Source organism: Thioalkalivibrio sp. ALE28 (genome assembly GCF_000377425.1).
In the GTDB taxonomy this organism is placed as follows: Bacteria; Pseudomonadota; Gammaproteobacteria; order Ectothiorhodospirales; family Ectothiorhodospiraceae; genus Thioalkalivibrio.
This window is the reverse complement of record NZ_KB898100.1, coordinates 57,377-113,672: the sequence shown is the minus strand read 5'-3', so window position 1 is coordinate 113,672 and position 56,296 is coordinate 57,377. Positions and strand designations below refer to the sequence as shown.

The 56,296-nt window shown below is 67.7% G+C and carries 55 protein-coding genes, 1 pseudogene and 1 riboswitch (2 of these 57 cut by a window edge); of the genes and pseudogenes, 20 read left to right on the top strand and 36 right to left on the bottom strand.

Going from position 1 to position 56,296, the window contains the following annotated elements; genetic code table 11:
- From atpA to rpmH, 15 genes are all read right to left on the bottom strand, one after another.
- Positions 1-1,113 carry the 5' portion of a F0F1 ATP synthase subunit alpha gene (gene atpA / locus D105_RS0109355; protein ID WP_018867620.1) on the bottom strand. The gene continues 429 nt to the left of window position 1, outside the view, so only the first 1,113 of its 1,542 coding nucleotides appear in the window; it begins with the start codon at positions 1,111-1,113; its stop codon lies beyond the left edge, outside the window.
- Between the two features lie 13 nt (positions 1,114-1,126).
- Positions 1,127-1,663 carry a F0F1 ATP synthase subunit delta gene (locus D105_RS0109350; RefSeq protein WP_018867619.1) on the bottom strand — a complete coding sequence of 179 codons (537 nt, stop codon included), beginning with the start codon at positions 1,661-1,663 and terminating at the stop codon, positions 1,127-1,129.
- A 9-nt stretch (positions 1,664-1,672) separates the two neighbouring features.
- Entirely contained in the window at positions 1,673-2,143 is a 471-nt protein-coding gene (locus tag D105_RS0109345; RefSeq protein ID WP_018867618.1) for a F0F1 ATP synthase subunit B, read from the bottom strand.
- 53 nt (positions 2,144-2,196) lie between these two features.
- On the bottom strand, positions 2,197-2,433 hold the full coding sequence (atpE, locus tag D105_RS0109340) for a F0F1 ATP synthase subunit C (RefSeq protein WP_012983953.1): 237 nt from the start codon (positions 2,431-2,433) through the stop codon (positions 2,197-2,199).
- A 53-nt stretch (positions 2,434-2,486) separates the two neighbouring features.
- A complete protein-coding gene (atpB, locus tag D105_RS0109335) occupies positions 2,487-3,329 on the bottom strand; it encodes a F0F1 ATP synthase subunit A (protein ID WP_018867617.1) in 843 nt (280 codons plus the stop codon).
- Between the two features lie 31 nt (positions 3,330-3,360).
- On the bottom strand, positions 3,361-3,747 hold the full coding sequence (locus D105_RS0109330; protein WP_018867616.1) for an ATP synthase subunit I: 387 nt from the start codon (positions 3,745-3,747) through the stop codon (positions 3,361-3,363).
- A 167-nt stretch (positions 3,748-3,914) separates the two neighbouring features.
- Positions 3,915-4,757, bottom strand: coding sequence for a ParB/RepB/Spo0J family partition protein (locus D105_RS0109325; RefSeq protein WP_018867615.1), 843 nt, complete (start codon positions 4,755-4,757; stop codon positions 3,915-3,917).
- Between the two features lie 42 nt (positions 4,758-4,799).
- On the bottom strand, positions 4,800-5,555 hold the full coding sequence (locus tag D105_RS0109320; protein ID WP_018867614.1) for a ParA family protein: 756 nt from the start codon (positions 5,553-5,555) through the stop codon (positions 4,800-4,802).
- A 3-nt stretch (positions 5,556-5,558) separates the two neighbouring features.
- Positions 5,559-6,182, bottom strand: a complete 624-nt coding sequence (gene rsmG, locus D105_RS0109315; RefSeq protein ID WP_018867613.1) for a 16S rRNA (guanine(527)-N(7))-methyltransferase RsmG — start codon at positions 6,180-6,182, stop codon at positions 5,559-5,561.
- Between the two features lie 301 nt (positions 6,183-6,483).
- Positions 6,484-8,346 carry a tRNA uridine-5-carboxymethylaminomethyl(34) synthesis enzyme MnmG gene (gene mnmG / locus D105_RS0109310; RefSeq protein ID WP_018878244.1) on the bottom strand — a complete coding sequence of 621 codons (1,863 nt, stop codon included), beginning with the start codon at positions 8,344-8,346 and terminating at the stop codon, positions 6,484-6,486.
- A gap of 111 nt (positions 8,347-8,457) precedes the next feature.
- Positions 8,458-9,774 (bottom strand): tRNA uridine-5-carboxymethylaminomethyl(34) synthesis GTPase MnmE, encoded by a 1,317-nt coding sequence (mnmE, locus tag D105_RS0109305; RefSeq protein ID WP_026280461.1) that lies wholly within the window; start codon positions 9,772-9,774, stop codon positions 8,458-8,460.
- Between the two features lie 7 nt (positions 9,775-9,781).
- On the bottom strand, positions 9,782-11,482 hold the full coding sequence (yidC, locus tag D105_RS0109300) for a membrane protein insertase YidC (RefSeq protein WP_018878242.1): 1,701 nt from the start codon (positions 11,480-11,482) through the stop codon (positions 9,782-9,784).
- An 8-nt stretch (positions 11,483-11,490) separates the two neighbouring features.
- Entirely contained in the window at positions 11,491-11,748 is a 258-nt protein-coding gene (gene yidD / locus D105_RS0109295) for a membrane protein insertion efficiency factor YidD (RefSeq protein ID WP_018878241.1), read from the bottom strand.
- Complete coding sequence (gene rnpA / locus D105_RS0109290) at positions 11,745-12,098, bottom strand: ribonuclease P protein component (protein ID WP_018867609.1); 354 nt, start codon at positions 12,096-12,098, stop codon at positions 11,745-11,747. Before rnpA ends, yidD begins: the two co-directional genes overlap by 4 nt.
- A gap of 22 nt (positions 12,099-12,120) precedes the next feature.
- On the bottom strand, positions 12,121-12,255 hold the full coding sequence (gene rpmH / locus D105_RS0109285; RefSeq protein ID WP_018141118.1) for a 50S ribosomal protein L34: 135 nt from the start codon (positions 12,253-12,255) through the stop codon (positions 12,121-12,123).
- 153 nt (positions 12,256-12,408) lie between these two features.
- Between rpmH and dnaA the strand changes: the two genes are divergently transcribed.
- The 9 genes from dnaA (at position 12,409) to D105_RS0109240 (ending at position 25,074) form a co-directional block, all read left to right on the top strand.
- The gene (gene dnaA / locus D105_RS0109280) at positions 12,409-13,779 is read left to right on the top strand and encodes a chromosomal replication initiator protein DnaA (RefSeq protein WP_018867608.1); all 1,371 of its coding nucleotides are present in this window, start codon (positions 12,409-12,411) and stop codon (positions 13,777-13,779) included.
- A gap of 246 nt (positions 13,780-14,025) precedes the next feature.
- Complete coding sequence (gene dnaN / locus D105_RS0109275; protein ID WP_018878240.1) at positions 14,026-15,129, top strand: DNA polymerase III subunit beta; 1,104 nt, start codon at positions 14,026-14,028, stop codon at positions 15,127-15,129.
- Positions 15,130-15,453: 324 nt separating this feature from the next.
- Positions 15,454-16,536: a DNA replication/repair protein RecF gene (locus D105_RS14230; protein WP_026280460.1), complete on the top strand. Its 1,083-nt coding sequence runs from the start codon at positions 15,454-15,456 to the stop codon at positions 16,534-16,536.
- Positions 16,537-16,661: 125 nt separating this feature from the next.
- On the top strand, positions 16,662-19,091 hold the full coding sequence (gyrB, locus tag D105_RS0109265; RefSeq protein WP_018878238.1) for a DNA topoisomerase (ATP-hydrolyzing) subunit B: 2,430 nt from the start codon (positions 16,662-16,664) through the stop codon (positions 19,089-19,091).
- A gap of 35 nt (positions 19,092-19,126) precedes the next feature.
- Positions 19,127-19,642 (top strand): hypothetical protein, encoded by a 516-nt coding sequence (locus tag D105_RS0109260; protein WP_018878237.1) that lies wholly within the window; start codon positions 19,127-19,129, stop codon positions 19,640-19,642.
- A 129-nt stretch (positions 19,643-19,771) separates the two neighbouring features.
- Positions 19,772-21,820 carry a M3 family metallopeptidase gene (locus D105_RS0109255; protein ID WP_018878236.1) on the top strand — a complete coding sequence of 683 codons (2,049 nt, stop codon included), beginning with the start codon at positions 19,772-19,774 and terminating at the stop codon, positions 21,818-21,820.
- Positions 21,817-22,584 (top strand): exodeoxyribonuclease III, encoded by a 768-nt coding sequence (gene xth, locus D105_RS0109250; RefSeq protein WP_018878235.1) that lies wholly within the window; start codon positions 21,817-21,819, stop codon positions 22,582-22,584. The genes D105_RS0109255 and xth overlap by 4 nt, the downstream gene beginning before the upstream one ends.
- Positions 22,585-22,626: 42 nt before the next feature.
- Complete coding sequence (gene ubiD / locus D105_RS0109245; RefSeq protein WP_018867601.1) at positions 22,627-24,090, top strand: 4-hydroxy-3-polyprenylbenzoate decarboxylase; 1,464 nt, start codon at positions 22,627-22,629, stop codon at positions 24,088-24,090.
- 3 nt (positions 24,091-24,093) lie between these two features.
- Positions 24,094-25,074 (top strand): alpha/beta fold hydrolase, encoded by a 981-nt coding sequence (locus tag D105_RS0109240; protein ID WP_018878234.1) that lies wholly within the window; start codon positions 24,094-24,096, stop codon positions 25,072-25,074.
- Here D105_RS0109240 and D105_RS0109235 read toward each other — a convergent pair.
- Positions 25,071-25,658, bottom strand: coding sequence for a hypothetical protein (locus D105_RS0109235; RefSeq protein WP_018876800.1), 588 nt, complete (start codon positions 25,656-25,658; stop codon positions 25,071-25,073). The genes D105_RS0109240 and D105_RS0109235 overlap by 4 nt on opposite strands.
- A 178-nt stretch (positions 25,659-25,836) precedes the next feature.
- On the opposite strand from D105_RS0109235, the gene D105_RS0109230 reads away from it, so the two are divergent.
- Positions 25,837-26,865 carry a CDP-6-deoxy-delta-3,4-glucoseen reductase gene (locus tag D105_RS0109230; protein WP_018878233.1) on the top strand — a complete coding sequence of 343 codons (1,029 nt, stop codon included), beginning with the start codon at positions 25,837-25,839 and terminating at the stop codon, positions 26,863-26,865.
- A gap of 225 nt (positions 26,866-27,090) precedes the next feature.
- Here D105_RS0109230 and D105_RS0109225 read toward each other — a convergent pair whose 3' ends face one another.
- The 4 genes from D105_RS0109225 to D105_RS0109210 form a co-directional block, all read right to left on the bottom strand.
- Positions 27,091-27,921, bottom strand: coding sequence for a uroporphyrinogen-III synthase (locus D105_RS0109225; RefSeq protein WP_018867597.1), 831 nt, complete (start codon positions 27,919-27,921; stop codon positions 27,091-27,093).
- Between the two features lie 4 nt (positions 27,922-27,925).
- Positions 27,926-28,870 (bottom strand): hydroxymethylbilane synthase, encoded by a 945-nt coding sequence (gene hemC, locus D105_RS0109220; protein ID WP_081619296.1) that lies wholly within the window; start codon positions 28,868-28,870, stop codon positions 27,926-27,928.
- Between the two features lie 135 nt (positions 28,871-29,005).
- Positions 29,006-29,728, bottom strand: a complete 723-nt coding sequence (locus D105_RS0109215; protein ID WP_018867595.1) for a LytTR family DNA-binding domain-containing protein — start codon at positions 29,726-29,728, stop codon at positions 29,006-29,008.
- A complete protein-coding gene (locus D105_RS0109210) occupies positions 29,725-30,756 on the bottom strand; it encodes a sensor histidine kinase (RefSeq protein WP_018867594.1) in 1,032 nt (343 codons plus the stop codon). The genes D105_RS0109215 and D105_RS0109210 overlap by 4 nt, the downstream gene beginning before the upstream one ends.
- A gap of 115 nt (positions 30,757-30,871) precedes the next feature.
- On the opposite strand from D105_RS0109210, the gene argH reads away from it, so the two are divergent.
- Positions 30,872-32,320, top strand: a complete 1,449-nt coding sequence (argH, locus tag D105_RS0109205; protein WP_018876803.1) for an argininosuccinate lyase — start codon at positions 30,872-30,874, stop codon at positions 32,318-32,320.
- 57 nt (positions 32,321-32,377) lie between these two features.
- Here the strand turns inward: argH and D105_RS0109200 are convergent, their stop codons facing one another.
- Positions 32,378-32,881, bottom strand: coding sequence for a hypothetical protein (locus D105_RS0109200; RefSeq protein ID WP_018878231.1), 504 nt, complete (start codon positions 32,879-32,881; stop codon positions 32,378-32,380).
- Between the two features lie 145 nt (positions 32,882-33,026).
- Here D105_RS0109200 and D105_RS0109195 point away from each other — a divergent pair, with 145 nt between their 5' ends.
- Entirely contained in the window at positions 33,027-34,535 is a 1,509-nt protein-coding gene (locus D105_RS0109195) for a YdiU family protein (protein ID WP_018878230.1), read from the top strand.
- Between the two features lie 41 nt (positions 34,536-34,576).
- Here D105_RS0109195 and D105_RS0109190 read toward each other — a convergent pair whose 3' ends face one another.
- Both D105_RS0109190 and D105_RS0109185 read right to left on the bottom strand, forming a co-directional pair.
- On the bottom strand, positions 34,577-35,836 hold the full coding sequence (locus D105_RS0109190) for an inorganic phosphate transporter (RefSeq protein ID WP_018878229.1): 1,260 nt from the start codon (positions 35,834-35,836) through the stop codon (positions 34,577-34,579).
- Positions 35,837-35,868: 32 nt separating this feature from the next.
- Positions 35,869-36,549, bottom strand: a complete 681-nt coding sequence (locus D105_RS0109185) for a TIGR00153 family protein (RefSeq protein WP_018867589.1) — start codon at positions 36,547-36,549, stop codon at positions 35,869-35,871.
- Between the two features lie 100 nt (positions 36,550-36,649).
- Positions 36,650-36,747, top strand: a riboswitch (TPP riboswitch).
- Between the two features lie 77 nt (positions 36,748-36,824).
- Here D105_RS0109185 and thiC point away from each other — a divergent pair.
- Positions 36,825-38,714, top strand: coding sequence for a phosphomethylpyrimidine synthase ThiC (thiC, locus tag D105_RS0109180; protein WP_018878228.1), 1,890 nt, complete (start codon positions 36,825-36,827; stop codon positions 38,712-38,714).
- A gap of 30 nt (positions 38,715-38,744) precedes the next feature.
- Here thiC and D105_RS0109175 read toward each other — a convergent pair whose 3' ends face one another.
- Positions 38,745-39,842, bottom strand: coding sequence for a diguanylate cyclase (locus D105_RS0109175; RefSeq protein ID WP_018878227.1), 1,098 nt, complete (start codon positions 39,840-39,842; stop codon positions 38,745-38,747).
- A 41-nt stretch (positions 39,843-39,883) separates the two neighbouring features.
- The gene (locus D105_RS0109170; RefSeq protein WP_018876807.1) at positions 39,884-40,261 is read right to left on the bottom strand and encodes a DUF5362 family protein; all 378 of its coding nucleotides are present in this window, start codon (positions 40,259-40,261) and stop codon (positions 39,884-39,886) included.
- Between the two features lie 226 nt (positions 40,262-40,487).
- On the opposite strand from D105_RS0109170, the gene D105_RS0109165 reads away from it, so the two are divergent.
- Both D105_RS0109165 and D105_RS0109160 read left to right on the top strand, forming a co-directional pair.
- On the top strand, positions 40,488-40,970 hold the full coding sequence (locus D105_RS0109165) for an FHA domain-containing protein (protein WP_018878226.1): 483 nt from the start codon (positions 40,488-40,490) through the stop codon (positions 40,968-40,970).
- Positions 40,971-40,990: 20 nt separating this feature from the next.
- Positions 40,991-42,691 (top strand): serine/threonine-protein kinase, encoded by a 1,701-nt coding sequence (locus tag D105_RS0109160; protein ID WP_018878225.1) that lies wholly within the window; start codon positions 40,991-40,993, stop codon positions 42,689-42,691.
- 295 nt (positions 42,692-42,986) lie between these two features.
- On the opposite strand, the gene D105_RS0109155 is transcribed toward D105_RS0109160, so the two are convergent.
- The 3 genes from D105_RS0109155 to D105_RS0109145 all read right to left on the bottom strand — a co-directional run bounded on the left by D105_RS0109155 (position 42,987) and on the right by D105_RS0109145 (position 45,939).
- On the bottom strand, positions 42,987-44,024 hold the full coding sequence (locus tag D105_RS0109155; RefSeq protein WP_018878224.1) for a LysM peptidoglycan-binding domain-containing protein: 1,038 nt from the start codon (positions 44,022-44,024) through the stop codon (positions 42,987-42,989).
- 52 nt (positions 44,025-44,076) lie between these two features.
- Positions 44,077-44,913, bottom strand: a complete 837-nt coding sequence (locus D105_RS0109150) for a PP2C family serine/threonine-protein phosphatase (RefSeq protein WP_018867582.1) — start codon at positions 44,911-44,913, stop codon at positions 44,077-44,079.
- A gap of 75 nt (positions 44,914-44,988) precedes the next feature.
- Complete coding sequence (locus D105_RS0109145; protein ID WP_018867581.1) at positions 44,989-45,939, bottom strand: PDC sensor domain-containing protein; 951 nt, start codon at positions 45,937-45,939, stop codon at positions 44,989-44,991.
- Between the two features lie 148 nt (positions 45,940-46,087).
- Here D105_RS0109145 and D105_RS14225 point away from each other — a divergent pair.
- Positions 46,088-46,605 (top strand): annotated as a pseudogene (locus tag D105_RS14225) (GNAT family N-acetyltransferase).
- Between the two features lie 2 nt (positions 46,606-46,607).
- Here D105_RS14225 and D105_RS0109135 read toward each other — a convergent pair.
- From D105_RS0109135 to D105_RS0109105, 7 genes are all read right to left on the bottom strand, one after another.
- The gene (locus tag D105_RS0109135; protein ID WP_018867579.1) at positions 46,608-46,820 is read right to left on the bottom strand and encodes a hypothetical protein; all 213 of its coding nucleotides are present in this window, start codon (positions 46,818-46,820) and stop codon (positions 46,608-46,610) included.
- 139 nt (positions 46,821-46,959) lie between these two features.
- On the bottom strand, positions 46,960-47,964 hold the full coding sequence (hypE, locus tag D105_RS0109130; protein WP_018878222.1) for a hydrogenase expression/formation protein HypE: 1,005 nt from the start codon (positions 47,962-47,964) through the stop codon (positions 46,960-46,962).
- Positions 47,961-49,049, bottom strand: coding sequence for a hydrogenase formation protein HypD (gene hypD, locus D105_RS0109125; protein ID WP_018878221.1), 1,089 nt, complete (start codon positions 49,047-49,049; stop codon positions 47,961-47,963). The genes hypE and hypD overlap by 4 nt, the downstream gene beginning before the upstream one ends.
- Entirely contained in the window at positions 49,046-49,300 is a 255-nt protein-coding gene (locus D105_RS0109120) for a HypC/HybG/HupF family hydrogenase formation chaperone (protein WP_018878220.1), read from the bottom strand. The genes hypD and D105_RS0109120 overlap by 4 nt, the downstream gene beginning before the upstream one ends.
- 3 nt (positions 49,301-49,303) lie before the next feature.
- Positions 49,304-51,619 carry a carbamoyltransferase HypF gene (gene hypF, locus D105_RS0109115; protein ID WP_018878219.1) on the bottom strand — a complete coding sequence of 772 codons (2,316 nt, stop codon included), beginning with the start codon at positions 51,617-51,619 and terminating at the stop codon, positions 49,304-49,306.
- Positions 51,616-51,876, bottom strand: a complete 261-nt coding sequence (locus D105_RS0109110; RefSeq protein WP_018863238.1) for a hydrogenase maturation nickel metallochaperone HypA — start codon at positions 51,874-51,876, stop codon at positions 51,616-51,618. Before D105_RS0109110 ends, hypF begins: the two co-directional genes overlap by 4 nt.
- Before the next feature lie 10 nt (positions 51,877-51,886).
- The gene (locus D105_RS0109105) at positions 51,887-52,234 is read right to left on the bottom strand and encodes a DUF3024 domain-containing protein (RefSeq protein ID WP_018878218.1); all 348 of its coding nucleotides are present in this window, start codon (positions 52,232-52,234) and stop codon (positions 51,887-51,889) included.
- Between the two features lie 191 nt (positions 52,235-52,425).
- On the opposite strand from D105_RS0109105, the gene D105_RS0109100 reads away from it, so the two are divergent.
- Positions 52,426-52,734, top strand: a complete 309-nt coding sequence (locus D105_RS0109100; protein ID WP_018878217.1) for a response regulator transcription factor — start codon at positions 52,426-52,428, stop codon at positions 52,732-52,734.
- Between the two features lie 42 nt (positions 52,735-52,776).
- Here the strand turns inward: D105_RS0109100 and D105_RS0109095 are convergent, their stop codons facing one another.
- A complete protein-coding gene (locus tag D105_RS0109095) occupies positions 52,777-53,910 on the bottom strand; it encodes an acyl-CoA desaturase (protein WP_018867572.1) in 1,134 nt (377 codons plus the stop codon).
- 308 nt (positions 53,911-54,218) lie between these two features.
- Here D105_RS0109095 and D105_RS0109090 point away from each other — a divergent pair, with 308 nt between their 5' ends.
- The 3 genes from D105_RS0109090 to ubiE form a co-directional block, all read left to right on the top strand.
- Positions 54,219-55,124: a DMT family transporter gene (locus tag D105_RS0109090; RefSeq protein WP_018878216.1), complete on the top strand. Its 906-nt coding sequence runs from the start codon at positions 54,219-54,221 to the stop codon at positions 55,122-55,124.
- Between the two features lie 186 nt (positions 55,125-55,310).
- Positions 55,311-55,676, top strand: a complete 366-nt coding sequence (locus tag D105_RS0109085; protein ID WP_018867570.1) for a gamma-butyrobetaine hydroxylase-like domain-containing protein — start codon at positions 55,311-55,313, stop codon at positions 55,674-55,676.
- 13 nt (positions 55,677-55,689) lie between these two features.
- A protein-coding gene (gene ubiE, locus D105_RS0109080) for a bifunctional demethylmenaquinone methyltransferase/2-methoxy-6-polyprenyl-1,4-benzoquinol methylase UbiE (RefSeq protein ID WP_018878215.1) crosses the window boundary here: on the top strand, positions 55,690-56,296 show its 5' portion. 143 nt of this gene lie beyond the right edge of the window; the window shows 607 of its 750 coding nt (coding positions 1-607); it begins with the start codon at positions 55,690-55,692; its stop codon lies off the right edge, out of view.

Sequence of the window (56,296 nt, the reverse complement as noted above, 5' to 3'; positions counted from 1 at the left end):
ACCGGCGTTGATCGCCGGACGGATACCCGAGTTGAACAGGTCGGTCTCGAGGAAGATCTGGCCGTCGGTGATCGAGATCACGTTGGTCGGCACGAACGCGGACACGTCGCCGGCCTGGGTCTCGATGATCGGCAGCGCGGTCAGCGAACCGGTCTGGCCCTTCACCTCGCCGTTGGTCTTTTCTTCCACGTACTCGGCGTTCACGCGGGAGGCCCGCTCCAGCAGACGCGAATGCAGGTAGAAGACGTCGCCCGGATAGGCTTCGCGGCCCGGCGGGCGGCGCAGCAGCAGGGAGACCTGACGGTAGGCCCAGGCCTGCTTGGTCAGGTCGTCGTAGACGATCAGGGCGTCTTCGCCACGGTCGCGGAAGTATTCGCCCATCGCGCAGCCGGCATACGGGGCAATGAACTGCATCGCGGCCGACTCGGAGGCGTTGGCGGCGACGATGATGGTGTTCTCCATCGCGCCGGCCTCTTCCAGCTTGGCCACCACGGACGCAACCGACGAGGCCTTCTGGCCCACGGCGACGTAGATGCACTTAACGCCGGAGTCCTTCTGGTTGATGATCGCGTCGATCGCCACGGCGGTCTTGCCGGTCTGACGGTCGCCGATGATCAGCTCGCGCTGGCCGCGGCCGACCGGAACCATGGCGTCGATCGCCTTGATGCCGGACTGCAGCGGCTGGTCGACGGACTGGCGTTCGATAACGCCCGGGGCGATCTTTTCGATCGGGCTGGTCACGTCGGTGTTCACCGGGCCCTTGCCGTCGATCGGGCGACCCAGGGAGTCCACCACGCGACCGAGCAGGGCCTCGCCCACCGGGACCTCGAGGATGCGGCCGGTGCACTTGACCGTGTCGCCTTCCTTGATGTGCTTGTAGTCACCCAGGATCACGACGCCGACGGAGTCGCGCTCGAGGTTGAGCGCCATGCCGAAGGTGTCCTCGGGGAACTCGAGCATCTCGCCCTGCATGACGTCACCCAGGCCGTGCACACGCGCGATACCGTCGGTCAGGCTGACCACGGTGCCCTCGTTGGAGGCCTCGGAGGAGGCATCGAATTTCTCGATGCGCTGTTTGATCAGATCACTGATCTCGGAGGGATTCAGTTGCATGTTAAATATCCTCTTAGCGACTCAAATTGGCAGCCAGGCGGTTCAGCTGGCCTCGCACGGAGCCGTCGATTACCAGGTCGCCGGCGCGGATGATGGCGCCCCCCAGCAGGGAGCTGTCGACTGAGCATTCGAGATCGACTTCGCAGCCCAGGCCCTTGACCAGGGCGTCGTGGATCTCTTTCTCCTGCGCCTGCGTGAGCTTGCGGAAGGCGGTGACATCGGCGTGCACGCGCTGTTCCGCGGCGGCCTTGAGTTCCTCGAAGGCGTCACGGACGGCGGGAAGGGCCGGCAGGCGGCCGTTCTCCGCCAGCAGGCGCACCAGATTGCCGGCCTCGGCACCGACCTTGTCACCGGCCACGTCCAGCACCAGCTGGGCGCGATCGGCACGCGGGAGCCGCGGGTTGGAGAGGAGACTGTGCATCTGCGAGTCGCTGGCGATCGCCGCCAGCAACTCGAGCTGCTCGGCCCAGCCGGCGAGATCCTTGGCCTCGCGGGCCCGCTCGAATGCCGCGCGGGCGTAGGGTCGGGCGACCGAAATCAGGTCTGACATAACGTCTCCTTAGAGCTTGGCCGCGAGCTTCTTGAGCAGATCGCCGTGGGCCTTGGCGTCAATCTCCTTGGCCAGGATCTGCTCGGCGCCGGCAACCGCCAGTTCGGAGACCTGCTTGCGCAGCTCTTCCTTCGCGCGATTGAGCTCCTGCTCGATTTCGGATTGCGCCGCTTCCTTGATGCGGTCGCCTTCCTCGCGGGCCGTGGTCTTGCTCTCCTCGACCAGATCGTTGGCACGCTTCTGGGCGGAGGCGACGATCTCGTTGGCCTGCTGCTTGGCTTCCTTGATCACCTCGGTCGCACGCTCCTGGGCGAGCTCCTGCTCTTTCTCGCCGCGCTCCGCTGCGGCGAGACCGTCGGCAATCTTCTTGCGACGCTCTTCCAGGGCGTTGGACATGGGCGGCCAGACGTAGCGCATCGTGAACCACACGAAGACGCTGAACGCGAGCAGCTGGCCGATGATGGTCAGATTGATATTCATCCTGCTACCTCGGGTTGACGAGTGTGAGGGATCCTCGGGACTCGGTCAGCCTCTTAGCCCAGGGCGAACAGAACGTACAGGCCGATACCCACACCGATCATCGGCACGGCGTCGGTCAGACCCATGACGATGAAGAACTGGGTACGCAGCATCGGGATCAGTTCCGGCTGACGCGCGGCGCCTTCCAGGAAGCGACCACCCAGGGTGCCCACGCCGATCGCGGCGCCGACAGCGGCCAGACCCAGGAGCAGAGAGCCAGCCAGAACGATCAGAGCGTTTGCCATTTCCATTTTTGTATCTCCAGTCGAGTGTTGAAACAGTCAGTTGAGTAGGAAGATCGGAATCAGTGGTCTTCGCTGTACGCCATGTCCAGATAGACGACGGTCAGCACCATGAAGATGAAGGCCTGCAGCGGCACCACGAGGATGTGGAAGATCGCCCAGCCGACATGCAGCACGCCGCCGGCCAGACCCAGGATCAGGCCCGCGGAGTACATCACGCCGATCAGGATGAAGATCATCTCCGCTGCGTAGAGGTTGCCGAACAGTCGCAGGGCGAGCGAGGCCGGCTTGGCCAGCAGGTTGATGAACTCCAGGACGAAGTTGATCGTCCAGAAGATCGGCTTCAGGAACACGATGTTGGTCTGGAACGGGATACCCGTGAGTTCCTTGATGAAGCCGACCGGGCCCTTGATCTTCAGCGAGTAGTAGATGATCAGGATAAACACGCCCAGCGCGAGGCCGGCGGTCACGTTGATATCCGTGGTGGGCACGATCTTGAAGTACGGGATGCCCAGCAGATAGGCGATGTGCGGCAGCAGATCCACCGGCACCAGGTCCATCAGGTTGAGCAGGAAGATCCAGACAAAGATGGTCAGCGCGAGCGGCGCGACCATGTCGTTCTTGTGCTTGAAGGAACCACGGACGTTGTCGTTGACGAAGTCCATGGTCATTTCGACGAAGTTCTGCCAGCCGCCCGGGACGCCGGCGGTGACCTTCTTGGCCGCGGCGCGGAACGTCAGGATAAACAGCAGACCCAGACCGATCGACCAGAGCATGGAGTCGACATGGATCGCCCAGAAGCCCATCTCGGCGGCTTCGGTGCTGGTCGAGGCGAAGCTCAGTCCGTTCTCGGGGTGGAGCCCGAAGGTGAGGTTCGTGAGATGGTGAGCAATGTGCTCTTCCATCGTGGGCAGTTCGCTTTCTGAAGCCATGCAGTTATCTCGTCATTGCTTGATCAGAAACCCGATGCAGCCACCACAGGGGGGCCAGGTGCACCAGGAGGAAGATGCCGAACAGGGCCGGAAGGTCCGGCTCGTCCAGGTAAGCGAACGCCACCCCGAATGCCACCGCGATGATTGCCAGTCGTCCCAGCTGTGCGCCCATCATGCGGGCGGTCAGCGAGCCCACCTGATCGGCTCTATAGGGCCGAAACACGACGACCGCGGCCACGGCGTTGCCGAGGGTCGCGGTCATGCCGCCCACCGCGGCCGAGATCGCCACGATCGGGGGGAACAGGGCCAGAAGCAGGCCCGACAGAATCAGCGTTAAGGCGAGCTGCAGACCCAGCGATTGTAAGGCGTGTCTGAAGCGTCGCGGTGTCATTCAGCGGATGGGCACACCCACCCCTCTCCCAAAAAGTGCGCGTAGTATAAGAGCGCCCTTCTATTAGGTCAAACCGTTATGGGGCTGTAAGCAGGGGTTTGGGCCCGGTGCGGGCGGGGCGCGCGGACGGCGTTGCCGGGAGGATTGGCGCGGGGAGTCCGCGGCCTCTACTGGATGTGTTCGAGGATCCCGTCGAGCTCGTCGAGGCTGTTGTACTCGATGACCAGGCGACCCTTGCCCTGGCGGTTGTACCGCACCTGCACCGGGGCGCCGAGCTGGTCGGACAGGCGGCTTTCCAGTTGCCGGACTTCGGGCGAGGGTCCGGTGTCCTTCTTCGGCTCCGGGGTGGCGGCCAGGACCTTCTTCACCAGTTGTTCGGTCGCGCGCACGGAGAGCCCGCGCTTGACCACGGTGGCGGCCACCCCCGGCTGATCGTCGAGGGGAACAGCGAGCAGGCAGCGCGCATGGCCCATTTCCAGGCGGCCCTCGTTGACGTGTTCCTTCACGCTGTCGTGGAGTTCCAGCAGGCGCAGCAGGTTGGTCACCGAGGTGCGCGAGCGGCCCACGGCATCGGCCGCGGCCTGGTGGGTCATCTCGAACTCCCCGATCAGGCGGCGGATCGCCTGGGCCTCCTCCAGCGGGTTCAGGTCCTCGCGCTGGATGTTCTCGATCAGGGCCATCGCGGCGGCGGCCTGGTCGGGGATGTCGCGCACCACCGCCGGAACGGTCTCCAGCCCCGCGATCTGGGCCGCGCGCCAGCGGCGTTCGCCGGCGATCAGTTCGTAGCCATCCTCCAGCCGCCGGACGACGACTGGCTGCACGATCCCCTGGGCACGAATGGAGTCCGCGAGTTCCGCCAGGGCGGCCTCGGCCATATGCACGCGCGGCTGGTATTTGCCACGCCGGATCTGCTCGATCGGGAGCTGATCCAGGCTGTCGGCTTCGTCGCCGCCGGCCTGGGCGCCGGAAAGGAGGGCATCGAGGCCGCGGCCCAGTCCACGTTTCGCCATGGTCGATCGTTCCTGCAGACAGTCGGTTGGGGGCGGGCGGCGTCAGCGCCGCAACATCTCGCCGGCCAGGGCCAGGTAGGCCACCGCGCCACGCGAGGAGGCATCATACAACAAGGCCGGCTGGCCAAAACTGGGGGCCTCGGCCAGGCGGATGTTGCGCGGGATCACGGTGCGGAACACACGGTCGCCGAAATGGCCGGTCAATTGTTCGGAGACGTCGCCGGACAGGCGGTTGCGCGGGTCGAACATGGTGCGCAGCAGCCCGGAGATGCGCAGCTTCGGGTTGGGCCCGCGCTGGATGCTCTCGATGGTGCGCATCAGGGCGGTCAGGCCCTCGAGGGCGTAATACTCGCACTGCATCGGGATCACGACGCCGTCGGCGGCGACCAGGCCATTGACGGTAAGCAGGTTCAGCGACGGCGGGCAATCCACCAGGATGTGGTCGTAGTTCGCGGCGGCCGCGCCTAGCGCATCCTGCAGGCGGTATTCGCGGCGATCGGCCTCCATCAGCCGGACCTCGGCCACGGTCAGGTCGCCGTTCGACGGGACCAGGTCGTAGCCGGCCTCGACCCGGTGGGCAGCCTCGGCGACCGTGGCCTGGCCCAGCAGCACCTCGCAGGAGGTGGGGTCGTCGGCATGCTTGTCCACGCCGGAGCCGGTGGTGGCATTGCCCTGGGGATCCATGTCCACCACGAGTACGCGCTTGCCCAGGCGCGCCAGCGATGCGGCCAGGTTAACGCAGGTGGTGGTCTTGCCGACCCCGCCCTTCTGATTGGTGATCGCCAGTGTATCGGTCACGGCTCAGGCTCTCTCGATAATGGCAACGTGGCGCTCGGCCACCTCGCCGGGAATGGTAACCGGATCCACCCGGCGGTACGCCCAGGGCGCCGGCAGGGGGTCATCGACCACCCGCCGCTGTCCGAGCATGGCCAGCACCCGGCCCCCGGGCGCCACGGTGTGTGCGACCCGCGCGAGCATCTCGGCCGGGGCCTTGAACGCCCGCGACAGCACGGTGGTATACGGCGCCTCGGGGTGGAAGTCCTCGATGCGCGCGTGGATCGCCTCGGCGTTCGCCAGTCCGGTCAGGCCGATCACGTTACGCAGGAAGCGGATGCGTTTGGCCGCGCTGTCCAGCAGACAGAAGTCGCGCTCACGTTCGGTCGCGGCCAGGATAAACCCCGGGAGCCCGGCCCCGGTGCCCACGTCGAGCACGCGCTCGCCCTGAAGATACGGGCGCAGGGTCAGGCTGTCGAGTACGTGACGTGGAATCAGCAAGGCGGGATCGCGCACCGCGGTGAGGTTGTGCACCCGGTTCCAGCGCTGGAGCTCGGCGAGGTACGTCGCCAGCACCTCGCGGGCGCGGGCATCCAGGTCCCAGGCATCGGCACAGGACGCGAGCCGCGCCCCCCAGTCCTCACTCGCCACTGGCGCGCTGCTCCAAGGACACACTGATCCATGTACACCCTCGCGCTCGAGTCGCTTTTGCGTGCCAACAAGGCGCGGTGACCGCCGTGCAGTCATTCTGCACAAGGGAGCCGCAACGCCGTGCGCGCGCCCGTTTCTGATACCAACGGGCGGCCGAGCCCCTTCGGGGTTGGCACCCCAGGTTTTCGGATCCTGCGTTGCACCCCGAATCCATCAGAAACGGGCGGGTAGAACCACTACCCGCTGCGCGCCGCGCCTGGTCTCGGAAAACCTGGGGTACCAACGCGAGGGTGTACATGGATCAGTGTGTCCTTAGGTGTACGGCCAGGGCCGACAGCGCGGCCGGGGTCACGCCGGGAATGCGCTGGGCCTGGGCCAGGGTATGCGGACGGAATTCGGCCAGCTTCTGGCGGATCTCGTTGGACAGGCCGTGGACCCGGTCGTAGTCGAGACCGTCCGGCAGGGCCGTCTGCTCGGCGCTGGCCTGGCGCTCGATCTCGGCCTGCTGGCGCTCGATGTACCCGGCGTATTTGGCCTGGATCTCGGCCTGCTCGCGCACGTCCGGGGCGCAACCCGCATCCAGTTCCGGGAGGGCCTGCATCAGGGCGTCATAGTCGGCCTCCGGCCGGCGCAGCAGGTCGAGCAGCGTGGCATCCGGGTCCGGGGCCTTGCCGAGGAGCTCGACCAGGGCCGGGCGGCTGCGCTGATCGCGGTCCGGTCGCGTCTGGGCCAGCCGGCTCATCTCCGACTCGATCGCCGCCGCGCGGCGCTCGAACCGTGCCCAGCGGGCATCGTCGACCAGACCGTACTCGCGTCCGATCGGCGTCAGGCGCAGATCCGCGTTGTCCTCGCGCAGCAGCAGCCGGTACTCGGCGCGCGAGGTGAACATGCGGTAGGGCTCCTGCGTGCCGCGGGTGACCAGGTCGTCGATCAGCACGCCGATGTAGGCCTCGGAACGCTGCGGGATCCAGGGTTCGGCGTCCCGGGTCAGGCGGGCGGCATTGAGCCCGGCGACCAGGCCTTGCGCCGCGGCCTCTTCGTATCCTGTGGTGCCGTTGATCTGCCCGGCAAAGAACAGATTGGCCACCTCGCGCGTGGCCAGCGACGGGCGCAGGCCGCGCGGGTCGAAGTAGTCGTACTCGATCGCGTAGCCCGGACGGGTAATACGCGCGTGCTCGAATCCCTCGATGCTCTGCACCAGCGGCACCTGGATCGCATACGGCAGGGAGGTGGAGATCCCGTTCGGGTAGAGCTCGTGCGTGGTCAGCCCTTCCGGCTCGACGAAGACCTGGTGGCTGGTCTTGTCGGCAAAGCGCACGACCTTGTCCTCGATCGAGGGGCAGTAGCGCGGTCCGGTGCTGTCGATCTGGCCGGAATACATCGGGGCCTGATCGAGGTTGGCGCGGATCAGGTCGTGGGTCTTCTCGCTGGTGCGCGCGATATGACAGGGGCGCTGGGCCGGGTGGTCGTCGGCCGAGCCGGTGAACGAGAACACCGGGCGCGGGTCATCGCCCGGCTGCACCTCGAGGCGCGCGAAGTCGACGCTGCGCCCGTCGATGCGCGGCGGGGTGCCGGTCTTCAGGCGCCCGACCGCAAAGGCCATCTCGCGCAGGCGCGCGGCCAGGCGCACGCTCGGCGGATCGCCCGCGCGACCGCCCGGCTGCCGGGTCAGCCCGGTGTGCATCTGGCCGTTGAGGAACGTCCCCACCGTCAGCACGACGGCACGGGCCTGGAACGCAGTCCCCGCCTCGGTGACCACGCCGGTCGCACGATCGCCCTCCATGGTGATGTCGGCCACCGGCTGCTGGAAGATCTCCAGATTCGGCTCGGCCTCCACGAAGTGGCGAATGGCCTGGCGGTAGAGCTGCCGGTCGGACTGGGCGCGGGTCGCGCGCACCGCCGGGCCCTTGCGCCGGTTGAGGATGCGGAAGTGGATGCCGGCGGCATCCGCCGCACGTGCCATCACGCCCCCCAGGGCATCGATCTCCTTCACCAGGTGGCCCTTGCCGATGCCGCCGATCGCCGGATTGCAGCTCATCTGGCCGATGGTCTCGATGTTGTGGGTCAGCAGCAGCGTGCGCGCACCCGCGCGCGCCGCGGCCAGTGCGGCCTCGGTGCCGGCGTGTCCGCCGCCAATCACGATGACATCGAATGTTTCTGCCATGACCTCTGCAAGCCCGGCCGGTGGTCGGCCCGAAAACGTAAAATCAGCAGTTTAGCAGGAGTGGCGGCGGCGTCGAAGCGGCCGCATGGGGATCCATGTTTCCCTGCACCATCACTTGCCGATGCAAAACCCGGCGAAGATCTCGCCGAGCAGGGCCTCGTGGTCCTGGCGACCCAGCAGGGCATCCAGCGCGGCCTCGGCCAGGCGCAGCTCTTCGGCAATCACATCCGGCGGGGCCTGCGCGTCGATCGCGGCCAGGTGGTGGTCGGCCGAACGCAGACCATCGAGGTGGCGCGCCCGCACGCTGAATCGCTGCTGACCGCCCTCGCCGGCACCCAGGCGCTCGACGATCGCCTGCTTCAGTGCTTCGATGCCCGCACCCGTGCGCGCGGAGATGGCGATCCCCTCGCCTGGAAGGGAATCCTTTGCAACGCAGTCCTGCTTGTTCCAGACCGTAAGACGCGGGATCTCGGGCGCGGCCTCCAGATCGGGGACGGCCTCCGGCCGGGTCAGGTCCCGCAGCTCCACGATCAGATCGGCCCCGGTCGCGGCCTCGCGGGCGCGCTCCATGCCGATCCGCTCCACCGGGTCGTCGCTGGCATGCAGTCCGGCGGTGTCGATCAACTCGACCGGGATGCCGTGGATGGCGATCGGCGAGCGCAGCACATCGCGCGTAGTCCCGGGGCGATCGGTGACGATCGCCACCTCACTCTCGGCCAGGCGGTTCATCAGGCTGGACTTGCCGACATTCGGGGCCCCCACCAGGGCCAGACGCAGGCCCTGGGCGAAGTACCGGGCCGGGCGCAGGCGCTCCAGCAACGCGACGATGGTGGCGTGCAGTTCCTCCGCCCGCCGGGCGATGTCCGGGGCCGCCTCGGATTCAAGATCGGTCTCGCCGAAGTCGATCTCGGCCTCGATGACCACGCGCATGTCGCGAATCGCGCGGGAGACCGGCTCCAGCTCCGCGGCCAGCGCACCATCGAGGCTGGAGCGGGCCAGGCGCGCGGCCTCGGCCGTCTGGGCATGGATCAGGTCGGCGACGGCCTCCGCCTGCGCGAGGTCGAGGCGGCCGTTCAGAAAGGCCTGTTCGGTGAATTCGCCCGGCCGCGCGCGGCGGGCCCCGAGATCGACCGACGCCGCGACCAGCGCCTCCAGCAGCACCGGGCTGCCGTGCCCCTGCAGCTCGACCACGTCCTCGCCGGTGAAGGAATGGGGGGCGGGGAAATAGAGGATCAGGCCATCGTCGATGGCCTCGCCACTGGCCGGATTGATGAGGCGGCCGTAGTGGGCATGGCGCGGTCGCAGGCTGTCGCGCCCGGTCAGGCGCCGTGCGATCTCCAGCGCCTCGGCGCCCGACAGGCGCACGACGCCTATTCCGCCGACCCCCGGCGGGGTGGCGACCGCGACGATAGTGTCCGTCACGGTCACGGCCCGGTCAGCTCTTCTGCTTGTCCGGGTCCTCGCCGCCCTCGATCTTGCGCGTGATGTACCACTGCTGGGCGATGGAGAACAGGTTGTTGGTGAACCAGTACAGGACCAGACCTGCCGGGAAGAAGGCGAAGAACACGGTGAACACGAACGGCAGCGCCATGAAGATCTTCTGCTGCACCGGATCCATCGGCGGCGGGTTCAGCTTGTACTGCACGAACATGGACACGCCCATCAGGATCGGCAGGATGAAGTACGGATCGCGTGAGGACAGATCCTGGATCCACAGCCACCACGGGGCCTGACGCAGTTCCACACTCTCCAGCAGCACCCAGTACAGGGCGATGAATACCGGGATCTGCACCAGGATCGGGAGACAGCCACCCAGCGGGTTGATCTTCTCCTTCTTGTACAGGTCCATCAGCGCCTGGTTCATGCGCTGCTTGTCGTCCTTGTAGCGCTCCTTCAGGGCCTGCAGCTTGGGCGCGACCTTGCGCATGCGCGCCATCGAGCGGTAGCTGGTCGCGGACAGCTTGAAGAACGCCAGCTTGATCAGGATCGTCAGGATGACGATCGCCCAGCCCCAGTTGCCGACCACCGCATGGATCTTGTCCAGCAGCCAGAAAAGGGGCTTGGACAGGAAGGTGAAGATGCCGTAGTCGACGGTCAGCTCCAGACCCTGTGCGATCTGGGATAGCTCGTCCTGCAGCTTCGGGCCCACCCACAGGCGCGTGGAAAATGCGCCGCTGGAGCCGGCCGGGATCTGGATCGATTCGGAGTGGAGGCCGATCAGGTACTCGTCACCCACCTCGCCCGGCACCGCGCGGGCATAGAGCGCATTGACCTCGTCCTCGCCCGGGACCCAGGCGGACACAAAGTAGTGCTGGATCATCGCGACCCAGCCACCCTGGATGCGCGCCTGGATGGGGTCGTCGCGCAGCGACTCGAAGCGTTCGCGCTCGTAGCTCCCATCGAAATAGGCGGCACCGGTGAAGGTGTAAAGCCACCAGGACTCGCGGTCGGGCGTGGGGCCGTGACGCAGCTGACGGTACTGGCGACCGCTCCAGGTGGAATCCGAGCGGTTGTGGACCTCGTAGTCCACCTCGATCAGATGCGAGCCGCGGGTGAAGGTATAGGTCTTGATGACCTCGATCTCGCCATCCTCGGAGGTCCAGCGCAGCGGGACCTCGAGGGTGTCCTGACCCTCGGCCAGTTCGAAGCGGTCCTGGTCGACCTCGAAATTGGCGTGATGCGACGGGGCGCGACCCTCCATGGAACGGTCGTTGACCCGGTCATGGGTCAGGCCGCTCTGGGCAACATAGCCCCGGACCCGATGGTCGAACAGGCGCACAGGGACCAGCGGATCGTCCTGCAGGTCCCGCGGGTACTGCAGCAGGTCCGCCCGCAGGAGCGTACCGCCACGGGTATCGATCAGGATCTCGTGGGTGTCGGTGCGCACCGTGATCTGGCGGCGGTCCGGCTCCTGCAGCGTACTGACCTGTGGCGCATCGTCCGCGCGCGGCTGGTCCTCCGACTCGAACTGCGGCGCATCCGGCACATCCTCCGGCCGCGCGTCCGGATCCTCCTCGGCCTGCTCGGCGGTACGATCCGGCTGGGAGGGAGTGCCGTAATCCTGATTCCAGGCCTGCCACATCAGGAACAGGACAAAGGCCAGGGTTAGCCACAGGAGGGGACGAAGGTTATCCATGAGCGCGACTACTTTGAGGATCGAGTGCTGGGAGAATCGGAACGCGGTGCCGGAACCGGATCATAACCGCCCGGGGACCAGGGGTGGCAGCGCAGGATGCGCCGCAGACCCAGCCAGAAGCCCCGCAGGACCCCGTGGGTCTCGACCGCCTCGACGGTATACGCCGAGCAGGTCGGATAGTGACGGCAATGCGGGGCCATGAACGGCGAGATCCCGTACTGGTAGGCCCGCACGGGCAGCAGGGCAATCTTGCGGGGCAGGCTCATTGCAGACGTTCCAGCAGGCTGTCGATTTCGGCGCGCAATGCGCGTCGCTCGGCGCTCGCCGCGCCACCCCGCGCCAGCACGATCATGTCGAGCGGCGGCAGCTGGGCGCGGCGCACGCGGAACGCCTCGCGCACGATGCGCTTGATCCGGTTGCGGTCCGTGGCATGGCGCACATGCCGCTTGCCGATAGCCAGGCCCAGACGCGCCTCGCCGGTCTCCGAACGCCGATAGAGCAAGGTCAGGTCGCGACCGCGCTGACGCCGGGCATCCTCGAATACACGCTGGTAATCCGCGCCCGTCAGCAAACGGACGCGGCGCGGAAAGGTCTGGATGGCTGGCGCCGCGGTCACGGGAGCCGGCGCGCCGCCCGGTTTACGGGCAGAGGCGCTTGCGGCCCTTGGCGCGACGGGCGTTCAGGACCTTGCGGCCACCACGGGTGGCCATGCGGGCCCGGAAGCCGTGCGTGCGGGCGCGGACGAGCCGGCTGGGTTGGAAAGTGCGCTTCATGTCGGTTCCCGGTGACGCTTGGTTAAAGGGCGGTGAAAACTATCGCCATCCGGGGACAAAGTCAATCTCGGGGTCGGCAAGCCGCTGGCACCGCGGGGGCCCATCGGCGTAGACTCGGGGACTTCCATTCCCCGCCGCCCCGGAGACAAACGCGTGTCAGCCAATGCCCTGTGGACAGCCTGTCTGGACCGCCTGCAGGGGAAGGTCAGCGAGCAACAACTCAACACCTGGCTAAGGCCACTGCATGCCGAAGAATCGGAGGGCTCGCTGCGCCTGCTGGCGCCGAACCAGTTCGTATTCGAGCACGTGCGCGACCACCTCCTGGCGTCGATCGAGGAAACAGTGGGCGAGCTGCAGCCCGCGAACGACCATTCGGGTCGGCGTGTGCGGCTTGGCATCGGCGGTGCGGAGCTGCCGACGGCCCCGGTCCCCGATCCCCACGAGTCCCAGCGCGAGCGCGCCGCGGCGGAAAAGGCGAGCCCGCCACCCCGTCCCCAGGGCCCGGTCAGCAACCTGAACCCCGCGTTCACGTTCGACACCTTTGTCGAGGGGAAGTCCAATCAACTGGCGCGGGCCGCGAGTCTGCAGGTCGCAGAGAATCCCGGGGTGGCCTACAACCCGCTGTTCATCTATGGCGGGGTGGGGCTCGGCAAGACCCATCTGATGCACGCGATCGGGCACAGCATCCTGGCGCGGCATCCGGAGGGGCGGATCATCTACCTGCACTCCGAACGTTTTGTGGCGGACATGATCAAGGCGCTGCAGCACAACGCGATCGACGAGTTCAAGCAGCACTACCGCTCCGCGGACGCACTGCTGATCGATGACATCCAGTTCTTCGCCGGCAAGGAGCGTTCGCAGGAAGAGTTCTTCCACACCTTCAACGCCCTTCTGGAAGGCCAGCAGCAGATCATCCTGACGTCGGATCGGTATCCGAAGGAGGTCGAGGGGCTCGAGGAGCGCCTGAAGTCGCGCTTTGGCTGGGGCCTGACGATTGCGATCGAACCGCCCGAACTGGAGACGCGCGTCGCGATCCTGCAGCGCAAGGCCGAACAGGCCGGGATCGAGCTTCCCACCGAGGTGGCCTTCTTCATGGGCAAGCGCATCCGGTCCAACATCCGCGAACTGGAAGGCTCCCTGCGTCGGGTGATCGCCAACGCCCATTTCACTGGCAAGCCGATCACGCTGGATTTCGCGAAGGATGCGCTGCGCGATCTGCTGGCGGTCCAGAACAAGTTGATTACGCTGGAGAATATCCAGAAGACCGTGGCGGATTACTATCGCGTGAAGGTCGCGGATCTGCTCTCCACCCGACGCAGCCGTTCCATCGCCCGGCCGCGTCAGATCGCGATGGCACTGGCCAAGGAACTGACCCAGCACAGCCTCCCGGAGATCGGCCAGGCCTTCGGCGGGCGTGACCACACCACCGTGATCCATGCCTGCCGGAAGGTGGCGGAATTGCGCGAGGCGGATGCGAGCCTGGACGAGGACTACTCCAACCTGTTGCGGACATTGAGCAGTTGAACGCGGGGCATTCCGGTGGGCCGAAACCTGTGGATAAGCTGGGTGCAACACCGGTATGGATGCGGGGAAAAATCGAGGGGGCAAACTGTCCACAGGTTGGCAACAGGCTTCACAGAGGTAGCATAACCCCAAGGGACAGAATTAAGTTTCTGATAAAAAAGAAGATATAGGGTTTTCTTCACAGGAAAGTCGGCCTCTTATTATCACTAGATGAATATCTAAACAGACTAGATACAGGACATCGCCATGGAACTGTCTTTCAATCGCGAGACGATGACCGAAGCGCTGCAACGGATTGTGGGCGCGGCCGAGAAACGATTGACGATGCCCATCCTGGGGAACGTGCGACTGCGCCCGGACGACAACGGCTCGATCCGGATGGACACGACCGATCTGGAGCTGGCCTGGCAGGCCGGCGCCGAGGGTTCGATTCCCGGGGAATGCGATGTGACCGTCTCGGTCCGCAAGCTGCTCGACGTGGTCAAGGCGGCGCCGGCGGACAGCGAGATTCGCGCGAAAGTCGAGGGCGAGCGGATGACGGTCGGGTTCGGTGGCTCGCGCTTCAGTCTGGCGACGCTCCCGGGGGCGGATTTCCCGGACTGGGAGGCGCGAGGGGCCGAGGTCGTGCTGGATGTGCCGCAGAACCGACTGCGTCGGTTGCTGGAGGCTACGATGTTCTCCATGGCCCAGCAGGACGTGCGCTACTACCTGCAGGGGCTCCTGCTGGTGGCCAGTGGCAACAGCCTGCGTGCGGTAGCCACGGATGGTCATCGGCTGGCGCTGGCCGAGGTGGAGCTGGAGCAGCCGGTGGAGGAGCGAATCGAACGTATCGTGCCGCGCAAGGCCGTCGCCGAGCTGCGGCGCAACCTGGCCGATGACGACACGTCGGTGCGCATCGGCTTCGGGGAAGACCAGGTGGTGTTCGAGCTCGGCAGCGCGGTGTTGCGCAGCAAGGTGATCGAAGGACGGTTCCCGGACTACGAACGGGTGATCCCGGCGGACCTTCCGGCCACCCTGCGGGTGGACCGCGAGATCCTGAAGCAGGCACTGGGGCGCGTCGCGATCGTCGCGAGCGACAAGTATCGGGGTGTGCGGATGGTGCTGGGCGAGAGCGGGTGTCAGGTCATGACCCATAACGCCGATCGTGAAGAGGCCCAGGAGTCGGTGGAGGCGGAATACGACGGGGGCCCGATGGAGATCGGGTTCAACCTGGGCTACCTCGCGGATGTGCTGAATGTGCTGGAGACCGACCAGGTGCGGATCGGGCTGCGCGATGGCAACTCGTCCATCCTGATCCAGGCGGAACCGCCAGGCGGGGCACGCTACGTCGTCATGCCGATGCGGCTCTAGGGAAACACCGATCCATGTATACGCTCGCGTTGGTATCCCGGGTTTTCCGAGACCGGACGCGTCGTGCATCGGCTAGTTCTACCCGCCCGTTTCTGATGGATTCGGGGCGCAACGCAGGATCGGGGAACAGGGGGCGCCAACCTCGCAACCGAATCAACGAAGGGGCTCGGCCGCTCGTTTTTAATGACAACGGGCGCGCGCACGGCGTTGCGGCTCACCTGTAGCAGAATGACTGCACGGCCGTCGCAGCGCATTAAACGCACGCAAAAGCGACTCGAGCGCGAGCGTGTCGATGAATTCGTGTTTCCGTAGGCTGGAGGTTGTGTGCTGGAGTCGCTCTGGTGGCAGGGGGTGCGGAATCTCGGGGAGCAGACGCTGGCACTGGGGCCGGGGATCAATCGCCTGATTGGCCCGAATGGCGCGGGAAAGACTTCGGTGCTTGAGGCCGTCCACATCCTCGCGGCGGGGCGTTCGTTCCGGACGCAGCAATTACGGCGGGTATTGCGTACGGGCGGCGAGTCGCTTTGGGTTGGCGGAGAGGTCCGGGACGGGCGTGGCGGTGCGCATCGCCTGGGCGTCGTCTGGGATGGGACGCGGCGATCCCGCCTGGATGGTCGCTGGATGGAGGGCCATGCGACGGTGGCCGAATGGCTGCCGGTGCGCACCCTGCATGCCGGTTCGTTCGAATTGCTGACCGGGGGTCCGGAGGAGCGGCGTCGTCTGCTGGACTGGGGCTGTTTTCATTCAATCCCGGGATACCGTGAGAACTGGCAACGCTGGAAACGCGCCCACGATCAGCGCAATGCGGCCCTCCGCACCGGCGACCGGGCTGCCGCCCGGGAGTTTGAACGCCCGTGGGTGGAATTCGGGGTGGCGATCAGCGAGGCGCGGGCGCGGTACGTCGAGGCTTGGGAAGGGGGCACCGCAGAGGCAGCGGAACGATTCGGGTTTGGCGACCGGCTGGGCGACCTGGGCTTGCGGGTTCGCATGGGGTGGGATCGGGACCGCAGTCTTGGGGAGGCCCTGGAGCGTAGCCGGGGCAGCGACGAGGAGCGCGGGTTCGCGCAGGTCGGGCCACAACGGGCGGATATCGACCTCCGGTTGGCGGGGCGGGCGGCAGCCGAGGCCTCCCGGGGGGAGCAAAAGCGGGTCGTGACAGCGCTGGTTGGGGGGCAGGCCCGAATGCTGGAACGCGAGTGCGGTCGGGCACCCGTGGTGCTGCTGGACGATGTCGTCTCGGAACTGGACCGGGAGGCGGTGGAGGGGCTGATGGCCGGACTGAGGGAGTCCGGTTGGCAGATCCTGGTGACGGCCGTGGAGGATGCGGTGCCGGGGCTGGTCGGAGCGGACGCGGGCGAATTGTTCCACGTGAAACATGGCCGCGTCACACCGGCCAACCCCGCCTGATCGCTCTTTACTTTCCCGAATCCCGCCTGCCCCGAGGCTCCTGTAGCCTCTCGAAGCCCGCCCACCGGTTGCCCCCGTCTTTGCGCTATACTGGCGTGTCTGCAACTCGCCGGATGACCACCTGCATGTCCGATATCGAATCCCAAGATCCCGCCGCCTACGATTCTTCCCAGATCCGTGTCCTCAAGGGTCTCGATGCCGTGCGCAAGCGACCCGGGATGTACATCGGCGATACCGATGACGGGACGGGCCTGCACCACATGGTCTTCGAGGTCGTCGATAACTCCATCGACGAGGCCCTGGCCGGTTACTGCGACAGCATCGAGGTCACGATCCACGAGGACAACGCGGTCTCCGTCAGCGACAACGGTCGCGGTATACCGGTGGATATCCACGAAGAAGAAGGCAAGTCCGCGGCCGAGGTCATCCTCACCGTCCTGCACGCCGGCGGGAAGTTCGACAACAACTCGTACAAGGTCTCCGGCGGGCTTCACGGTGTGGGTGTCTCGGTCGTGAACGCCCTTTCGGAAGAGCTGCGCCTCGAGATCCATCGCGACGGCAAGCGCCACGAACAGACCTACCACCTCGGGGTCCCCGCGGCGCCGCTGGCCGAGGCCGGCACGACCGACCGCCACGGCACCCGCGTATGGTTCCGGCCCAGCCCCGAGATCTTTACCGACATCAACTTTCACTACGAGGTGCTGGCCAAGCGTCTGCGCGAACTGTCGTTCCTGAACTCGGGGGTCCGCATCACCTTGCGCGATCATCGCGACAACCGCGAGGAGACGTTCGTCTTCGAGGGCGGGATTCGGGCCTTCGTCGAGCATCTCAACCAGAAGAAGACCGCGTTGCATCCCACCGTGGTCTATGCCGACCAGATGCGAGATGACTATGCGGTCGAGGTGGCGCTGCAGTGGAATGACTCCTACCAGGAGAATATCTTCTGCTACACCAACAACATCCCGCAGCGCGATGGTGGCTCCCACATGGCGGGCTTCCGCGCGGCGCTGACGCGGACCATCAACCAGTACCTGGAGACCGAAGGCCTGATCAAGAAGGCCAAGGTGGCCACGGCGGGCGACGACATGCGCGAGGGCCTGACGGCCGTACTGTCGGTGAAGGTGCCCGATCCGAAGTTCTCCTCCCAGACCAAGGACAAGCTGGTCTCCTCGGAGGTCAAGCCGATTGTGGAGAGTGTGCTGTCGGACGCCCTCAACAACTTCCTGCTGGAGAATCCGCAGGAGGCCAAGGCGATTACGGAGAAGGTCCTGGACGCCGCGCGTGCTCGCGAGGCCGCCCGCAAGGCCCGCGAGGTGACCCGCCGCAAGGGGGCCCTGGATATCGCCGGGCTCCCCGGCAAGCTGGCCGACTGCCAGGAGAAGGATCCGGCCCAGTCCGAGCTCTACCTGGTGGAGGGGGACTCCGCGGGCGGATCGGCCAAGCAGGGGCGGGACCGTCATTTCCAGGCCATTCTGCCGCTGAAGGGCAAGATCCTGAATGTCGAACGGGCGCGCTTTGACCGCATGCTCGGCTCGGCTGAGGTCGGGACCCTGATTACCGCCCTGGGCTGCGGTATCGGCAAGGAAGAGTACGACCCGGACAAGCTGCGCTACCACCGCATCATCATCATGACGGATGCCGACGTGGACGGCTCCCATATCCGAACCCTTCTGCTCACGTTCTTCTTCCGCCAGATGCCGGAGCTGATCGAGCGCGGCCATGTCTATATCGCCCAACCGCCGCTGTACAAGATCAAGCGTGGCAAGCGCGAACAATACGTGCGCGACGAGGCCGAGATGGGCGAGATCGTGATCTCTCTGGCCCTGGATGGTGCCGCGCTTTATCCCAGCCCGGATGCCCCGCCCATTACCGGCGAGGCCTTCGAGGATCTGGTGAAGGGCTACCAGAAGGCCGCCCGCGCGGTCGAGCGCCTGGGCCGCATGTACGACCCGCGCATCCTCTGGGCGATGCTCGAGGCCGACGCCATACCGGAGCCGCGTAGCGTCACCAATCCGGAGGTGCAGGCCTGGTTCGGCCGCATCCTCGAGGGGCTCTCCAGCGACAAGGCCGGCGCGACGCGCTACAGCCTGGGGGCGGTGACCGACCGCGACGGCCATGCCCAGCTGAGCCTGGACCGGATCGAGCACGGCGCGGCCCTGTCCCAGTACATCAACGACGATACGCTGGCCTCGCGTGATTTCCAGGCTGTGCTGGACCTCTCCGCCCGACTCAATGCGTTGCTGGACGAAGGCGCCTACATGAAGCGCGGCGAACGGATCCACCTGATCGAGGGATTCTCGGAAGCCATGGAATGGCTCCTGCACGAAGGCCGCCGCGGCCTGGCCACCCAGCGTTACAAGGGTCTGGGCGAAATGAACCCGGACCAGCTGTGGGAAACCACCATGAATCCCGAATCCCGCCGCCTCCTGCAGGTGCGTGTCGAGGACGCGATCCGGGCCGACGAGATCTTCACCACCCTGATGGGGGACCAGGTCGAACCCCGACGCGACTTCATCGAGACACGGGCGCTGAGCGCGGAGAACGTCGATATCTGACGGGCCCCGCCTCGCCCCGAATGTAGCCCCTGCGCATGGAGGTCCTGGCTGTCATCCTCACGCTGGTGGTCCTGAGCCTCGTCGGCTTCCGGGTGCACACCCACCTGGCAATCCACGAACGCCGGGTCGTATCCGCCTGGAATCGCCTGGACACACTGCTTACGCAACGCAACGGCCTCCTGCACATGATGGGATTGGCCGACCCCGATCCGCTCGTCGACGTCCAGACCGCCCTGCGTGCGCAGGAGGCTGCCCGACGCCGCGGCGATCTCCCCGCGCTGGCCCGAACCGAGCGCAGCATTCGAGCCACCTGGGACACCTATCTTTATGAATTATCGGAAGAAAAAGAATCTGCACCGGTCCTTGCCGGGCGTACCCCGGAACGGGTCGCAGCCCTGGATCAGGCCATTACCGACGCACTCGCGCGATACAACGCCGCAGTAGCCGACTTTTCCGCCCTGCGCAGGCACTGGGCCCTGGGTCCCCTGGCGCGTCTCGCGGGCTATCAAACCTTCGATCCCATCGGACCCCCACCGGACACCTCGGCCTGAACCGGCTTGCATCCCCAGGGGGAACACCCTCCCGGGGATGCGGTCCGAATGGCATAATCCGCAGGCAGTCGCGCCCGTATGTTCTGACCGGTTCGCGCGACCCTGGCTCACCCGACCCTTGGAGAGACCGTGTCCAATCCCCTGCTGCAGACCGACCGGCTGCCCGCCTTCCGCTCCATTGAACCCGAACACGTGCTGCCGGCGGTGGAAACCGTGCTGGTCGAGAATCGAACCGAGATCGACCGTCTCGTGGAGGCGGCCGGAGACCAGCCGAGCTGGGATTCGCTGATCCGACCACTGCAGGAACTGGATGCCCGTCTGGATGCCGTCTGGTCCCCGGTCGGCCACCTGAACGCCGTGATGAACGGCCCCGCGATCCGCGAGGCCTACAACGCCAGCCTGCCCCTGCTTTCCGACTATGGCAGCTGGGTTTCGCAGCATCAGGGACTGTACCGCGCCGTCCGTGCCCTGGCCGACAGCGACGAATATGGAGATCTCCCGGCCCCCCGGCGCAAGGTCCTGGACGACATGCTGCGCGATTTTCATCTCAGCGGCGTGGACCTTCCCGAGCCCCAGCGCGACCGGCTGCGCGCGATCAACGCACGGTTGTCCGAGCTCACTGCTCGTTTCGAGGAGAATGTGCTCGATGCCACCCAGGCGTGGACCTGGCAGACCGATGATCCCGCGGCCCTGGCGGGCATCCCCGAGTCGGATCGCGCCATGCTGGCCCAGAACGCCCGCGACCATGATCAGTCGGGCTTCGTCGTCACCCTCGACATCCCGAGTTACCTCGCGGTGATGACCCATGCCGAGGATCGCGAGCTGCGTTACCGGGTTTATGAGGCCTTCACCACGCGAGCCTCCGATCGCGGGCCGGGGGCCGGCAACCATGACAACTCCGAGATCATGGTCGAGATCCTGCAGCTGCGCGCGGAAAAGGCAGATCTGACGGGCTTCGCCCACTATGCCGAGCGTTCGCTGGCGACCAAGATGGCCACCAGCGCCGAACAGGTCGAAGGGTTCCTGCTGGATCTTGCCCACCGCGCACGCCCCCGGGCGGAACGCGACCTCGCTGAATTGCAGAGCTTTGCGCGGGACGAGCTCCATCTGGAGACGCTGGAGGCCTGGGACATGGCCTTCGCCGCGGAGAAGATGCGCGAACGGCGCCTGGGCCTGAGCCAGGAGATGCTGAAGCCCTATTTCCCCGCCGACCAGGCCGTGAACGGCCTGTTCGGCCTGGTCCAGCGCCTGTTCCAGGTCCGCTTCGAGCCTGACGACAGCGTCGAGACCTGGCATGATGATGTCCGCTTCTACCGTATTTTTGACGCGAAAGGCGCGGAACGCGCCGGCTTCTACTTCGATCTCTACGCCCGCAAGAACAAGCGCGGGGGCGCCTGGATGGATGTCTGCCGCAACCGCTTTGTCTCGGGTGATCGCGCCCAACTGCCGGTCGCGTACATGACCTGCAACTCCACTCCCCCGGTGGACGGCACGGCCGCCCTGTTCACCCATGACGAGGTGATCACCCTGTTCCACGAATTCGGGCATGGACTCCACCACATGCTGACCCGCGTCGACGAACCGGACATCGCCGGCATCAACGGGGTCGAGTGGGATGCGGTGGAACTCCCCAGCCAGTTCATGGAGAACTGGTGCTGGGAGCGCGAGGCCCTGGACCTGTTTGCCCGTCACCACGAGACCGGGGAGGCGATGCCCGAGGACCTCTACCAGCGTCTTCTGGGCACGCGTCACTTCCATGCCGCCCTGCAGCTGCTGCGCCAGGTCGAGTTTTCCCTGTTCGATATGCGCCTGCACGCCGGTCCGCCCCCGGGCGACGCGGCCGCCATTCAGCGCCTGCTGGAGGCGGTTCGGGAAGAGATCGCGGTGGTGCATCCGCCGGAATTCAACCGCTTCGCCCACGGCTTTGGCCACATCTTCGCCGGCGGCTATGCCGCCGGCTATTACAGCTACAAGTGGGCCGAGGTCCTGTCCGCGGATGCCTTTGGCCGCTTCGAGGAAGAGGGCCTGTTCTCCCCGGAAGTCGGCGCCGCCTACCTGCACGAGATCCTCGAGGCGGGAGCCTCGCGGCCCGCCGCTGATTCCTTCCGGGCGTTCCGGGGTCGTGATCCCCAGATCGATGCCCTGTTGCGCCACAGCGGCCTGGAGGACGCCGCGTGAAGATCGCCAGCTGGAACGTCAATTCGCTGAAGGTTCGCCTGCCGCAGGTGCTCGAGTGGCTCTCGAGCTCGCGCACCGACATCCTGGCGCTGCAGGAAACCAAGCTGACCGACGAGAACTTCCCCGTGTCCGCCATTCAGGACGCCGGCTACCAGGTGGTGTACTCGGGCCAGAAGACCTACAACGGCGTGGCGATCCTGTCGCGCACCGAGGCGACCGAGGTCGTCACCGATCCGCCCGGGCTCGAGGATGCCCAGCGCCGTATCCTGGCCGCCACCATCGGCGACATCCGCGTGGTCAACCTGTACGTGGTCAATGGCGAGAACGTCGGCACCGAGAAATACGCCTACAAGCTCGACTGGCTGGCACGCATGCGCGACTGGCTGGCCGACGAGATCGCCCGGCATCCGAATCTGGTGGTTCTGGGCGACTTCAACATTGCCCCCGACGATCGTGATGTCCACGACCCCGAGGCCTGGCACGAACGCATCCTCTGCTCCACGCCCGAACGTGAGGCCCTGGCAGCCCTCACCGGTCTGGGCCTGGTCGATACCTTCCGCGCCTTCGACCAGCCGGAGGCGGAGTTCTCCTGGTTCGACTATCGCGCCGCGTCGTTCCGCCGCAACCGCGGCCTGCGCATCGACCTGGTCCTGGCCAGCGCGCCACTGCAGGCGCGCCTGCAGGCCGCCGGCATCGATCGCGAACCGCGCTCCTGGGAGCGTCCTTCCGACCATGCCCCGGTCTGGGCGGAATTCTCCGACTAGCCGAGACCCCTCACCGGCCCGCCTGACCACTGGGAGCGACCCGTGAAGTACAAGGACCTGCGTGATTTCATCGACGGCCTCGAACAGCGCGGCGAGCTGCGTCGCATCACCCGCGAGGTGGACCCGAACCTCGAGATGACCGAGATCGCCGACCGCGTCTTGCGCGCTGGCGGCCCGGCGCTGTTGTTCGAGAACCCCACCGGATCCGACATCCCGGTACTGGCCAATCTCTTCGGTACTCCCGAGCGGGTGGCCATGGGTATGGGCGAGGACTCGGTCGAGGCCCTGCGTGAGGTGGGACGTCTGCTCGCCTTCCTCAAACAGCCGGATCCGCCCAAGGGGTTGAAGGCCGCCTGGGAGCAGTTGCCGGTCTTCCGCAAGGTCCTGGACATGGCCCCGAAGAAGACCCGCGGGGCCGCCTGCCAGCGCCATGTGATCGAAGGCGACGCGGTCGACCTGTCGACCCTCCCGGTGCAGACCTGCTGGCCCGGGGACGCCGGGCCCCTGATCACCTGGGGCCTGGTGGTTACGCGCGGCCCCGAGAAGTCACGCCAGAACCTGGGCATCTATCGCCAGCAGGTCATCGGTCGCAACCGGGTGATCATGCGCTGGCTGTCGCATCGTGGCGGCGCGCTGGATTTCCAGGAGTGGACCCGCGCCCATCCCGGCGAGCCGTTCCCGATTGCCGTAGCCCTGGGCGCCGACCCCGCCACCATCCTCGGCGCGGTCACCCCGGTGCCCGACACCCTGTCGGAATATGCCTTTGCCGGCCTGCTGCGTGGCAGCCGTACGGAGGTTACCCGTTGCATGGGTTCCGACCTCGAGGTGCCGGCGTCGGCCGAGTTCGTGCTGGAGGGCCATATCCACCCGGGCGACACCGCGCCCGAAGGCCCGTTCGGCGACCATACCGGCTACTACAACGAGGTCGACGAGTTCCCGGTGTTCACCATTGACCGGATTACCCACCGCGACGACCCGATCTATCACTCCACCTACACCGGCCGCCCCCCGGATGAACCCGCCGTCCTCGGCGTGGCCCTGAACGAGGTCTTTATCCCGATCCTGCAGAAGCAGTTCCCGGAGATCGTGGACTTCTACCTGCCCCCCGAGGGTTGCTCCTACCGCCTTGCCGTAGTCTCCATGCGCAAGCAGTACCCGGGCCATGCCAAGCGCGTGATGATGGGCGTGTGGTCGTTCCTGCGTCAGTTCATGTACACCAAGTTCGTGATCGTGGTCGATGACGATGTGAACACCCGCGAATGGAATGACGTGATCTGGGCCATCACCACGCGCATGGACCCGGCGCGGGATACCACGCTGGTGGAAAACACCCCGATCGACTACCTGGACTTCGCCTCCCCGGTGTCCGGGCTCGGATCGAAGATGGGCATGGACGCCACCTCCAAGTGGCCGGGCGAGACGGATCGCGAATGGGGGCGGCCAATCGCCATGGACGAGGCGGTGAAACGCCGGGTTGACGAGATCTGGGATGACCTGGGGTTATGACGCGTGAGCCGCCGCGCTGTCCGGGCCGGTGGCTGGCTGCTGCCGGGCGTGCTGCTGGCCCTGGCCGGCTGTGCCGCCGTCCCGGAGCGTGACTCGATGCGCGCGGACTCAACCCCTGCAGAGCAAACCTCCACCGCGACCGCGATTGCGCCCGACCGCATCCGCCACTGGCCGGCCGATGCCCCGGCCGCGGTGGTGATCGCCCTGCACAGCTTCCGCGACCATGCCGGGGCGTATGCCTCCCTCGGTCCATGGCTGGCCGAGCGCGGCTACAGCGTTCACGCCCTGGATCAGCGCGGGCATGGCGCCAGCGAGCCGCATGGGCGCTGGCCCGGGATGCAGCCCGTGATCGAGGATGTGGTTGCGATGGTCCATGCCGCCCGCGCGGAGGATCCGGACCGGCCCGTCTTCCTGTTGGGGGAGAGCATGGGGGGCTCGGCCGCACTGGCGAGCCTCGCCACGCATCCCGAACTCGATGTCGCCGGCGTGATTGCGGTGGCCCCGGGCCTGCGTGGCGGCATACCCGCGCGCGGGTTCTGGGACGCCGCGGTGCGCACCGGCGAGACCCTGGCCGGGGGCCTGACGCTCACCATCGACCCCGACTACGCCGACAGCCTGGACCCCGCCGCGGTGGACCGATTCGCCAACGACCCGCGGGTCATCCGCCGAGTTCGGTTGGATACCTATGCCGGCGTGGTCTGGCTCGCGCAGTACGCCACCGATCACATCCACCATGTGACGGTACCGGTGGTCTATTTGTGGGGCGAGCAGGACGGGACGATCCTGAAACCCTCGGTATGCGCCGCCGCCCGCGCGCACCCCGGGCAGCGGGCGGAGGTCTGGACCGAACCGCACTGGCCGCACCTGCTCCTGCACGCCCCGGACTGGCCGACCACCGCCACCCGTCTGGTCGACTGGATGCAGCGGGTGACGGACGACGCACCGGGCCCGCGGGTTGCGCGGGCTCCCGCCGCCTGCGACTAGTCGCCCAGGTGGGCGCCATCCTCCGGCGCCGCCGACCAGGTCGCAATATCGCGGCCCATCGCCTGCACCGTGCGGCCGAGCACCGAGCACGACCCCTTGAAGCCTCCAAACGCACCGCCACCGGAGAAGCGCCGCGAGGTAAAGCTGGCCTCTTCCTCACCATCGCTATAGAGCGTGCCGGCGGCCTCGGTGACCTTGCGATGGCCGATCCAGGCATTGCCGCCACTGACCGCGTCGGTCAGTTCCACCACCAGTACCTGACCCCCGGCGGAGGGGTCGACGCTCGCCTCGCGTTCGAAGCGCAGGCCCTGGTCGGCGCCATAGTGGGCGATGAACTCGGAGAACTGTTCCTCCAGGTTGCACTCCTGACGGATATTGCTGGCGATGGTGGCATCGGCACTGTAGGGCACCGAATGGGCGACCCGGATCACCGGTGCGTCCGCCGGGACATCCGCGGTCGCGGCCGGGGCGTCGGCCTCGGCCTCCGCCGCGCGGTCGCTGGAATCGGTGGAACGGGTCTCGTTGGAGGCACAGCCTGTCGCGAGCAGCAGGCCGGCCCCGGCCGCAATCAGCAAATGACGCATGGCATTCCCTTGTCGTTTTTGTGGAACGCATCCGATTCTGCCCAACCCGCTCGCGGGGCGAAACCCCCAGGGCTGGTTTCCGCGAGATCTCCAACCGGGCCACCCGGCGGGATTGCGGTTGCTTGCGTTCCGCTTGCTACTGGCGAGAATGATCGGCTTTCCGCGACCGGGGGTTTCCATGGCGTTCGATGTCACCATTCAGCCCAGTGGCCACGTGTTCGAGGTCGAGGACGACGAGACCGTCCTCGAGGCCGCCCTGCGCCAGGGCTATGCGTTTCCCTACGGCTGCCGCAATGGCGCCTGCGGCTCCTGCAAGGGGCGGGTCCTGCAGGGCGAAGTCGATCACGGACCGACCCGGCCGCAGGGCATCACCGACGCCGAACTGGCCGACGGCATGGCCCTGTTCTGCCAGGCCGTGCCGGTCGACGATCTGGAGATCGAGGTGCGCGAGATCGGCGCCGCCCGGGATATCGTCGTCAAGACCCTGCCATGCCGTGTGGCGGAGCTGAATCGCCTCGCGGACGATGTGATGGAGCTGCGCCTGCAGCTACCGGCCACCGAACGCCTGCAGTTCCTGGCCGGGCAGTACCTGGACGTGCTGCTGAAGGGCGGCGACCGCCGCAGCTACTCGCTCGCCAACGCCCCGCATGACGATGCCCAGCTGGTTCTACACGTGCGGCAGATGCCGGGCGGGCGTTTCTCCACCATGGTGTTCGAGGAGCTCAAGCCCAAGGCCCTGCTGCGCATCGAGGGCCCGCTCGGCAGTTTCTTCGTCGACGAGGAATCGCCGCGGCCGCGCCTGTTCGTCGGCGGCGGCACCGGTTTCGGACCGCTGAAGGGTATGTTGGATCACCTGGCCGCGGAGGGGCTGGATCGGCCGCACCACCTGTTCTGGGGCGCGCGCGGGGCGGAAGGCATCTATGCCCCGGACTGGCTCACCCGAATGACGGACGAGCACGCCGAGTATTTCCGCTTCACGCCGGTCCTGTCCGATACCCCGGCCGAGACGGCCGCCGGTTTTGCCGCGGTCAGCGGCTGGCCGCACGACGCGGTGCTCGCCGAATATCCGGACCTGTCCGGCTTCGACGTCTACATGGCCGGGCCTCCGGCCATGATCCACGCCGCCCGCGAGGCCTTCCGCGCCGCGGGCCTGCCGCCGGAGCAGCTCTACTACGACAGCTTCGAACCGGCCACCCCGGCCGAGTAAACCCGCCGGCGTTCGCAGGGCTTGTTCACCACGAAGCGCACGAAGGCACGAAGAAATTCAAGGGCGAAAAGCCTGAACAGGAAGACGCGAAGACAGGAAGATTTCTTGGGGGCATCAGAGAGTTCCCTGACGCTTGCAAGGCGTTGATCGTTTGGTCAACGCCCAAGCTGTAGAACCTTCCGATCTTCCAGTCTTCCTGTGAAAGGCTCTTGTCGTGGTGGATGATCAGGTGCGGTCCGTGCGTAGTTGGTCTGCCAGGCGGTGGACGGCGGCCAGCATGGCGGTGTCGGTGGGGTCCTCGGCGGTTTCCACCGCGGCCTTGAAGCCGAGTTCCCGCGCGATCTCGGCGATGCGCTCGCTGCCGACCACCAGCGGGGTCTTGCGCAGCCACATGCGGCCCAGCTTGCCGACCATCTCGTAGAGGTTGCGCAGGCCCTCGCCACTGGTGATGGTGATGATGTCGATTTGCCCGCGCGAGAAGGAATACATCAGTTCGCCGGTATCGCCCTCGGGGCGTCCGCGGCGGTAGGCCTCGGCAAAGGTCACCTCGGCGCCGCGTTCCTTCAGCGTGTCGCCCAGCAGCTCGCGCCCGCCGTCCCCGCGGAAGATCACCACGCGCTTGCCGGCCACGTCCTGCATGGCCTCCTGCGCCAACAGCGCCTCGCTGTCGAAACGCCGCGGGGGCAGGATATCCGCCGGGCGACCGAAGCCCTTCAGCTCCTGCGCGGTGCGGTTGCCGATGGCGGCGATCTGCGTGGTCGCGGGCCAGTCGCGTTCCGCCAGTGCCAGGTTGAGTACGCGCTGCACCGCGTTCGGGCTGATGAACACCGCGATGTCGAAGCGGTCCAGCCGCTCCAGGATCTCGCGCAGGTTGGTGGGGTCGCTGGGGGCCAGGATCTCCAGCACGGGGAAACGGATCACCGTTGCGGCCTCCGCCGCCAGCGCCTCGCAAAAGGGCTCGGCCTGGGCGGCCGGGCGGGTCACCAGGATGCCGAGGCCGGCCAGCGGACCCTGACCCTCGGTGGCCACGGCGTTCTCGTCTGCGGATGCGGTCATGCGTCTACCCCTTCGTGTCCTGGCCGTGTTCGCGGTGGGCGGCCGCGAGCAGTTCACCCGCCCCCAGTTCCAGCAGCATGTCCGCGAGGCGAATCCCCAGGGCTTCGGCCTCGCCGCGCGGCCCGTTTACCTGGCGGCGCAGCAGGCGGCTGCCATCCACCGCGCCCACCAGTCCGTCCAGGTGCAGCTGGTCACCGTCCAGCGTGGCATGGGCCGCCAGCGGCACCTGGCAGCCGCCCTCCAGACGGCGGTTGAAGGCGCGTTCGGCACGCACGCGGTCGGCGGTGTCGGGGTCGTTGAGAGGCGCAATCAGGTCGCCGATCGCGCGGTCGCCCGCGCGGCATTCGATGGCGATGGCCCCCTGGCCGACCGCCGGGAGGCTGACGTCCGGCTCCAGGCAGGAGCGGATGCGTTCGTCGAACCCGAGGCGCTTGAGCCCGGCCGCGGCCAGCAGGATCGCGTCGTACTCGCCGGCATCCAGCTTGCCCAGGCGCGTGTTCACGTTGCCGCGCAGGTCGCGTACCTCCAGGTCCGGCCGCCGGGCCCGCAGCTGGCACTGGCGGCGCAGGCTGGAGGAGCCCACCCGCGCACCTTGCGGCAGCTCGTCGACATGGGCGTAGCGGTTGGACACGAACGCATCATGCGGGTCTTCGCGGTCCAGGATCACGGGGAGTTCCAGCTGCTCCGGGAGCTCCATCGGCACGTCCTTCACCGAGTGCACCGCGATGTCGGCGCGGTCCTCCAACAGCGCGATCTCCAGCTCCTTCACGAACAGCCCCTTGCCGCCGATCCGGGCCAGCGGCGAGTCCAGCACGCGGTCGCCCTGGGTGGTCATGCCGACCAGTTCGACCGGGCGCTCGGGTTCGCGGGCGCGCAGGCGGGCGGCGACATGTTCCGCCTGCCACATGGCAAGCGGGCTCTTTCGGGTGGCGATGCGTACAGGCTTCATGGGTTGTCCGGGCGAGCCACGGCGCGGGCGGCCGGGCGTTCAAAACGCACTAGTATAACGATCATGGCGGTCGGCCCCGAATCCCGCGCGTTTCCCTGGCCTTGATCCGCCGGACGTCCGGGGCGGGCCAGGTAGTCAGGTGCCGTTGCGCAGGTACTCGCGCACCCGTGGGAGCTGGCGGCGGCTGATCGGCATCGGGTCCAGGTCGTCGTGGAACAACAGGCGGTTGTCGGTAGGTCCGAGGGTTTCGATCCCCTTGATCGACGCCTTCACCGCCAGGCAGCCGCGGTGCACCCGCAACAGCGCCGGGCCGTAGAGACTCTCCAGATCCCGCAGGCGGCCATCCACAAAACCCGCCAGGCGCGCGGAACGCGCCATCACGTAGCCGCCCTCGGCGATGAAGATATCGACCCGCTCCAGCGGGACGCGCTCCTCGCGCCGACCCACCGTGATATGCACCTCGTTGGGAAAGGTTTCGACCCGCCCCTGCTTCTGTTGCACCGCGCGCTGCAGCGCCTGTTCCAGCCGTTCGCGGCGTACCGGCTTCAGCACATAGTCGCGCACCCCCGCCTCGAAGGCCTCCAGCGGGAAGCGATCATGGGCGGTGACCAGGATCACGGTCAGCCCCGGGTCGGCGGCATGCAGGCGCCGCGCGAGCTCCAGCCCGGTTTCGCCGGGCATATCGATATCGAGCAGCAGGGCATCCGGCGTGTGCTCTCGCAGGCGCGTCTCGACCTCACCGGCGTGCGCGGCCTCTGCCACCACCCGATGCCCCAGCTCCCGGGCCAGGGCGCTCAGGCGCTGGCGGGCGATGGGTTCATCGTCGGCGACCAGCAAGTCCAGTGGGCGGTCGTTCATGGGGTTCCCTCCCGGGTCGCGAGGGGCAGCCGGATGCGGACCTCGAACGCCCCGTCGCCCCCGTCGGTTTCGAAGTGTACCCGTTCACCGAAGGCATGCTGCAGTCGCAGCCGCACGGCCTCGGTGCCGGTCCCGGTACCCTCGCCGCGGGCCTGCGCGTCCACGCTGTTGCCGAGGATCAGCGTCACCCGGCCCGAGTCCATGCGGCAGCGTACCCAGATGCGGCCCGCTCCGCGCGCTGGGGCGATCCCGTGCTGGATTGCGTTCTCCGCGAGCGGCTGCAGGAACAGCGTGGGCACCGGCACGTCCAGTCCGGCATGGTCGGGACAGTCCCAGTCCAGTTCCAGGCGCTCGCCGAAGCGGGTCTGCTCGATCCCGAGGAAGGCGCGGACCAGCTCCAGCTCCTCGCGCAGCGAGTGGCGGTCCCCGGTGGCGAAGGTGGCGCGGAACAGGTCCGCCAGATCCAGGGTGATCTGCTCCGCCCGTTCCGGGTCACTGCGGCACAGGCCGGCGATGGTGTTCATGCTGTTGTAGAGAAAGTGCGGGCGCAGGCGGGCGCGCATCGCCTGTTCGCGGGCCGCGGCTACGGCCCGGGTCTCGCGCTGCCAGGCCGCCTGCAGGTAGAGGTAGTGCATCGCCACCAGGCTGAGGATGGTCGCCACACCGATCACCGGCCAGCGCAGGGCCGGGTCGGCCAGCACCAGCTCCTCCGCCAGACGATAGACAATGGCCGTGTTGGCGATGGGCACCAGCGGCGGCAGCACGATCTGGGCGATCAGGGGGAGCCGGTGCAGCGGGCGCTTCAGGGCGCACAGGATCAGAAGGCTGGTCAGCGCCACCCAGAAGATGAACAGGGCGTGCAGCGCCAGGGCCGACAGCCAGTCCTGGCCGCCACCGCGCAGCAGGGCGATCGCCAGCGCCAGCAGCACGGCGACCATCAGCACCCGCAGCAGGGTCTCCGCGCTGCAGAAGTCCGGCAGCGGCGACAGCTCCCCGTTGGTCTGCCTGGCGGAGTCCCCCTGGGCCATGCGTCAGTTGCTCCCCTGGTACCGGGCCTCGTTCCGGGGACGTGGTCGTGCCATGTTCACCCCCCCTTTGTGCCCGTATACTTCCGTGTCTTTCCAAGTCCCTTCAGGAAGCACCATGACGCAGGATTCCCCGCACGACAAGCCAGCCGCCACACCCGCCGCCTCCGGCGAGGCCAAGCTGTGGGGCGGACGCTTCTCCGAGCCGACCGATGCCTTCGTCGAGCGCTTCACCGCCTCGGTGGCGTTCGACCGCCGTCTGTATCGCGAGGACATCCAGGGCTCCCAGGCCCATGCACGCATGCTGGCGAAGGTCGGGGTGCTGACCGACGACGAGGCCGCGCAGATCCTCGAAGGGCTGGACGCGATCCGCGACGAGATCGCCGCCGGTGCGTTCGACTGGCAGGTCGGGCGCGAGGACGTGCACATGAACATCGAGGCACGGCTGATCGAGCGCATCGGTGACGTCGGCAAGAAGCTGCACACCGGGCGCTCGCGCAATGACCAGATCGCCACCGACATCCGGCTGTGGCTGCGTGCGAGCATCGACGACATCCTGCGCCTGATCCGCGGCTACCAGGACGGTCTGGTCGCCCTGGCCGAACGCGAGGCGGAGACGGTGATGCCGGGCTTCACCCACCTGCAGACCGCGCAGCCGGTCACCTTCGGCCACCACATGCTGGCCTGGTACGAGATGCTGGAGCGCGATGCCGAGCGCCTGCGTGACGCGCGTCGTCGGGTGAACATCCTGCCGCTGGGCGCGGCCGCGCTGGCCGGTACGCCGTATCCGCTGGATCGCGAATACACGGCCGACTTGCTGGGCTTTGATGGCGTGACCCGCAACTCCCTGGACGCCGTCTCCGATCGTGATTTCGCCATCGAATTCACCGCGGCCGCGGCGACCCTGATGATGCACCTGTCGCGCCAGGCCGAGGAGCTGGTGCTGTGGACCAGCGCCCAGTTCGCCTTCATCGAGCTACCGGACCGCTACTGCACCGGTTCCTCGATCATGCCGCAGAAGAAGAACCCGGACGTGCCCGAGCTGGTGCGCGGAAAGACTGGCCGCGTCTATGGCCACCTGATGTCCCTGCTGACCCTGATGAAGAGCCAGCCGCTGGCCTACAACAAGGACAACCAGGAGGACAAGGAGCCTTTGTTCGACACCGTCGACACCCTGCTCGGGTCGCTGCGCGCCTTCGGCGACATGGTGCCGAACCTCGAGGTGCGGCGGGAGAATACCCTGGCCGCGACCCGCAAGGGCTTTGCCACCGCGACCGACCTGGCGGATTACCTGGTTGGTCGCGGCGTGGCCTTCCGCGACGCCCACGAGGTGGTCGGCCGGGCGGTGCGCATCGCCCAGGAACGCGGGGTGGATCTGGCGGAGCTGCCGCTGGCAGAGCTGCAGGCGATCAGCCCGGCGGTGGGCGAGGATGTCTTCGCGGTGCTGACGCCGGAGGGCTCGGCGGCGGCGCGCAACCTCACTGGGGGGACCGCCCCGGACCAGGTCCGCCGCCAAGCCGCAGCGGCGCGCGAACACCTGGCCGCGCTGGCCCGCGCGGATACCTGACGCAGAGGGCCTTGCCGGACGGACACGGGGAGAGCGCGACCCCGTTCGCCGCGAGCCTTACCTGCGATCCAGCGTGGACTCCAGCACTTCCCAGTGCACGTTGCCGTGGACGACCTCGTAGGCCAGCAGCAACTGGCCATGCGCGGAGTCACCCTCGAAGTTCGCCAGCACCCACTGGTGGTTGAGTATGTGGATGCCGTCGCGGCGGAAGGCGTATTCCTCGCCCGCCGGGGCCTCGTGGGGGATCAGGTCGGTCTGCGGCATCAGGTCGTCGGCCAGGCGCTCATTCGGGCGCACCATGCCGCGGCGTTGCAGGTCCTGGATGTGGGCGTTGGTCAGACCCAGTTCCACCGGGCGCGGCACTTCGTGGCGGGTGTACTGCTGCAGTTGCATCTGCGCCTGCAGCAGGTCGCGGTTGGCCTCCGACAGATCCTGTTCCAGGCCGTTGCCGCGGGCGATGTAGATCGCCAGCACGACCACGAAAAACAGCATGAAGCCGAGCCACACCAGGCGTTCGCTGGTCTTCAGGTTCTGCGGCTTGGGGTTGTCTTGTTCGGACACGGGGCTTGCCTCCGGGATGCATGCGGACGGCCGGTGGCCACGGGCCCCGGCCGGGGAATGAACGTGCGACCGCCGTGGGTTCCTGAACCGGGGTCGTTGCGACGCGCATGATAACCCCTGACACCGCAACCTGCCGAGCTGCCCCATGTCGGTCCACGACCCTGCACAATCTGACCTCCCCGAAACGGAACTGGAGTGGATCAACCGCTTCGCCCGGTTGCCGGAGGCCTTTTATGACCGGCCCGCCCCGGCCCCGTTTCCCGGCGCCAACTGCCTGGCCGCAAGTCCCGACATGTGCGATCGCCTGGACCTGGACCCGGCCGCGTTGGAGCGCGATCCGTGGTTGGGGGCCTGTACCCGGGGGAGCGAGCTGCCGGGCGCCGAACCCCTGGCATCGGTGTATGCCGGTCATCAGTTCGGAGTATTCGTGCCACAGTTGGGGGATGGTCGCGCCAAGCTGCTCGGCGAGATCCGCACGTCCCGGGGCGAGACCTGGGAACTGCAGGTCAAGGGGGCTGGACCAACCCGGTACTCGCGAGGGGCGGACGGTCGTGCGGTTGTCAGGTCCTCGGTGCGCGAGTACCTGGTCTCCGAGGCGATGGCGGCGCTGGGTGTGCCTACCACGCGGGCCGTGGCGCTGTTTGGTTCCAGTCTGCGGGTCTATCGCGAGCGTATCGAACCGGGGGCCATCGTGCTGCGGGCGGCGCCGTCTTTCATCCGCTTCGGCCATTTCGAGTACTTCCACTACAACGGCTACAGCGCGCGCCTGCAGGAGCTGATCGACTATGCCCTGGCGCACGACTATCCGGAGCTGGTGGATGCCGAAGATCCGGTGGCTGCGATGCTGGAGGCGGTGATTGGACGCACCGCGGAGATGATCGCGGACTGGCAGGCCATCGGGTTTTGTCACGGGGTGATGAACACCGACAACATGAGTCTGGCCGGGCTGACCATCGACTATGGTCCGTTCGCCTTCATGGATGCCTTCGACCCCGGCTACATCTGCAACCACACCGACCAGGGCGGGCGCTACGCCTTCGATCAGCAGCCGCAGATCGCGCAGTGGAACCTGATCCGCCTGGCCGAGACCCTGGTGATTTACTTCGCCGACCCTACCCGGGAGGCGGCGATCGAGCGCGCCAAGGCCTTGCTGGAGGATTTCCAGCCGCAGTACCGCCGTGCCTGGCTCGCGCGCATGCGGGCGAAACTCGGCCTGCAGGCGGCGCAGGAAGGCGACGAGGCCCTGATCCAGGACCTGCTGGCCCGCATGGCGGCCGAGGGCGTGGACTACACCCGCTTTTTCCGCCAGTTGCCGGATCTGGAGCAGGCGGAGACGCGCGCGCAGCTGGAATTGGAACTGGAGGATCGGGCCGCCTGGCAGGCATGGTGGTCGCGCTACCAGGCACGCCTGGCGCAGGAAGCCCGGGCGGCGGATGCGCGCCGGGCGGCGATGAACGCGGTCAACCCGAAGTACATCCTGCGCAACCACCTGGCGCAGGCCGCGATCGAGCGGGCCGAGGCCGGTGACCCCTCCGAGGTGCTGCGCCTGCAGCGGATTCTCGCCCGGCCGTTCGACGAGCAGCCCGAGTTCGAGGCCTATGCCGATCTGCCCCCGGCGTGGGCCAGCGGCATCCAGCTGAGTTGTTCGTCCTGACCGGACGGAATGCGTGCGGGGTGTGGAATGAATGCCCGAGCTTACCCGAGGATGCCGCGCAGGATGTAGAAGTAGACCACCGCGAGGATGGCCCCGGCCGGCAGGGTCACGATCCAGGACAGGAAGATCATCCGCACCAGCCCCAGGTTGATCGCGGCGATCCCGCGCGCCAGGCCCACCCCGAGGATCGCGCCGACCAGGGTGTGCGTGGTGGAGATCGGCAAGCCGGTGCCCGAGGCCAGCACCACGGTCGCCGCCGCCGCGGCCGTGGCCGCATAGCCACGACTGGGCGTGAGCTGGGTAATGCCGGTGCCGACGGTCGCGATGACCTTGTGGCCGTAGGTGAACAGGCCGAAGACGATCCCGAACCCGCCCAGCAGCAGCACCCACATCGGCACGACCGTCTCGGTGCTCACATCGCCGGTCTGGATCACGTCCACGACCGCGGCTAGCGGCCCCACCGCATTGGCGACGTCGTTGGAGCCCAGGGCGAAGGCCATCGCGCAGCCGGTCACCACCATCTGGACGCCGAACACCTTCTCGACATTGGCAAAATGGGAGCCCTCTTCGCCCACGCCCGTGGGGTCGTCGAAGCGCAGGCGGCGGATCGCCATCATCCCGAGCACGACCACCACCGCGCTGATCAGAATGGCGAAGCCATAGGCCTGCAGCGTCGTCAGATCCAGCCCGACATGGGTCAGCCCCTTGAACATCGTGACCAGGGCGGTGACGAAGGCCGTCAGGAAGATGTATAGCGGGGCCCAGCGCTTGGCGTTCTTCAGCGGATCGACGGTGTCCAGGATCAGGATCTGCACACTGCGGAACAGGGCAAACGCAATCATGCCGCCGACCATGGGCGAGACCACCCAGGACATCGCAATGGTCCCGACGCGCTCCCAGCGCACGACCTCGAAGCCCAGTCCGACCACGGCGAAACCGATGATGGCCCCGATGATCGAGTGGGTCGTGGAGACCGGCCAGCCGAAATAGGACGCGGCCAGGAGCCAGCTCCCGGCGGCCGCCAGCGCGGCCAGCATCCCGTACACGAGCAGTTCGGGGTTGTCCGCCATCAGGCTGGAGTCGACCATCCCGCTGCGGATGGTCTGGGTGACCTCGCCGCCGGCGAGCCAGGCCCCGGAGAATACGAAGATCGCGGCGACAAAGACCGCCTGGCGGATGGTCAGCGCGCGCGAGCCGACCGAGGTGCCCATCGCATTGGCGACGTCATTGGCGCCGATGCCCCAGGCCATGAACAGGCCGAAGATCACTGCAAGGCCGAGCAACAGGGTGCTGTATTCCATGCGGTCCTCGGTTCCTTACTTGGTATGGCCTGTTACTTCGCCAGCATCAGTTGCAGGCGGCTGCCTACACGCTGGGCCAGGTCGGCCAGCTCGCCGATCGAGTCGATCACGCGGTACATGAAGATCACGTTGACCGGGGGCAGTTCCGCCTCCTGGGCGAACAGGATCTCGCGCACCTCGCGCTGGGCCTCGTCGGATTCGTGCTCGATCTGGTCCAGCTCGGTGAGGATGCCGTTGACGACCTCGACCTCGTGGCCGCGGAAACCCGCCTCCACCAGTTCGTCCAGTTCGTTGATTGCCCGACCGGCCTGATCGACCGCATCCACGCTGCGGTCGAGGAAACGCTTGATCGGTTCCCGCATGTTGTCGGGGAACTGCATCTGGCGGCCCAGCATCAGCCCGGCGATGTCCTTCGCCATGTTGGCGATGCGATCCTGGATCAGCAGGGTATCCAGCACGTCGCGGCGCGACATCGCCAGCATCATGCCCTTGGGCAGGTGCAGCCGCAGGTCCTTCTTCAGGCGGTCGGCCTCGCGCTCCAGCTTCGCGATCTTGCGCTGCTGCTCGCGCGCGGTCTCCCAGTCATCGCGCGCCATGGCCTCCATGAACGGGGGGAGCTCGGCGATGCAGGCGCGGATCTTCTCCATGTGCGCCTGCAGCGGGCGCACCGGGGAACGGCCAAACAGCTCGAAGACGAAGTTCTTGGGGGACATGGCGGCGCGAAGGTTGTCACAAAGCCATAATCTAACGCAAAACACCGTGGCCCGCGCGGACTTGTTCGTGTCGAGGCCGCCGTTCTGCGCTAGACTCGTGGATCAGAGCTGGGGGTGCCCGCCGTGGATGCGGGCTGAGAGAGTCCCCTTGAACCTGAACCGGTTAACACCGGCGGAGGGAAGCTCGGTCAACGGTCTGCTGTACCCGGGGTCCCTGCCCCCGCGATCGCCCTGCCCGCGCTCCCTTCGCCTCACGCGACAGCAGAGGTCCGATCATGAGCGCCATCCCCGAGTCGTTTGCCCGCAAGACCGCCGAGGTCTCCGCGGAGGTCACCCGCCCGTTCCCGAACTCCGAGAAGCGTTACGTCGAGGGGTCGCGCGCGGACATCCGCGTGCCGTATCGCGAGGTCGCGCAGACGCCGACGATGACCTCCGGCACGCCCGAGGAGAACCCGCCGATCCCGGTGTACGACACCTCCGGCCCCTACACCGACCCCGAGGCGAGCATCGACCTGCACCGGGGCCTGGCGGACCTGCGCGGCCCGTGGATCGACGAACGCGCGGACACCGAGTGGCTGGACGGCCCGAGCTCGGAGTACGGCCGCGCCCGCGCCGCCGACCCGGAGCTGGCGCGCCTGCGCTTCGAGCACATCCGCCCGCCGCGCCGCGCGAAGGCCGGCGCGAACGTCTCGCAGATGCACTACGCCCGCCAGGGCATCATCACCCCGGAGATGGAGTTCGTCGCGATCCGCGAGAACAACCGCCTCGAGGCGCTGCGCGCCGACCCGCGCTACCAGAAGCTGCTGCGGCAGCACGCCGGCGAGTCGTTCGGCGCCTCCATCCCGGATGAAATCACCCCCGAGTTCGTGCGCGAGGAGATCGCCCGCGGCCGCGCGATCATCCCGGCCAACATCAACCACCCCGAGCTCGAGCCGATGATCATCGGCCGCAACTTCCGGGTGAAGGTGAACACCAACATCGGCAACTCCGCGGTTACCTCCTCGATCGAGGAGGAGGTGGAGAAGCTCGTGTGGTCCGCGCGCTGGGGTGGCGACACCCTGATGGACCTGTCCACCGGCAAGAACATCCACGAGACCCGCGAGTGGATCTTGCGCAACTCGCCGGTGCCGATCGGCACCGTGCCGATCTACCAGGCGCTGGAGAAGGTCGACGGCAAGCCCGAGGACCTGACCTGGGAGCTGTTCCGCGACACCCTGATCGAGCAGGCCGAGCAGGGCGTGGACTACTTCACCATCCACGCCGGCGTGCGCCTGCAGTACGTGCCGCTGACCGCCGACCGGGTGACCGGCATCGTCTCCCGCGGCGGCTCGATCATGGCCAAGTGGTGCCTGGCGCATCACCAGGAGAACTTCCTCTATACGCACTTCGACGAGATCTGCGAGATCATGAAGGCGTTCGATGTCTCCTTCTCGCTGGGCGACGGCCTGCGCCCCGGCTGTCTGGCCGACGCCAACGACGCCGCCCAGTTCGGCGAGCTGGAGACCCTGGGCGAGCTGACGCAGAAGGCCTGGGAACACGACGTGCAGGTGATGATCGAGGGCCCCGGCCACGTACCGCTGCAGAAGGTGAAGGAGAACGTCGACAAGGAACTGGAGGACTGCTTCGAGGCGCCGTTCTACACCCTCGGCCCGCTGGTGACCGACATCGCCCCGGCCTACGACCACATCACCTCCGGCATCGGCGCGGCCAACATCGGCTGGTACGGCACCGCGATGCTCTGCTACGTGACACCGAAGGAACACCTGGGCCTGCCCAACAAGCAGGACGTACGCGATGGCATCATCACCTACAAGATCGCCGCCCACGCCGCCGACCTGGCCAAGGGTTTCCCCGGCGCGCAGCTGCAGGACAACGCACTCAGCAAGGCGCGCTTCGAGTTCCGCTGGGAGGACCAGTTCAACCTGGCGCTGGACCCGGAGCGCGCCCGCGAATTCCACGACGAGACCCTGCCGAAGGAGGCGCACAAGGTCGCCCACTTCTGCTCCATGTGTGGGCCGAACTTCTGCTCGATGAAGATCACCCAGGACGTGCGCGACTACGCCGCGGCCCAGGGCCTCTCGGAGGACGAGGCCCTGAAGAAGGGCCTGCAGGAAAAGGCGGTCGAGTTCGTCGAGAAGGGCGCGAAGATCTACCGCGAGGTGTAGGCCAGCGGCGCTGGCCCGGGTGAGGCCGCGCTAGCGCACCTCGATGCGGTCGCGGCCGTTCTTCTTGGCCGCGTACAGGGCCTGGTCGGCACGGTCGAAGGTGTCGACCCGGCTCTCGCCCGGCCGGTATTCGGTCACGCCGAAGCTCGCGGTGCGCCGCCCGACCGTCTCGAAGTCGAAGGCATTGATACGGGCCTGCAGGTCACGGGCGACCCCCTGTGCCTGCGTGACGGGCGTCTGCGGTAGCAGCACGAAGAACTCCTCGCCCCCGATCCGGCCGATCGCATCCACCTCGCGCAGATTCTGGCGCAGCAGGTCCGCGAACTGTCGCAGCACGCGGTCACCGGCACTGTGCCCCCAGGTATCGTTCACCGCCTTGAAGTGGTCGATGTCCATCAGGATCACCGAGAACGGTTCGCCGTAGCGCTCGGTGCGGGCACGCTCCGCCTCGAACAGGCGCTCGATATGGGCCCGGTTCCACAGCGAGGTCAGCTCGTCGATCTGCGCTGCGCGCTCCAGCTGGCGTTGCTGCAGGAAGCTGTGCTTGCGTGCATGTTCCAGCATGAAGGCACTCAGCGCGCCGAAGGAAAAGGCGGCCAGCACCCACAGGAGATGCAGCTGGATCAGTTCGCCCTGCATGGGGTTGCGGAAGGCGGCGACAATCACCAGCGCCACGATGGCGGTGGCGGCCATCGTGGCCGGGCGCAGCGGCAGGCCCGATATCGCGAAGGTCCACATGATGCTGAGGTAGATCTCGGGGGCGAACACCAGGAACTGCGGCGACCCGGTATTCAGATAGAGACTGGCGCCGTTCGCGATCACCGGCGCCACCATCAGCAGGGCCCACATCGGCCGCTGCAGGGAGGCCCGCAGGCTCATCGCGGCCACCGCCAGCAGCAGGCCGGGCACCAGCAGCGCATGCGCGACCAGCCGTTCGCTGTGCAGGTCCGCCGCCACAGACTGTTCGACGGCGCTGAACAGGAGGTACATCAGGGCCGTCAGCAGCGCGACATAGCGGACCTGCGGGATACGCGCCTGGCGATGCCAGGCGTCGAACGCCTGTTGAACCGCGGTGTCTTCCCGGTGCAGCGGGTCCCAGGGGGCCCGTGGGCGCCTGGTGTTATCCAAGCCTTGACTCCTTTTCTGGCCCGAGCCCCGGGCGAGGGTACCTACATGGCGCCGCTCATGCCGCCCATACCCATCAGTCCGGCACCGATCCCGAAGATCATGCCCAGCACCATCAGGATCAGGTAGATCAGCAGCAGCACACCGAAGATCGTGAAGTAGATCCGCAGGCGCCCGAGCGCGTACTTGATCGCCTCGGGGTCGCCGCTTTCGTAGGCGCGCTGGGAGGCACCGGCGGCCTGCATCAGAACCACGCCGGCCCAGATCGGGATCCACGCGATGATGATGCCGATGATCGACAGCGCGGTGAGTACGCCGGAGATGATCAGCATGATGCCGATCAGCTGCATCCAGAACTTCCCGCGAACGAGTGGTTCGATCAGTGCGCGAAGGTCGGCCGTGCTGGTTGCGTCCTGTTCCATGTTCAGACTCCTTGTCGTGTTGGCTGGTCGTGACGGGTGGGTCTCCGGAGCATAGCAGGCCGCCTCATGCTGTGACGCATTCGTTGTTTTGGCGCGTGCAGCCCGTGCATACTCGACCGGGTGCAAGCCCGAAGAGCAGGGCCGGGTCACGGCTCGAGAAGCAGGGGGATGTATGAGCGATCAGGGACGACGCAGAGATGGCGGCCGCAGCGGGCCGCAGGGCACGATGCTGTTTCAGGGACAGGCCGTGCCCGAGCCGGAGGCGGCGACCGACCCCGCCGGCGAGGAGACCCCGCCCGGTGGCCATCCGGTGCTGGTGGGGCTCTCCGAGCCCTTCGGCCAGCAGCGCCTGACGCTCAAGCCGGGCAAGCGCTCGGTCGGTCGCCAGGCGGACAACGACATCGTCCTGCAGGAGGGCAGCGTGTCCTCGCAGCATGCCTGGCTGGTCAACGACGGGGGCGAGTGCCGGGTGGTCAACCTGCTCTCCACCAACGGGACCTGGGTGAACGACGAAAAGGTGCACGAGGCCGTGCTGAAGGACGGCGACCATGTCCGTTTCGGGCGTGCCGAGTTCGTCTTCCGCCGCCGCGATGACGGCTCCGATGCCCGACCCGGTGGTGGCCGCCGGTCGCGCTGGCGCTGGCTCGGTATCGCGGTCGTGGTCCTGGTGCTGGCGGTGATCGCGCGCATCCTGCTCGAGACAGCCTGAGGGCCGGGCCCGGCTCCCCCATGCAGCGGATCGGGCGCTACGGGGTCGGCGAGGAGATCGGCCGCGGTGCGATGGCCGTGATCCATCGTGGTTACGACCCGGACATCCGCCGGCCGCTGGCCATCAAATCCCTGCAGCCCGACTACGCCTGCCGCCCCGAGTATCGCCGGCGCTTCCTGGCCGAGGCCCGCGCGGCCGGCACGCTGACCCACCCGGGTATCGTTACCATCTTCGATGTCGGCGAGTCGGATCACCAGCCGTTCATAGCGATGGAGCTGCTGGACGGAATCACGCTCGCGGAATTTGCCGACCAGTTCCGTCCGTTGCTGCTGCGCAATGTCCTGAAGATCGCCATCCAGCTGGTGGAAGCGCTCGATTACGCGCACCGGCATGGTGTGGTGCACCGGGATATCAAGCCGGAAAACATCATCGTCACCAGCGCCACGGCCAATATCAAGGTGATGGACTTCGGCATCGCCCGCACCCTCAGCGATCCCGACTGGCGGGCCGACGATGATGGCTATGTCGCCGGTTCCCCACACTACATGGCCCCGGAGCAGGTGCGCGGCCAGCCCACCGATGCGCGGGCCGACCTGTATTCGGTCGGCGTGGTGCTGTACGAACTCCTGACCGGCGCCACGCCGTTTCGTGGCCACGATGTCGAGACGCTGCTGACCCGGGTGGTCCGGGACCCCGTACCGTCAGCCCGAGTCATCGTGCGCGACTGCCCGCAGGAACTGGTCGAGTTGGTATTGCGCCTGCTGGCGAAAGACCCGGACCAGCGCTATCAGTCGGCGGGCGAACTGCTGGTGGACCTCGAACGCATCGAAGAGCAACGCAGCGAACGTGAGCGGGCCGGGGCGGGCCGCCGCATCGTCCCGTTGCGGTTGCGCTGGGCGGCGGTGATGGGGGTCCTGGTCGCGGTCACGCTGGTCGTCGGCGGGGCCCTGGTCCACCAGAAGCAGAATGCGGTGATGACCGACCTGGCCTTCGACTATGGCTCCACGCTCGCCCAGATCATCTCGGTGGAGAGCGCCGAGGACCTGCTGCTGGAGGACACCATCGCGGTCCAGGGCCGCCTGCGCGACATGCAGGCCAACCGCGAGATCGCCCTGCTGAGCGTGGCGGACCATCGCGGACGGGTGGTGGCCAGCAGCGATCCCGAGGCCATGGGCCAGCCGTATCAGCCGCCGCCCGAGGAGCATCTCCTCCAGCGCCGCGACGGCCAGGCCGTGTGGTCCGTGGCCGGGCCGGATGGCGGGGAGCTGTTCCTGTTCGAGGCCCCGGTGCGCTACCAGGATCACCACATCGGCCAGCTCCAGGTCGGGTTGTCCACCGGGTCGCTGCGTGCGGCCAACGAGGCCACGTTCATGGCCCTGCTGATGCTCACCCTGGTCACGTTGCTCGCGGTGCTGCTGGGGGCCTACGTCCTGGCCCGGCGCCTGCAGGAACCCCTGGACCGCCTGCGCGGGGCCCTGGACCAGATCGGTCAGGGACGGCTGGACACGCGCATCCGGGCCCGGCGTCGGGATGACTTCGAACGTGTCTTCAGTGCCTACAACGCGATGGCGGATTCGCTGGAGGCGCGCATGAAGCGGCGCACGGACGGGGTGAGCGAACCCGGCACCGGCCACGCAGCATCTGCCGGGGACCGGACCCAGGAACTGGCCCCCGAGGATCTGCCGTCCGAGGCGGCCCCGAGACGGACCGGAACCGACTAAGGAAACACTGATCCCTGTACGCGCTCGCGTTGGCACCCCAGGTTTTCCGAGACCAGGCGCGTCGCGCAGTGGCTAGTGGTTCTACCGGCCCGTTTTGGATGGATTTGGGGCGCAACGCAGAATCGGAAAACCTGGGGTACCAACCCCGAAGGGGCTCGGCCCCCCGTTGCTATCAAAAACGGGTCGCGAACGGAGTTGCGGTTCCCTTGTGCAGAATGACTGCATGGCGGTCACCGCGCATTAAACGCACGCAAAAGCGACTCGAGCGCGAGCGTGTACAGGGATCAGTGTTTCCTTAACCGTCGAGGGCGTCCAGCCGGCGCTGCAGTTCCAGCGCGCGCAGCCGGTACCCGCGGGCCGCCTCGAACTCGGGGTCGATGGCCAGCGCCTCGTCCCACAGCGCGATCGCGGTATCCAGGTCCTGGTTGCGGTAGCGCACGATGGCCTCTGCATGGAGGGCCTCCTTGCGCTGTTGCTCCAGTTCGGCGTGGTGCTGGCGTGCGCCGGAATGCTGCGGGTCCCGCGCGAGCACCTCGCCGAAGGCCTCGAGCGCCTCTGCGGTGTCCCCGGCTGACCGGGCCTCCAGACCGCGCTGGTACCAGTAGCCCGTTTCGGCCTCGCGCGCCAGGGGCTCCAGCCAGTCGGCCCACTGCGTCTCCGCCTCGGGGCGCTGCCGGGCCCGCTCCACGACCTCCAGGGCCGCGCCGTAACGCTCCGCAGCCAGATCGGCCTCAAGGGCCCGGCGCAGGCCGTCCTCGCCTACCCCGGGGGCGGCATCCGGATCCAGCGCGGTCAGCTGATCGTCCAGGTCGCTGGTGCCGCGTGGCAGCTCCGATGCGTCTCGGGGGATGCGCAGCCGCTGCCCGACCAGCAATCGGTCCGGGCGCTCGAGGTCGTTGTACCGAGCAAGGATCACGAAGCGGTTGGCATCCCCCAGGTGTTCGCGGGCCAGTCGGGCCAGGGTCTCACCGGGTTCCACCGTGTGCTCGAAATGCGCCTCGCCGAGCATGGCCCGCGGATCCCCGGAAAGCTGCTCGCGCAGATGACGGGCGGCGTGGTTCCGCGGCTCGTCCGCGAGGACCCGGTCGAGCGCGACCTGTGCCCGGTCCATCTCGCCGCGCTGCAGGAGCTGCACGATCTCGGCGATCTCGAGACGTTCGATCTCCGGTTCTTCCGCTGCCGGTTCGGGCGCGGGGGGTTCCGCAGGCGCCGTTTCCTCCCCGGCCTCCGCATCGGGGTTGAATACCCCCTGCAACTGCGCGCAACCGGGCAGCAGCCCGGCCAGTGCGGCGAGCAGAACGAGGCGTAAAGGCAGGGTGCGGAACTGCGTCATGGCAAGATCTTCGGTTCGGGCGCGGTGCGGCGCCCGGAGTATACGATCGGCATCAGTCCAGCGGCCACAGCAGGATCGCCAGCGCCGCGGCGAGCAGCAGCAACAGCGCCAGCGTCGGCTGGATACGGGCCTTCAGGTGCCGGCGCCAGAATCGGCCACGGGGTCGCGCCGCCCGCCAGGTGGCGAGCGCCACGTTGTCGCCGCCGGGCCCGGCGCGCCGCGCCGCCTCGCGGGCCGCCTCGGTGGTCGCGGTGCCCAGATCGGGATGGTCCAGCAGTTCGACGATCGCGTCCGGCGCGAACTGTTCCCAGAATCCGTCGGAACACAGCAGGAAGCGGGTCTGGGCGGTCACGGGCGCCGCGTCATGGTCGACCTGTATGGGATCGACCACGCCCAGACCCTGCAGCAAGCGATTCTGCTCCGGGTGCGTGGCCATCTCCGCCTCGCGGATCACCCCCTGGTCGACCAGCTGCTGCACCCGTGTGTGGTCGCGCGTGCGGCCCTGCAGGCGGTCGCCCTCGATGTGATACAGGCGGCTGTCGCCGCAATGGGCCCAGCAGGCCGAGTCCGGCGTAACGTACAGGGCCACCAGTGTGGTTCCGGGACGCTGGGCTGGATCGGCGCCGCCTTGTTCCAGCAGGGCCGCATGGGTCTCGTGGAACAGGCTCTCCAGCAGGGCAGGGCCATCCGCGGTCCGCCCCGCGCAGCGATTCCACAGGCGTTCGGCCGTCGCCACGGCCGTCTGCGACGCTTGCGCCCCGCCCTCGTGGCCGCCCATGCCGTCGGCCACCAGCAGCAACGCAGTTTGCCCGTCGGGTCCGTGCAGCACGGTCACCGCATCCTGCTGCTCGGCGCGGCCACCTGTCTCCCTGGCGTATCCGGTTTCCATAGGCATGTAGCCCCGGTGATCCTGTACCCATGATGACCGAGATGGGCGGCCCGCGACAGCCCGGGCCGGGACCCTTTACCCGGTGGCGCCGATCCAGAACTCGATGGAGCGGCCGAGAAACTCGTCCCAGGTCATGTAGTGCGAGCCGTCACAGGAGAAGGTCAGGCTGACCATGCCGTTGAACAGGTTGATGGAGGCGGAGCGCAGGTAGATGGTCTCGTCCGCGTAGCGCAAGGCCTTCAGCCCCTCCAGTACCCGGCCGACCTCGTCCTTCGGGATGAGTGCCTCCTCGGGGTACGGCTCGTGCGGAAACGCCAGGCACACGTCGGGATCGCCGAGGGATTCGTGGGTCAGGATGCGGTAGCGGTACGGGTCCTCGGTGGTCCACAGCGTGGCGCGTGAACTGGAGAAGTGGAATACCCCCTGGAACACCCCGCGCTCGGTGAACAGTTCCTCGATGATGGCCAGGGCCGTATCCATGTTCTGGTCCATCAGGCTCTCGGTACGGCTCTGCAGGAACAGCGTGCCGCGGATGGACGGATCGCCCTTGATCTGCCGCCACTCGTTCGGCTCTTCGTACAGGTCCTCGGAAAAGTCGGGCAGGTTGCGCAGGTCAAAGTCCGCTCCGAGAAAGCCCAGCGCATTGCCGTCGCTGTCGCGAACCAGCTGCAGCGCGGTCAGCGAGGGCCGCCGTCCGAGCAGGCTGATGTAGGCATCCGAAAGCAGGAAGCCCGTCGCCGGCACGACCTCCTTCATGTACGGGCGTTGTGACCGGTCGCGCCCGAAATGCTCCGGCAGTACGCCGCTGCGCGAGATGTTGTCGGAGAGCTGGATGCCCCGGGTATTCAGGGCATAGACGAACGTGGCCTCCGGGATCTGGCGGATAGCCTCTTCCAGAATCGAGTCCAGGTCCTCGCGGCGCGGCCAGACCGCGGACAGCCGACGCGCGATGTTGGCCAGAGGCTCCTGCAGCTTGTTCTCGAGGTACTCGCGCTGGTGCTCGATCGCCTTCTTCAGTTCCGTCATGGTGCGGGGTCGTCTCCTTTCGGTGCGGCGCGGATTATCCCCGATCGGGGGTTTCGTTGTCGTGAAGGGCCTCGTGGCTCCACGCGTTTGGCACTTCGCGTTGCGCAAAAGGTCCGAGCAGGAACCGTGCCGACAAACCTGATGACCGATGCCCGAAACCACAACCTCCCTTACCACCTTGACTGCCCGTGCCGCGCGCCCAGAGGATCTCGATGCCATCAACCGCCTCGTCGCCGAGGCGATTGAGGACTGGCCGTTGCCCGAACGCGTGCGCCGCCTGGCCCTGCCGGCCTACCGCTACACCGAGGCCGACCGGATGTTCCTCGACATGGTCGTGCTGGAGTGCGCAGGCGACGTGGTCGGCGTCGCGGCCTGGGAGGCGGCGGGGGCCCAAGAACTGCCGGAGGGTTACCGGATGGCCTTCTGCTCCACGGCCTCTATGTCGGGCGCGCCGCGCGCGGGCAGGGGGTGGGGCGGCAACTGGTCGAGGCCAGTCGCGCCGCCGCGAGGGAGGCCGGTGTCGCCGGGGTGCTGGTCAAGGCCCAGGCCTCCGCCGCCGGTTTCTTCGCCGCCATGGGCTTCGCCCCGGTGCCGGTCCGCGATCGCGACCGGGATTACGAACAGCGTTACTGGTGGCCGGCGAAGGGCGCGTCCTCTCCGCCCTGAGCTCAGCGCCGCGGGCGCTTGCGGTGCCACTGTCGGGCAAACAGCCCCACGATGATCGCCATGGCCAGAAGGCCCAGGCCCAGCGGCCACGCGTGTTCCGGAGCGCTCAGGAAGTGAAGCAACGAGAACCCTTCGCCATGGCCGTGCCCCGGGTGGGCCAGAGCGGGGCTGCTGGCGAGCGTGAGGACTGCGGGAATCAACGGGCGCATCGACATCGGGGGTTCCTCCTGATTGAACCGGGGGGATCACCATAACGCCCGGCGGCCGCCGCCGTCATGCGCGTGATCCCGTGTCGTCGTGAGCACTCCATCGGGCGGTTTCCGTGGTCCCTCGGCAGGCGCTGCAAACAGCGACTCAGCAGATGCGGGGCAACTGCTCGCCGGCGGGCAGGATCACCCGGCGTTCCACGCCGGTCGCGAGGCGTCGGATGACCTCGGGCTCGCCCGCCTTGGCCTGGCCGATCGCAACGGCACCGGCCGTCTCCGGTCGTGACCGCAGCACGCCCAGTGCCTGTTCGGCCGCGGGTTCCGGCACAGCAGCCAGGAAGCGGCCCTCCGAAGCGCTGTGCAGCGGGTCCAGACCGAGGATCTCGCAGGCCCCGCGCACGTCCGCGCGCACCGGGATGGCCCCATCGTCCAGAACCAGGCGGCAGCCGGAGGCGTGGGCCAGTTCCTGCAGCGCGGCCACCGTGCCGCCGCGGGTGGGGTCGCGCAGGGCATGCACGGGCACATCGGCTGCCAGCAGCGCGGCCACCGCCCCGGCGACCGGGGCGCTGTCGCTGGGGATCGGCGGGTCCAGCCCCAGTCCCTCGCGCGCGGCCAGGATGGCGACGCCATGCCGGCCCAGGTCACCGCTGGCCAGCAGCATGTCACCGGGCCGGATCGCGTCCGGTGCGATCCGCACCCCCTCCGGCACGATGCCCACCCCGCTGGTATTCAGGTAGGCCCCGTCGCCGCGCCCGGCCTCGACCACCTTGGTATCGCCGGCCACCACCCGGACGCCGCATTCTTCGGCGGCCGCGCTTACGGAGGCGAGGATGCGCCGCAGGTCCTCCAAGGGCAGCCCCTCCTCGAGGATCAGCCCCAGCGTCAGCCACAGTGGCCGCGCCCCGGCCATCGCCAGGTCATTGACCGTACCGTGCACCGCGAGGCGGCCAATGTCGCCGCCGGGGAAGAACAGGGGGCGCACCACGAAGCTGTCGGTGGTCATGGCCAGGCGTCCGTCCGGTGCGTCGAGCACGGCCGCATCGGGGGCGCCGCGAGCGGACGTGCCCAGCGCCGACAGGATCACCTCGTCCAGCAGCTTGGCCTGCAGGCGGCCCCCACCGCCATGCGCGAGGCGGACCACCTCCGTGGTCATGCCCCGCCCCGGTAGTGCAGATAGGCGGCGCAGGCCCCCTCGGAGGACACCATCGGCGCGCCCAGCGGGGTGTCCGGGGTGCACTCGCGGCCGAAGGCGGGGCACTCGGTCGGTCGGCGCAGCCCGCGCAGCACCTCGCCGGCGATGCAGGGCCCGTCCGCACCGGTCGCGGGGGCCGCGATCCCGAAACGCGCGACCGCATCGAAGCGGGCATAGGCCGGGCGCAGGCCCAGCCCGCTGGCGGGCAGGCGGCCCATGCCGCGCCACTCGCGTTCCTCCGGCTCGAACACACGGCTGACCGTATCGCGTGCGGCCACGTTGCCGTCGTCGCGGGCGGCTCGGTCATAGCGGTTCTCGACTCGGGCCTCGCCACGTTCCAGCTGCTCCACACAGGCCCGAATCCCCGCCAGCAGGTCCACCGGCTCGAACCCCGTCACCACGATGGGCACCCGGAAATGCTCGGCGATCGCCTGATAGGCCGCCGCCCCCTCCACGGTGCAGACATGCCCGGCGGCCAGGAACCCCTGGATACGGTGGTCCGGGTCCGTCAGCAGGGCCCCCATCGCCGGCGGTACCAGCGAGTGCGAGAGCAGCAGCGACAGGTTGGACAGCCCCAGGGCCTCGGCCTGCAGCACCGCGATCGCGGCGGCCGGGGCGGTGGTCTCGAAGCCCACCGCCAGCAGCACCACCTCGCGTTGCGGGTTTTCGCGCGCCAGGGCGACCGCATCCAGCGGCGAGTAGATCACGCGCACATCCCCGCCGGCCGCGCGCGCGGCGTTCAGGTCGCCCAGCGCGCCGGGTACGCGCAGCATGTCGCCGAAGGTGCACAGCATCACCTCCGGGCGGCGGGTCAGCAGTACGGCCTGGTCCAGGGTCTCGGTCGGGGTCACACAGACCGGGCAGCCGGGGCCGTGGAGCAGCTCGACCGCGTCCGCCAGTAGATCGTCCAGCCCGTGGCGCAGGATCGCGTGGGTCTGGCCGCCGCAGACCTCCATCAGCGTCCAGCGCCGGGTGCAGGCCGCCCGGATCGCGTCGACCTGTTGCAGGATCAGCGCCGGATCGCGGTATTCGTCGAGGTGCCTCACGGGCCCTCCGGGGCGGGCGGCGCGTGCTCGGGAATCGCGCGCAGCGCCGCCAGGGTGCGTTCGGCCGCGGCCTCGTCGATGGTGGCGATCGCGATGCCGGCATGTACCAGCACGTAGTCGCCCGGCCCGGCCTCCGGGGTGCAGGCGAGCGACACCGTGCGCGCCACGCCGCCGAACCGGACCTGCGCCTGGCGGAACAGCGGGTCGTCGCCCTCCACCGCGTCGATACGGCCGGGGATCGCAAGGCACATGGGTCAGTCTCCTCCTTCCGGTCGGGCCGGGTGTGCGGCGCGCCGCGCGACCACCGCCTGGCCCAGCGCCAGTCCGCCATCGTTGGGCGGGACGGCCCGTGGCCACAGCGGGCGAAAGCCGGCGTCGCGCAGGGCCGCCACGCAGCATTGCAGCAGATGCCGATTCTGGAAGCATCCGCCGGTCAATGCCACGGTCTCGCGCCCGCCCGCCCGGGCAGCCGCGACCGCGAACCGCGCCAGCGCACCATGCAGCCTTGCGGCGATCGCCCCGGGGGTAGCACCGCCCGCCTGCGCCGCCAGCAGGGCGGTGATCAGCGGGCCCCAGTCCGCCTGCCAGGGCATCGCGTTCTCCAGCTCGAGATCCGGGGCATCCACCACGCCCGGCGCGGCCTCCGCCGCCTGCTGCACCAGCATCGCGGCCTGCCCCTCGAAGCCGGCACCGGTGCGCAGCCCGGTCAGGGCCGCCACAGCATCGAACAGCCGCCCGACGCTGCTGGTCCAGGGCGCGTTGACGCCGCGATCCAGGGCGCGGAGCAGCGCTGGCCACTCGGCATCGTCGAACAGGGCCCGGGCCGGGCTGGCCGCCAGGGCCGCCGTATCGCCCGCGAAGTGTGCATGCAGCAGCCCCAGCAGCGCGCGTCGCGGCTCGCGGATTGCGGCCTCGCCCCCCGGCAGTCGGAACGGGCGCAGATGGCCCGCACGCTGCCAGTCACCGTCGGCGTCCACGGTCAGGCACTCGCCCCCCCAGAGCGTCCCGTCCGTACCCAGCCCCGCGCCGTCCCAGACCAGCGCCAGGACCGGGTCCTGCACCCCGTGCTCGGCCAGACAGGCCGCGGCATGGGCGTGGTGGTGCTGCACGGGGAAGACCGGCACGCCCGGGCGCTCGGCGAGTGTGGTAGAGGCATAGTCCGGGTGTCGGTCGCAGGTGATGCGCTCGGTCTGCACGCCGCAGAGCCCGGCCAGCGCGCGGGCCTCGCTGTCGAGGCGGCGCAGGGCCGGATCGCTGTCGAGGTCGCCGACGTGCGCGCTGACCACGATCTCGCGGTTAAGGGCCAGCGCCGGTGCCGCCTTCAGATGGCCGCCCAGCGCCAGCGTGACCGGGCCGGGCTGCGGCAGCGGGATGCGCAGGGGCATGGCTCCCCGTCCCAGGCGCAGGCACTGCGGCTGCCCGGCCGCGATCTGGAACACGCTGTCGTCCAGCGGCCGCGCAATCGGCCGGTCGTGGTCGAGGATGGCATCCGCGATCCCGCCCAGCCGAACCACCGCTTCCTCGCTATCAATACAAAGCGGTTCGCCGCTGCGGTTGCCGGAGGTGCAGACCAGCGGGATCGCGAGTGCGTCCAGCAGTAGCTGGTGCAGGGGCGTGGCCGCCCGCATCAGCCCGAGACGGTTCAGCCCGGGGGCGATGTTCCCGGCCAGCGGCGCATCAATCTTGCGATCCACCAGCACGATCGGAGCCTCCGGGGCATCCAGCAGGCCCCTTTCCGCATCGGATACGTGGGCCAGACAATCCAGCCAGTCGCCGTCCGGCAGCAACACCGCCAGCGGCTTTTCCGGGCGCTGCTTGCGCGCTCGCAGGCGGGCGATGGCCTCCTCGCGGGTGGCGTCCGCCAGCAACTGGAACCCGCCCGCGCCCTTCAGGGCCAGGATCTGCCCCGCGCGCAGGGCCGCCACAGCGGCCTCCAGTGCCGCATCCCCGGTGGCCTGTTCGGTGCCGTCCGGCGCGCGCAGCAGGAGCCGGGGCCCGCAGTCCGGGCAGGCCATCGCCTCGGCATGGAAGCGCCGATCCCCCGGGTTCTCGAACTCCGCACGACAGGCCGGGCACAGCGGGAAGTCATGAAGGGTGGTGCCGGCACGATCCCAAGGCAGCGCCGTGGCAATGCTCCAGCGCGGGCCGCAGGCCGTGCAGGCGGTGAACGGGTAGCGGTAGCGCCGCGCCGTCGGGTCGCGGATCTCGGCCAGGCAGTCGGGACAGGGGGCGCGGTCCGGGGCCAGGGCCGGGGCGCCGCCTCGGTTCGGCCCCGTAGTGAGCCGGAAGCCGGCTGCGCCGTTGGGGGTTACGGGGCTGACAGAGATGTCATTGACACGTGCGGCCACCGGCGCCTCTTGCGCCAGTGCCGAACGAAACGCATCCAGGCGAGCCGCGTCCCCCTCGACCTGGATCACCACGCCCTCGGGCGTGTTGCCGACCGTGCCGGCCAGCGCCAGCCGTTTTGCCAGCGCCGCGACGAATGGGCGAAATCCCACGCCCTGCACCCGGCCGGTGACGACCAGGCGCCAGCGCTCCCGCGCCGGGCTAAGTGTCGCGGGCGTGTTCACGCCACGTCCAGGCTCCGCAGCAGGATCTGTTGCGCCTCGGGGTGGGTCTCGTCGTCGGAGGTCTCCACCTCCAGCTCGGCGCCCTCGGCCAGCGTGCCGCGGGTGCCATCCTCGAAGTGCTCGCGAAAATGCTCCGGCGTGATGTGCGACAGCGCGCCCAGCCAGACCCGCACCCGGGTGACCCGCTCGGCGTTGTTATCCGCCGCCACCTGCTCGATCTTGCGCATCAGGTCGGCCATCAACGAAAACTCGTGCATCCGTGTTCCCCTATCCGAAAAAGCAGGCGTACTCGTCTTTCTCCACCACACTCAGCACATCCTCCAGCGAGGCCAGTTCCGGGTGTGGGTCGTAGCCGTGCCACTTCAGGTCTGCCCGTTGCCAATAGAGTTTCCAACGGCCCGATTTGCGCACGAACGTGGCCTTGAACACCGGGTGTTCCATGACACTTGTGGGAGCATCCATCAGCGGGCGCACTTCGTACAGCACCACGCTTTGGCCTTCGAGACGCCAGACAAGGTCCAGACGGTCTCGAACATGGGCGGGTGGTCGGCGCCTTTCCATGAACCCCTCCATCCCTTTTTCAATCCGCTTGCGCTCGAATTCGCTCAGGGCCATATGTATCCGTTCTCCGTTGCTGTCGGGGCCAATCGCTGGCTAGTCGGGGTCGGCAAAGTGACGATCCCGATAGTTTAGAGTGTGTGCCACGAGACAGCGCTGAAGCGATCCTACGGGCAAGGCTGCCCGTGTCCGGCCAAGTCTCCGTAAAGCGCGACCCCTTCCACCAGCCGACCCCCTCGGGAGACCTGATGCAGATTAATCTCGACACCCCGGATCTGATGACCCGCGTACGGCTGGAGTCGCGCTGGCGTTCGGCCGGCGCCGTGGTCACCTCCAGCCAGACACCGGAGGCGCCTGACCTGGTGGTGGTCGATCTCGGCAGCCGTGGCGTGGAAGCGGTATCGAGCTGGCGCGAGCGCTACCCGGACGCAACGATCCTGGCCTTTGGCCCGCACGTGGAAGGGGCCATGCTCAAGGCCGCGCGCCAGGCGGGCGCCGACGAGGTCGTGGTCCGCGGCAAGCTGGCCGATCGGGTTGCTTCCAAGCTGGGGTGCTGATTGAACCGGAAGGCGTTCGGCCGCGTCATCCGGCGCCCGCGCTCATGCAGAGGCGGTACGGCGTGAGGCGGACAGAGCGCGCAGGCGGCGGCGCTGCATCTTGAGGCGATACTCCAGCTCCTTGAACTGGGTGTGCAGTTCCGTGCGCAGCCAGCGGTCGTTCAGGACCTCGCGCCCGGCCCGCATGTTGCGCGCATGGACCTCCTGCCACTGGTTCACGATTTCACGGAAGCGCTGGTACTCGCGCTCCAGGGTCGCGCGCCAGTTGTCGTGGATTGCGCCCGCTGTGTCGGCGTTGAGCAGCCGGCGAAACTCGGTGTGCAGCCGCGCGCGCAGGATCTTGAATCGCGGCGTCCAGCGCCGGTCATACACCAGTCCCGTCCAGGCAAAAAGGTTGATCAGCCATTTCGAGGGGTCGTACTGCCACCAGCGCACCCCGTTGCGGTAGTCCGCCTGAAAGGCGTGGTGGAAGTTGTGGTACCCCTCGCCCCAGGTGAGCAGGGCGACCAGGCCGTTGTCCACGGCGGTGTTCTCGTCGCTGTAGGGGCGCCGGCCCCACCAGTGCGCCAGGGAGTTTATGAAGAACGTGAAGTGGTGGCTGAGCACCAGGCGCAGCACGCCGGCCAGCAGCAGCATGCCGACCACATCGCCGAACGCCAGCCCCAGCAGCAGCGGCAGGCCCAGGTTCAGCCCCCATGCGAGCGTCCAGTAATGACGGTGCTGCCACATTACCACCGGGTCCTTCGCCAGGTCCTTCACGCGCGAATAGTCGGGCTCGCTGGTGGGCCAGTTGCGCAGCATCCAGCCCATGTGGGCGTGCCAGAAACCGCGCTTGATCGAATGCGGATCGCGGTCCACGTCATCCACGTAGCGATGATGCACGCGATGCCGCGCGCCCCAGTTGTAGATGCTGTTCTGCAGCGCCAGGGCGCCACTCAGTGCCAGCAGAACGCGCAGAGGCCCACGCGCCTTGAGGGTGCGGTGCGCCCACAGCCGGTGATAACCGACCGTGACGCCCAGCCCGCTCAGCACCAGGAACAGCCCGAAGAACAGCCAGGCCGCGCCGCTGAAACCCTGGGTGAACCACCACCACGGCACCAGCGTGACGGCGGCCAGGTTGGTCAGTACGAAGAAAACTGCCGGGGTCCAGGCAATCGGAGGGGAGCGTTCGGACATCGGGGAGACCTGCTGACGATCGGGGCGAGCGAGGGTGCTCGTCCATTCATACTGTATGAGACCACTGCGGGCGCAAAAAATGCCCTTGTGCCGGAAGGCCGGCCCCAGCGACCGGTCGGATGCGGGGCATTCCACCGGAGCCGACGTTCGGCGCCGGGTCTTTCCAACCGTGTCGGGCCTCCCTGTAAGATGTGACGCTTGTTTCGAAGGCCGGCCCGGTCGCTCCCGTGGCCGAATACCCGCCATTGCTGGCCACGTCGAGTCACCGACTACGGCCCGTTACATCCAGCGATCAAAGGGAGTGATTGATGGGCCTCGGTGTTGGACTCGTGGTGCTGGCGGCTTTCTTCTGGGGGTTGTCCGGCGGGATCGGCGGCATCCTGATGGCCGAGGGCTGGGACGCCTTCGTGGTCTCGTTCTACCGCGGTGCCATCGGCCTGCTGTTCGTGCTGATCTGGCTCGCCTGGCGTCCCGGTGGCAGCGGGCTGGGCAGCGGCAAGATGTGGTTCTGGTCGGCCGTGGCCGGGCTGGGCGTGGCCGGCAACTTCGCGTTCTACTTCCTCAGCATCGCGCATGGCAGTGTGGCGGTCGCCGCCACGTTGATGTACTGCGCCCCGGTGTTCGTCTACATCATCTCCTTCGCCCTGCGGCTGGAATCCCCGACCACGCTCAAGCTGGTGGCCATCGCGATGGTCATGGTCGGCATCGTGCTGCTGACCCAGATCTACGACACCGGAGCGGGCAATGTGACCCTGATCGGCGCCGGTGCCGGCCTGCTGGCGGGCCTGTCCTACGCGATCTTCATCTTCGGCTTCAAATACGCCGGGCAGCACGGCAGCCCGCAAGCGATCCTGACGATTGCCTTCGGTGTGCTGGTCATCCTGCTGATGCTGCCGGGCGACAATACCCAGATGGTGGAGGTCCTGAGCACCTCCGACTGGCCGCTGTTCCTGGCCCTCGGCATCTTCGGTGCCGGGCTGTCGTTCGCGTTCTACATCAATGGCTTGCGGACTACGGCCCCCGCCGTTGCCTCGATCGTCGCGATGATCGAACCGGTCACCGCCACGCTGTTCGGCGTGGTGATCCTGCACGAAAGCCTGGCACTGGTTCAGATCATCGGCATGGCCCTGATCCTGGTCACCGTCACCGCCCTCAGCGTGTCCTCCCGCGCCACGCCGCCCCCGGTCCCCGAGCGGGGCCGCGACGCCGAGTAGCGTTGTCGCACGGAGTTCCGGATCGCCCGCGCGATCCCTCCTGCCGGGCGGCAGGCCTTTGATGCGCGGGGAGATGCCACGCCGGTCTGCAGGGCTGGTATCCTCGCAGCCTGTTGATGGTGGCCGCTGCGGGCGGTCGCGCACGATCTTTCCGGGCTCGCCCGGACCGAGGATTCTGGAGGCTGCATGAGCAGTACGCACCGACCCACCGATATCCAGCTGCATCAGAAGTCGCGCATCCTGGAGTTGACCTACTCCGACGGGTCGCATTTCGAGCTGCCCTGCGAGTTCCTGCGCGTGTACTCGCCCTCGGCCGAGGTGCGCGGGCACGGGCCGGGTCAGGAGGTGCTGCAGGTGGACAAGGAGGACGTGAACATCACCGCGATCGAGCCGGTCGGCAACTACGCGGTGAAGCTGGTGTTCTCCGATGGTCACGACACCGGCATCTACGACTGGGACTATCTGCACAAGCTCGGCACGGAGCAGGAAAGTCTGTGGCAGGATTATCTGGATCGGCTGAAAGAGGCCGGCCACGAGCGCAAGACGCACTGACAACGGCAGCTTGATGAAAGAAGAACCCGGCAAGACCCACTTCGGCTACCAGACCGTACCCGAGTCCGAGAAGGCCTCGCGGGTCGGCGAGGTCTTCCATTCGGTCGCATCGCGCTACGACGTGATGAACGACCTGATGTCGATGGGCATCCATCGCATCTGGAAGCGCTACACCCTGGAGCGCACCGGGGTGCGCCCGGGCATGAAGATCCTCGACCTGGCCGGGGGCACCGGGGACCTGGCCGGGGCCTTTGCCCCACGTGTCGGGCCGAAGGGGCAGATCGTGGTCTGCGACATCAACGCCTCGATGCTGGAGGCCGGGCGCGACCGCATGCTGGACGAGGGCCATGTGGGCAACCTCGACTTCGTGCAGGCGGACGCCGAACAGTTGCCCTATCCGGATGACTACTTCGACCGCGTAACCATCGCCTTCGGCCTGCGCAACGTGACCCGCAAGGAACGCGCACTGGCCGAGATGCGCCGGGTGATCAAGCCGGGCGGGTGCGTGCTGGTGCTGGAGTTTTCGCAGCCGATGGCGCCGCTGCGCCCGCTCTACGATGTCTATTCGTTCAAGATGCTGCCGCTGATGGGCAAGCTGGTCGCCAACGATGCGGACAGCT

Excerpts from the sequence above, each read along its gene's own strand:
- argH (WP_018876803.1), top strand. The coding sequence starts at position 30,872 with ATGACGCAGGATTCCCCGCACGACAAGCCAGCCGCCACACCCGCCGCC.
- D105_RS0109330 (WP_018867616.1), bottom strand. The coding sequence starts at position 3,747 with ATGACACCGCGACGCTTCAGACACGCCTTACAATCGCTGGGTCTGCAG.
- D105_RS0109085 (WP_018867570.1), top strand. The coding sequence starts at position 55,311 with ATGAGCAGTACGCACCGACCCACCGATATCCAGCTGCATCAGAAGTCG.
- D105_RS0109345 (WP_018867618.1), bottom strand. The coding sequence starts at position 2,143 with ATGAATATCAATCTGACCATCATCGGCCAGCTGCTCGCGTTCAGCGTC.
- atpB (WP_018867617.1), bottom strand. The coding sequence starts at position 3,329 with ATGGAAGAGCACATTGCTCACCATCTCACGAACCTCACCTTCGGGCTC.
- D105_RS0109235 (WP_018876800.1), bottom strand. The coding sequence starts at position 25,658 with ATGCGTCATTTGCTGATTGCGGCCGGGGCCGGCCTGCTGCTCGCGACA.
- D105_RS0109095 (WP_018867572.1), bottom strand. The coding sequence starts at position 53,910 with ATGTCCGAACGCTCCCCTCCGATTGCCTGGACCCCGGCAGTTTTCTTC.
- thiC (WP_018878228.1), top strand. The coding sequence starts at position 36,825 with ATGAGCGCCATCCCCGAGTCGTTTGCCCGCAAGACCGCCGAGGTCTCC.
- D105_RS0109215 (WP_018867595.1), bottom strand. The coding sequence starts at position 29,728 with ATGAACGACCGCCCACTGGACTTGCTGGTCGCCGACGATGAACCCATC.
- D105_RS0109350 (WP_018867619.1), bottom strand. The coding sequence starts at position 1,663 with ATGTCAGACCTGATTTCGGTCGCCCGACCCTACGCCCGCGCGGCATTC.
- D105_RS0109225 (WP_018867597.1), bottom strand. The coding sequence starts at position 27,921 with ATGACCGCATCCGCAGACGAGAACGCCGTGGCCACCGAGGGTCAGGGT.
- D105_RS0109100 (WP_018878217.1), top strand. The coding sequence starts at position 52,426 with ATGCAGATTAATCTCGACACCCCGGATCTGATGACCCGCGTACGGCTG.
- gyrB (WP_018878238.1), top strand. The coding sequence starts at position 16,662 with ATGTCCGATATCGAATCCCAAGATCCCGCCGCCTACGATTCTTCCCAG.
- rpmH (WP_018141118.1), bottom strand. The coding sequence starts at position 12,255 with ATGAAGCGCACTTTCCAACCCAGCCGGCTCGTCCGCGCCCGCACGCAC.
- D105_RS0109170 (WP_018876807.1), bottom strand. The coding sequence starts at position 40,261 with ATGGAACAGGACGCAACCAGCACGGCCGACCTTCGCGCACTGATCGAA.
- D105_RS0109260 (WP_018878237.1), top strand. The coding sequence starts at position 19,127 with ATGGAGGTCCTGGCTGTCATCCTCACGCTGGTGGTCCTGAGCCTCGTC.
- D105_RS0109160 (WP_018878225.1), top strand. The coding sequence starts at position 40,991 with ATGCAGCGGATCGGGCGCTACGGGGTCGGCGAGGAGATCGGCCGCGGT.
- hypE (WP_018878222.1), bottom strand. The coding sequence starts at position 47,964 with ATGACCACGGAGGTGGTCCGCCTCGCGCATGGCGGTGGGGGCCGCCTG.
- hemC (WP_081619296.1), bottom strand. The coding sequence starts at position 28,870 with ATGAAGCCTGTACGCATCGCCACCCGAAAGAGCCCGCTTGCCATGTGG.
- D105_RS0109105 (WP_018878218.1), bottom strand. The coding sequence starts at position 52,234 with ATGGCCCTGAGCGAATTCGAGCGCAAGCGGATTGAAAAAGGGATGGAG.
- D105_RS0109145 (WP_018867581.1), bottom strand. The coding sequence starts at position 45,939 with ATGACGGAACTGAAGAAGGCGATCGAGCACCAGCGCGAGTACCTCGAG.
- D105_RS0109165 (WP_018878226.1), top strand. The coding sequence starts at position 40,488 with ATGCTGTTTCAGGGACAGGCCGTGCCCGAGCCGGAGGCGGCGACCGAC.
- D105_RS0109090 (WP_018878216.1), top strand. The coding sequence starts at position 54,219 with ATGGGCCTCGGTGTTGGACTCGTGGTGCTGGCGGCTTTCTTCTGGGGG.
- D105_RS0109110 (WP_018863238.1), bottom strand. The coding sequence starts at position 51,876 with ATGCACGAGTTTTCGTTGATGGCCGACCTGATGCGCAAGATCGAGCAG.
- yidD (WP_018878241.1), bottom strand. The coding sequence starts at position 11,748 with ATGAGCCTGCCCCGCAAGATTGCCCTGCTGCCCGTGCGGGCCTACCAG.
- atpE (WP_012983953.1), bottom strand. The coding sequence starts at position 2,433 with ATGGAAATGGCAAACGCTCTGATCGTTCTGGCTGGCTCTCTGCTCCTG.
- D105_RS0109210 (WP_018867594.1), bottom strand. The coding sequence starts at position 30,756 with ATGGCCCAGGGGGACTCCGCCAGGCAGACCAACGGGGAGCTGTCGCCG.
- mnmG (WP_018878244.1), bottom strand. The coding sequence starts at position 8,346 with ATGGCAGAAACATTCGATGTCATCGTGATTGGCGGCGGACACGCCGGC.
- D105_RS0109230 (WP_018878233.1), top strand. The coding sequence starts at position 25,837 with ATGGCGTTCGATGTCACCATTCAGCCCAGTGGCCACGTGTTCGAGGTC.
- D105_RS0109120 (WP_018878220.1), bottom strand. The coding sequence starts at position 49,300 with ATGTGCCTTGCGATCCCCGGCCGTATCGACGCGGTGGAGGGCGACGAC.
- D105_RS0109155 (WP_018878224.1), bottom strand. The coding sequence starts at position 44,024 with ATGACGCAGTTCCGCACCCTGCCTTTACGCCTCGTTCTGCTCGCCGCA.
- dnaN (WP_018878240.1), top strand. The coding sequence starts at position 14,026 with ATGGAACTGTCTTTCAATCGCGAGACGATGACCGAAGCGCTGCAACGG.
- D105_RS0109135 (WP_018867579.1), bottom strand. The coding sequence starts at position 46,820 with ATGTCGATGCGCCCGTTGATTCCCGCAGTCCTCACGCTCGCCAGCAGC.
- D105_RS0109185 (WP_018867589.1), bottom strand. The coding sequence starts at position 36,549 with ATGTCCCCCAAGAACTTCGTCTTCGAGCTGTTTGGCCGTTCCCCGGTG.
- D105_RS0109190 (WP_018878229.1), bottom strand. The coding sequence starts at position 35,836 with ATGGAATACAGCACCCTGTTGCTCGGCCTTGCAGTGATCTTCGGCCTG.
- D105_RS0109195 (WP_018878230.1), top strand. The coding sequence starts at position 33,027 with ATGTCGGTCCACGACCCTGCACAATCTGACCTCCCCGAAACGGAACTG.
- D105_RS0109150 (WP_018867582.1), bottom strand. The coding sequence starts at position 44,913 with ATGGAAACCGGATACGCCAGGGAGACAGGTGGCCGCGCCGAGCAGCAG.
- yidC (WP_018878242.1), bottom strand. The coding sequence starts at position 11,482 with ATGGATAACCTTCGTCCCCTCCTGTGGCTAACCCTGGCCTTTGTCCTG.
- D105_RS0109325 (WP_018867615.1), bottom strand. The coding sequence starts at position 4,757 with ATGGCGAAACGTGGACTGGGCCGCGGCCTCGATGCCCTCCTTTCCGGC.